Below are 57,103 nucleotides of genomic sequence, written 5' to 3'. Positions count from 1 at the left end.
GCCGTACAGCAGGCGGTTGTCGCCGGTCAGGCGGAAGTAGTCCAGCAGGTAGTTGCAGTCTTCCACGCAGTAGTTGTTGCTAATCAGGCTGCGGGCCAGTTGCTCAGGCAGTTGCTCGGTAACCACGATCTGCGAACCGCAAGGCATGCTCTTGCGGGTCACGCGGGGGTCGAGGTCCTGCTGCAGGTAGGCGTTGCCGGCGATCAGCAGGTATTTGGCGCGGACCACGCCCTTGGCGGTGCGCACCACGTTGGGTTCGCCGTAGGTGATTTCCACCGCCGCCGACTGTTCGAAGATCTTGCCGCACAGGCCGATGATGGCGCTGGCTTCGCCCAGGGCCAGGTTCAGCGGGTGGATGTGGCCGCCCTGCATGTCCAGCAGGCCGCCGATGTAGTTCTTGGTGCCGACTTCGCGGTCGATCTGCGCCTTGTCGAGCATCTTCAGGTTGTTATTGCCCAGGCGCTCCCAGTTGCGCTTCTGTTCCGCCAGGCCCTTGAGCTGCTTGTTGTTCAGGGCGGCGAAGATGCCACCGGGGCGGTAGTCGCACTGGATGTCGTAGTGCTGGATGCGCTGGCGGATGATGTCGGCGCCTTCGAAGATCATGCTGCCGAGCACTTCGGCGCTTTTTTCGCCGTAGCGTTCTTCGATCACGTCCACGTCGCGGCTGTAGGAGTTGACCAATTGCCCGCCGTTGCGCCCGCTGGCGCCGAAGCCGACCTTGGCCGCTTCCAGCACGGTGACGCTGTAGCCGGCTTCCGCCAGGAACAAGGCCGAGGACAGGCCGGTGTAGCCGGCGCCGATCACGCAGACGTCGCACTCCACCAACTCTTCGAGTTGCGGGTAGTCGGTGGTCTGGTTGCGGGTCGCCGCGTAGTAGCTGTTCACGTAGGTTTGCATGAGAAATTCCCCAGCGGGTACGGGCCCAGGCCCGCCGCCGCTGTTGTTATAAGAGTTAGAGCTTGATCCAGGTCGCTTTGAGCTCGGTGTATTTGTCGAAGGCGTGCAACGACTTGTCGCGGCCGTTGCCGGACTGTTTGAAGCCGCCGAACGGCGCGGTCATGTCGCCGCCGTCGTACTGGTTGACCCACACACTGCCGGCCCGCAGGCCACGGGCAAAACGGTGGGCGCGGCTGAGGTTGGCGGTCCAGACCCCGGCCGCCAGGCCGAAGATGCTGTCGTTGGCGATCTGCAGCGCTTCTTCTTCGGTATCGAAACTGATGACCGACAGCACCGGGCCGAAGATCTCTTCCCGGGCGATGGTCATGGCGTTGGTCACGCCGTCGAAGATCGTCGGCTCGACATACAGGCCGCCAGTGCTTTCCAGGGCACGGGCACCACCGGCCAGCAGTTGGCCGCCCTGCTCCTTGCCGATCTCGATGTAGCGCAGCACGTTCTCCAGTTGACGCTGGTCCACTACCGCGCCGACCCGGGTTTCGGGATCGAGGGCATGGCCCGGCTTCCAACCCTTGAGGGCCTCCACCAGCAGCGGGATGAACTGTTCGCGGATCGAGCGCTGCACCAGCAGGCGCGAGCCGGCGGTGCAGACTTCGCCCTGGTTGAAGGCGATGGCTGCGGCCGCCGCCTCGGCGGCTTCGCGCAGGTCCGGGGCATCGGCAAACACCACGTTGGGGCTCTTGCCACCGGCTTCCAGCCACACCCGCTTCATGTTGCTTTCGCCGGAGTACACCAACAGTTGCTTGCCCACGGCGGTGGAGCCGGTGAAGGCCAGCACGTCCACATCCATGTGCAGGGCCAGGGCCTTGCCGACGGTGTGGCCGTAACCCGGCAGGACGTTGAACACGCCTTTGGGGATGCCGGCGTCCAGGGCCAGCTGGGCGATGCGGATCGCGGTCAGCGGCGACTTTTCCGACGGCTTGAGAATGAACGAGTTGCCCGCCGCCAGGGCCGGGGCGAATTTCCAGCTGGCCATGATCAGCGGGAAATTCCACGGCACGATGGCCGCTACCACGCCCGCCGGTTCCCGGGTCACCAGGCCCAGCTGGTCGTGAGGGGTGGCCGCCACTTCGTCGTAGAGCTTGTCGATGGCTTCGGCGTTCCAGCGGATGGCGTTGGCCGTGGCCGGAATGTCGATAGCCATGGAGTCGCCAATCGGCTTGCCCATGTCCAGGGTTTCCAGGAGCGCCAGTTCTTCCTGGTGCTCAAGGATCAGTTCGGCAAAGCGAATCAGGATGCGCTTGCGCTCGGCCGGGGCCTTGCCCGACCAGACGCCACTGTTGAACGCCTGGCGCGCCACCGCCACCGCACGATCGGCATCGGCCTGATCGGTGCTGGCAACGTTGGCCAAAAAGCGTCCGTCCACCGGGCTCAGGCATTCAAAGGTCGCACCGCTGGCGGCGGCGCAGTACTGGCCGTCGATAAAGGCACGGCCTTCGAGGCTGAGGGACTGGAAGTGCTGCTCCCAGTCGCTGCGGGATTTAGTCATGGCAAATACTCAACGCAGGAAGTGACACGGTCATCAGACCGTGTGCAGGTACCAGTTGTATTCCAGGTCGGAGATGGAGTTTTCGAACTCCGCCAGCTCGCTTTCCTTACAGGCCACGAACACGTCGATGTACATCGGGTCGATGTACTTGGCCATCACTTCGCTGTCGTCCAGTACGCGCAGGGCGTCCCGCAGGTTGGTGGGCAGGCTTTGTTCGTTCTGCTCGTAGGAGTTGCCTTCAACCGGCGCGCCCGGGTCGATCTTGTTGGTCAGGCCGTGGTGAATGCCCGCCAGCACCGAAGCCATCAGCAGGTAAGGGTTGGCGTCGGCGCCAGCCACCCGGTGCTCGATGCGCACCGCATCGGCAGAACCGGTGGGTACGCGCACGGCCACGGTGCGGTTGTCGATGCCCCAGGTCGGCGAGTTCGGCACGTAGAACTGCGCACCGAAACGGCGATAGGAGTTGACGTTGGGGCACAGGAAGGCCATCTGCTGCGGCAGGGTGTCGAGCACGCCGCCGATGGCGTGACGCAGGGCTTCGTTGGTCTCTGGGTCTTCGCTGGCGAAGATGTTGTTGCCCTGTTTGTCGAGGATCGAGATGTGCACATGCAGGCCGTTGCCCGCCTGGCCCGGATAAGGCTTGGCCATGAAGGTGGTGTCCATTTCATGGTCGTAGGCGATGTTCTTTACCAGGCGCTTGAGCAGTACTGCGTAGTCACAGGCCTTGATCGGGTCGCTGACGTGGTGCAGGTTGACTTCGAACTGCGCCGGGGCGCTTTCCTTGACGATGGCGTCGGCCGGAATGCCCTGCTCTTTCGCGCCTTCGAGGATGTCTTGCAGGCAGTCGACGTACTCGTCGAGGTCGTCGATCAGGTAGACCTGGGTGGAATGCGGACGCTTGCCGGAGATCGGCGAACGGGGCGACTGCGGACGGCCGTTCACGTTGTCCTGGTCGATCAGGTAGAACTCCAGCTCGAAGGCGGCGCAGATGGTCAGGCCCATCTCGTCGAACTTGCTCACCACCTGGCGCAGCACTTCGCGGGGGTCGGCGAAGAACGGCTGGCCTTCGATCTCGTGCATGGTCATCAGCAGTTGCGCGGTGGGGCGCTTCTGCCAGGGCTCGACGCTCAGGGTGCCGGGGATCGGGTAGCAGATGCGGTCGGCATCACCGATGTCCAGGCCCAGGCCGGTGCTTTCCACCGTGGAACCGTTGATATCCAGGGCAAACAGCGAGGCGGGCAGGTTGATGCCCTTCTCATAGACCTTGTGCAGCGCGGTGCGCTCGATGCGCTTGCCGCGCACCACACCGTTCATGTCTGCAATCAGCAGATCGACGTAGAGAACCTCGGGGTGTTTTTTCAGGAAGGCATTGGCTTCATTGAGTTGAATGGCACGCGGGGGGACCGACATGATGCACCTATTGTGTTAATTATTATGTTCACTGCTGTGACACGCCAGCAGTCAACCCGAAAGAAAAACCGGAGTCAATAGCCAACAGCAGCCACCATTCGTCAATTATTTTGCCTCACTAAAGGTCGATACACCGCGCAATCCGCGCCGTCTGCGGGTTTCAAGCAGATAATGTTTAGAATTTTTTACATGGAAGTTGTTAATTAAAATCAACGAGGATAAGCTCTGGAAAAACTCGTTCCAGCGTGAATTTCGAGGTGATAAAAATGGCATTCAAGCCATTGATCGGCGTTACTGCGTGCGTCAAAGAGATCGGCCTGCACCCCTACCACGTCAGCGGCGACAAGTACTTGCGTGCTGTCAGCGTCGCGGCCGAGGGCCTGCCCCTGATCATTCCTTCCCTGGCGGATCTGATCGACATCGACGATCTGCTGCGGCAAGTGGATGGGCTGCTGTTTACCGGCTCGCCATCCAATGTCGAACCCTTCCATTACCAAGGCACTCCCAGCGAGCCGGGCACCGCCCACGACCCGCAGCGCGATGCCACCACCCTGCCCCTGCTGCGCGCGGCGATTGCCGCCGGCGTGCCGGTGCTCGGCATCTGCCGCGGCTTCCAGGAAATGAACGTGGCCTTCGGCGGCAGCCTGCACCAGAAGGTGCATGAACTGCCGGGCTACATGGACCACCGCGAAGCCGACGATCCGCGCATCGAAGTGCAGTACGCCCCGGCGCACCCGGTGGCGATCCAGCCCGGCGGTGTGTTCGAGGCCATGGGCCTGGGCGGCGAGATCCAGGTCAACTCGATCCACAGCCAGGGCGTCGACCGCCTGGCCCCCGGCCTGCGGGTCGAGGCCGTGGCCCCGGACGGCCTGATCGAGGCGCTGTCGGTGGAACACAGCAAGGCCTTCGCCTTCGGCGTGCAGTGGCACCCGGAATGGCAGGTGCTGTCGAACCCGGCCTACCTGCGGATCTTCCAGGCCTTTGGCGACGCCTGCCGGCAACGGGCCGCACAACGGCGCTGAACCACCGGCCGCGGCCACAACCCAGACGATTCATCACGCCCTGCCCCGCGGCGAGCGCGCCTGTGCGCGCCCGTCGTCCAGCGTGAGCAACACACGGCAAGACCACAACAACAAATAGCGTCAGGCCGCCAGGGAGGCAGCGCCGAATCAGCCCGCACTCACTGCGGGCTGGCAATCAACCTTTAGGCCCGGCCGAATTGATCGGGCTGCTGACACCTGTTGGGAGTTTCACATGGCAAACGCCTCCAGCACTTACCGCAAGGCCCTCGAAGGCACTCCGAGCCCGCAGAAGGTCCTGGTCAAGATCGACCGCGTGACCAAGAAGTTCGATGAAACCGTGGCCGTGGACGATGTGTCCCTGGAGATCCACCAAGGCGAGATCTTTGCCCTGCTGGGCGGTTCCGGCTCCGGCAAATCCACCCTGCTGCGCATGCTCGCCGGCTTCGAACGCCCCACCGAAGGCCGCATCCTGCTGGATGGCGTGGACATCACCGACATGCCGCCCTACGAGCGGCCGATCAACATGATGTTCCAGTCCTACGCCCTGTTCCCCCACATGACCGTGGCCCAGAACATTGCCTTCGGCCTCAAGCAGGACCGCCTGCCGGCCAGCGAGATCGACGCCCGGGTCGAGGAAATGCTCAAGCTGGTGCACATGACCCAGTACGCCAAGCGCAAGCCGCACCAGCTCTCCGGTGGCCAGCGCCAGCGCGTGGCCCTGGCCCGCTCCCTGGCCAAGCGCCCCAAGCTGCTCTTGCTGGACGAACCCATGGGCGCCCTGGACAAGAAGCTGCGCTCGCAGATGCAACTGGAACTGGTGGAGATCATCGAGCGCGTGGGCGTGACCTGCGTGATGGTGACCCACGACCAGGAAGAGGCCATGACCATGGCCCAGCGCATCGCCATCATGCACCTGGGCTGGATCGCCCAGACCGGCAGCCCGGTGGACATCTACGAAGCGCCGGTGAGCCGCCTGGTGTGCGAATTCATCGGCAACGTCAACGCCTTCGACGGCACTGTTACCGAAGACCTGGAAGGCTACGCCATCATCGACTGCGCGGACCTCGAGCAGCAGATCTACGTCGGCCACGGGGTCAGCACCTCGGTGCAGGACAAGTCGGTGACCTACGCTATCCGCCCGGAAAAGATGCTGGTCACCACCCTCAAGCCCGATGCCCGCTACAACTGGTCCAAGGGCAAGGTGCATGACATCGCCTACCTGGGCGGCCACTCGGTGTTCTACGTCGAGCTGCCTGGCGGCAAGATTGTCCAGTCGTTCATGGCCAACGCCGAGCGTCGCGGCTCGCGGCCAACCTGGGATGACGAAGTCTACGTCTGGTGGGAAGACGACAGCGGCGTGGTACTGCGAGCATGAGTACATCGACCATGAGCACTTTCAATCAGAAGCTGTTCCGTATGCTGCCCAGCGGTCGCAAGCTGGTGATCGGCATTCCTTTCCTCTGGCTGTTCCTATTCTTCATGCTGCCGTTCTTCCTGGTGATGAAGATCAGCTTCTCGGAAGCGGCCCTGGCGATTCCGCCCTACTCGGAGATCTACAGCTACGCCGAACAGAAATTCCAGCTGCTGCTGAACCTCGGCAACTACGCCATGCTGGCCGGCGACGAGCTGTATTTCTCGGCCTACCTGGGTTCGCTGAAGGTGGCCCTGCTGAGCACCCTGATGTGCCTGGTGGTGGGCTTTCCCATGGCCTATGCCATCTCCAAGGCCAGCAAGGAGGCGCAGAACGTCTTGCTGCTGCTGATCATGATGCCGACCTGGACCGCGATCCTGATCCGCGTCTACGCCTGGATGGGCATCCTCAGCAACAACGGCCTGCTCAACAGCTTCCTGATGTGGACCGGGCTGATCAGCCAGCCCCTGGAAATCCTCAATACCAACACCGCGGTGTACATCGGTGTGGTCTACGCCTACCTGCCGTTCATGGTGCTGCCGCTGTACGCCAACCTGGTCAAGCATGACCAGAGCCTGCTGGAAGCCGCGTCGGACCTGGGTTCGAGCAACTTCAACAACTTCTGGAAAATCACCGTGCCCCTGGCCAAGAACGGCATCATTGCCGGCTGCATGCTGGTGTTCATTCCGGTGGTGGGTGAGTTCGTGATTCCGGAACTCTTGGGCGGCCCGGAAACCCTGATGATTGGCCGCGTGCTATGGCAGGAATTCTTCAACAACCGTGACTGGCCGGTGGCCTCCGCCCTGGCGGTGGTGATGCTGGCGATCCTGATTATCCCGATCTTGCTGTTCAACCGCAGCCAGGCCAAAGAGATGGAGGCACGGGCATGAAACGCTTCGAATTTTCCAAACTGATGCTGGTGCTGGGCCTGCTGTTCATCTACCTGCCGATGCTGATCCTGGTGATCTACTCGTTCAACGCCTCCAAGCTGGTGACAGTGTGGGGCGGCTGGTCGATCAAGTGGTACGTCGGCCTGCTGGACAACCAGCAACTGATGGGCTCGGTAATGCGCTCCCTGGAGATCGCCTGCTACACCGCCATTGCCGCGGTGGCCCTGGGCACCCTGGCGGCCTTCGTGCTGACCCGGGTCACCCGTTTCAAGGGCCGCACGCTGTTCGGCGGCCTGGTCACCGCGCCGCTGGTGATGCCGGAAGTGATCACCGGCCTGTCCTTGCTGCTGCTGTTCGTGGCCATGGCGCAATTGATCGGCTGGCCCATGGAGCGCGGCATCGTCACCATCTGGATCGCCCACACCACATTCTGCGCAGCCTATGTAGCCGTGGTAGTCTCCGCGCGCCTGCGGGAGCTGGACCTGTCCATCGAAGAAGCGGCCATGGACCTGGGAGCGCGACCGTTCAAGGTGTTCTTCCTGATCACCATCCCGATGATCGCGCCGTCACTGGCGGCCGGCGGCATGATGTCCTTCGCCCTGTCCCTGGATGACCTGGTACTGGCCAGCTTCGTCTCCGGCCCGGGTTCCACCACCTTGCCGATGGAAGTGTTCTCGGCGGTGCGCCTGGGGGTCAAGCCCGAGATCAACGCCGTGGCCAGCCTGATTCTGCTGGCGGTGTCCCTGGTGACCTTCCTGGTCTGGTACTTCGGCCGTCGCGCCGAAGCGGCCCGCAAGCGGGCGATCCAGGAGGCGATGGACTTCACCGCCAACGAATCCTGGCAGCCACCGGCAGCGAAAAAACCTGCGGTACGAACACCTGCGACGGCCTAACCGCCTCTTCGCCAGCAAGCTGGCTCCTACGGATAACCCAAACCTGTAGGAGCCAGCTTGCTGGCGAAAAAGGCTCACCCCGAACCCTCGAGTTGCACACGCAGCAATCTGCACAATAAGAAATGGAGTTGTAGTGATGAAAATGCTTGGCAGGACTCTGCTCTCACTGTCCTTGATGGGCGCAATGGTTACCGGCGCTCAAGCCAACGACAAAGTGCTGCGCGTCTACAACTGGTCGGACTACATCGCCCCGGACACCCTGAAGAAGTTCGAGGCCGAGACCGGCATCCACGTCACCTACGACGTCTTCGACAGCAACGAAACCCTGGAAGCGCGCCTGCTCACCGGCAAGTCCGGCTACGACATCGTGGTGCCGTCCAACAGCTTCCTGGCCAAGCAGATCAAGGCCGGGGTCTACCAGGAACTGGACAAGTCCCGCTTGCCCAACTGGAAGAACCTCAACCCGGTGCTGCTGAAAAACGCCTCCGCCAGCGACCCGGACAACGCCCATGCCTTTCCCTACATGTGGGGTTCGATCGGCATTGGCTACAACCCGGACAAGGTCAAGGCGGCCCTGGGCGCCGACGCCCCGACCAACTCCTGGGACCTGCTGTTCAAGCCGGAGAACGCCGAGAAGCTCAAGGCCTGCGGCATCAGCTTCCTCGACTCGCCCACCGAGATGCTCCCCGCCGCCCTGCACTACCTGGGCTACCCGGTAACCAGCAAGGACAAGGCGCAGATCCTCGAAGCCGAAGCCCTGTTCATGAAGATCCGTCCTTCGGTGACCTACTTCCACTCCTCCAAGTACATCTCGGACCTGGCCAACGGCAACATCTGCGTGGCCGTGGGTTATTCCGGCGACGTGCTGCAGGCCCGTTCCCGCGCCGAAGAGGCCGGCAACAAGGAGAAGGTCGCGTTCAGCATTCCCAAGGAAGGCGCCGGCAGCTTCTACGACATGATGGCCATCCCCAAGGACGCCACCAACGTCGACAACGCCTACCTGTTCATGAGTTTCCTGATGCGCGCGGACATCATCGCCGAGGTCACCAACAGCCTGGGCTACAGCAACGCCAACGCGGCGGCCACGCCGCTGGTGGACGAAGCGATCCGCAACGACCCGGCGTCCTACCCGCCCCAGGCCGTACTGGCCACCCTCTACGCAGTACCGGACCAGCCGATCGCCATCCAGCGCGTGATGAACCGCGGCTGGACCAGGATCAAGCTGGGCAAATGACTCAAGCTGCCCGCCGCTGGCGGGCACCGCTCGCCTTTTTCCGTTCACGTCGCGCCTTACCACCGCGACACTCCTGCGAACGGCTTCACCCGGCTCCCTCGGTTGGGGTGAATCCTTGGCGCCTTCGGGCGCCTTTTTTGCGTTCCCTGCAGCCGCTGGCGCAGGCGCGAATGGCTGGAGCGACATAGGCGATCCCGGCAACAGAGGGTCCTGCGGCCCCTTTCGCAGCCTCGCTAACGCTCGGCAGCGGCTACTGCGCGATCGACTCCACTGGCTTTTGCTGCCATGGGGCGAATATCAGCAGGCTGAACAATGCCAGCCCCCAGACACTCAAGCCGCCGTACAGCATGACCCAGCCAAAGCCATGGACCAGGGCCGCCTGCGGCGTACCTTCCGCCAGCCACGGCAAAGCTTCCAAAGAGCCGCTGCCAGAAGCAATCTGCTGCACCCAACCCCGCAGTTGCCCGGCATCCAGCGCCCCACTCAGGTGACGCCGCAGGTAGGCGCCCACCCCCGCCACCAGGATCAAGCCCATCAAGGCAATGTTCAGCGCCAGGGAAATCATCCGCGCACTCATGTCGATCCCCGAGGCCATGCCGGCCTGATCGACGGGCACCGAACCAGTGGTGGTATTGGTCACCGGCGTATTGCAGATGCCCAGACCGATCCCCGCCAGCAGCGCGCCGGGGAGCATGAGCACACCGCTGCTGACGGCCCACTGGCTGGCACCAAACATCGCCACAAAGCCCAGGCCGATGCCGGACAACCCCAGAGGAATCACCCAACCGGCCTCGAAACGCAGGGCCAGGCGTTCACCCACGAGCGGCAGGATCAGGGTCGGCAAGGTATAGGCCAGCAGCGCCAGTCCGCTGTGCAGGCTGTCGTAGCCCAGGGCGCCGTGGAAGTAGATCGGCAAGTAGATCATGAACGGCCAGAAGCTGAAATTCATACCCATGGAGCCCAGCAACGCCCCGGAAAACCGGCGGTTCCTGAATACCCCCAGCTCGAACATCGGTTGCTGGCTGCGGCGCTCGGCACGGATAAAGGCAGCGAAGCAGCCCAGGGTCGCAAGCACCACGGCCAGGGCGCTGAAGCGGCTCAGGGTCGGGCCCTGGGTCAGCACAAAGGTCAGGCCGAACACCGCCAGCGACAGCAGCACGATGCCGGCACTATCGAGCTTGCCGGCCCGGGCCTGACGGGCCTCCTCGACCCCGGCCACGGCAAGCCCCAGGGTCAGCAGCGCCAGCGGCCCGTGCACCAGGAAAATCCACGGCCAGCTGGACAGCGATAGGATCGCTCCGCCAATGATCGGCCCGAACCCCAGGCCAATGCCGAACACCACGCCCCACGCGGCGAAGGCCCGGCTGCGCTCACGGCCCTGAAGAAACTGCTGGGACAGGATCGCCACCTGGGTGATCAGCATCGCGCCCCCGGCCAGGCCTTGAAGGGCCCGGCTGGCGATCAGCGCCGTCATGTTCTGGGCCAGACCACAGAGCAGCGAGGCCAGGCCGAAGGCGGCGATGCTGAGGACAAACACCCGCTTGCGGCCAAAGCGATCGGCCAGGGCGCCGGTGGCCATCAACACCACGGTGCAGGCGATGGTGTAGGCATTCATGATCCATTGCAGGTCGGTAAAGCGACCCTGCAGACGGTCTTCCAAGGCCGGGAGAATCACCGGCACGCTGGAGATTTCCAGGCCGAACATCAGCGCGGCCAGGCAGACCGCCGCCAGGGCCAGGGTGTTGCGTAAAGAAGGTTGAGGCATCGAGGGTCGTCCGCAAGTGGTGTCGCCACCCGTCCAGGGGCGACTGAGGGGTCAAGTCTGGGCAACGCCACTCAATGACGGAAATGATTAGATTTTGTAGGATTGAGCAATTTCCATCATGAATGGCAGCCTGCCTTGAACATCGATCCCACCCTGCTGCGGGCCCTGGTCGCAGTCCATGAATGTGCCGGTTTCACCCGTGCTGGCAAGCGCCTGAACCTCACCCAGTCGGCGGTCAGCCATCAGATCCGCCGTCTGGAAGAGCAACTGGGCCGGCCCCTGCTGCTGCGTACCACCCGGCACCTGAGCCTGACCGAAGACGGCCAGGAAGTGCTGCAGCACGCGCAACAGATCCTCACCGCCCTGGACGCCCTGGCCCGACGCTTCCAGCCATCGCGGCTGAGTGGCGTGGTGCGCTTCGGGGTGCCCGAGACCTTTATGGGCGAGCGCCTGCCGCCACTGCTCTGCCAGTTTTCCCGAGCCTTTCCCGAGGTGCGCCTGGACGTCAGCGTTGGCACCTACCTGGACCTGCGCCAGATGCTCAAGGCCGGGGAACTGGACCTGGCTGTGGTGCTCTCGGAGCCGGGGCGGCGCGACAGCGGCACCGTGCTGCGCAGCGCCCGGTTCGTCTGGGTCGCCGCCGAGCACTTCGACCTGGCCCCGGGCGCCTCGCTGCCCCTGGCCCTGGCGCCGGCCCCCTGCGTCAATCGGCAGATCGGCCTTGATGCCCTGGGCGAAAGCGCCACCCGTTGGCATGTGGCGTTCAGCTCGCCAAGCCAGGAAGGCATTCGCACGGCAGTGCTCGCCGGTCTCGGAGTCACCGTGCAGATGGCCAGCGACCTGCGCCCGGGCCTGCGCATCGTCGATGGTGAATACGGCCTGCCGGGGTTGCCCGGAGCGCGCTTCCTGCTGGCCTGGAGCAGCGGCGAAAAGACGGCGGCGGCCCAGGAGTTCGGTCAGTTGCTGCTACAGAACGCCGAGCCGGCCGTCAGAGGGGAAAAAGCCGCGGTCCGCCAGCAGGCTTAAGTGGCAAGCAGCCATTGCGTTGGCGGAATTCAGTCCGCGTGCCACCGAATTCCGCCGTTCAATGGTCGGCCCAGGTCCCTTCGACCTGCTTGCAACTTCGTGCGTGTTTTTGCTGACTCCGGCCCGAGCAGTGCGGATAACCACCGAATCCTTGCGCGCTGCCACCTGGCAATGGCAACCCTCGCCCAGCGGCAACTGGCCGCTACACAACAGCAAGTTCCTCGCCTCAGGAAGTGGTATTTTTTGCGACTTCTGGCGTGACTGATCGGCATGAAGCCACGGCCGCCAACTTTCAGGGAGCTGCACCGATGAAGTCTGCCGTACACCCTTGCCCATTGCCCCATGACTCCAGCATCGCGGCCCTGGCCCCGGGTGCCACCTTCATCGACTGCCGCCGCACCCTGGCCGAGGACCCCGAACGCAGCGCCATGCGTCACCTGCTGTGCCTGATGAGCCAGACCCCGACCTGGATCGACCGCCTGATGGGCCTGCGCAACCGCGTGGTGCAGCTGTTCGGCCTCAAGGACCTGGGGCGCCTGACCCGCATCGACCTGTCGCGCCCCGACGAGGATTACCAGCCCGGCGACCGGGTGGGTATCTTCACCCTGATTTCCCAGAGCCCCGACGAGGTTCTGGTAGTGGACCGCGACAAGCACCTGGACGTGCACCTGTCGCTCAACCGCCTGCCGCTGGACGCCGAGGGCCGGCGCCCGGTGGTGCTGTCCACCGTGGTCCACCCGCACAACCGCCTGGGGCGCCTGTACATGCTGCCGGTGGCGCCGTTCCACCGGATCATCGCGCCCATGACCCTGGCCACTATCAATAACCAATAACTGCTGAGCCTTCCATCCCAAGGATCTTGCCGTGCACACACCGGATTTCGATGTTGTAGTCGTAGGCCTGGGCGCCATGGGCGCCGCCACCCTCTATCAACTGGCCAAGCGCGGGGTAAAGGTGGCGGGCATCGACCGCTTCGCCCCGCCCCACGACCTGGGTTCCAGCCACGGCGACACCCGCATCACCCGCCAGGCGGTGGGCGAAGGCGCGGCCTACGTGCCCCTGGCGATCCGCTCGCAGCAGATCTGGCGCGAACTGGAGGCGGAGTTGGATGTGCAGTTGTTCGAGCAATGCGGGGTGCTGGTGATGACCGCCAGCACCGACCCGCAGCGCCCGGCAGAGGCCCGGGACTTCACCGACAACAGCATCGAGCTGGCCCGGCGCTATGGCATCGAGCACCAGGAGCTGGACGCCGCCGAGATCCGCCGGCGCTTCCCGCAGTTCGCCCCGCTGGATGACAGCGCCCGGGGCTACTTCGAACCCGGCGGCGGCTTTGTCCGCCCGGAACGCTGCATCGATGCGCAACTGACCCGGGCCCGGCAACTGGGGGCAACCCTGATCACCGGCCAGACAGTGCTGGAGCTGGACGCCCAGGATGACGGGGTGCACATCATCAGCGACGGCTCGCGGCTGTTTGCCCGACAGGTCATCGTCAGCGCCGGCATGTGGTCGGCGCAGTTGCTGGGGGCGCCCTTCGATTCGCTGTTGCAGGTGTGCCGCCAGCAGCTGTACTGGTTCCGCCTGGATGAGCCCGAGCGCTACCCGGCCCGCTCCCCGAGCTTCATTCTCCACAGCGCCGATGACGTGGACGCCTGCTACGGCTTCCCGCCGATTCCCGGCGAAGGCAGCGTGAAGATCGCCACCGAGCAGTACAGCGCCAGCAGCCAGCCGGACAGCCTCGACCGCCAGCCCAGCAGCGCCGACGCCCAGCGCCTGTTCCACAAACTGATCGCCCCCCATATCGCCGGGCTGGCCCCCGAGTTGGTGAAGGCCAGCGTCTGTGCCTACACCGTGACCCCGGATTCGGGGTTCATCATCGACCGCCACCCGCGCCTGGCCAATGTCACCGTGGTCAGCGCCTGTTCCGGCCATGGCTTCAAGCATTCGGCGGCGATTGGCGAAGCCCTGGCCCAGCAGCACGTGGACGGCTGCAGCGAAATCGACCTGGAAAGTTTCTCCCTGCACCGCTTCAACTGAAGGCAACGGCCCCTTTATCGGGGCCGTGGTGAAAAAAAATCCTCGGGGTGACGTTTTTCGCCGTTTATCTGCCGTTTTCAGCCTTGCTGGTTGGCCGAGTCTCTACGATTCTTTAGAAACCCCTCAGGGCGGCGCATCGCCGCCCCACGTAGAACAACCGGAGCGCCCCATGAAGAGCGTCGCAGAACTGCTGAAACTCAAGGCCAAGCACAACCAGCAAGTGCACACCATCGCCCCGCACCAGATGGTCCTGGAGGCGCTGATGGTGATGGCCGAGAAAAACGTCGGCGCCTTGCCGGTGCTGGAGAATGGCGTGGTGGTCGGGGTCATCAGCGAGCGCGACTACGCGCGCAAGCTGGTGCTCCACGGGCGCTCCTCGGTGGGCACCCCGGTCAGCGCGATCATGAGCTCGCCGGTAATCACCGTGGACTCGCACCAGAGCGTGGACACCTGCATGAACATCATGACCGACAGCCACCTGCGCCACCTGCCGGTGGTGGAAAACGGCCAGTTGCTGGGCCTGCTGTCCATCGGCGACCTGGTCAAGGAAGCAATCGCCGAACAGGCCGACCTGATCCGCCAGCTGGAGCAGTACATCCGCGGCGAATGATCCCAGGCCCTGCGCCGCCCTGGCTCACAGGGCGTCACCCGCCGTGAAGAATTGCCGCCCATCGCTCTTGAGCAGATCCAGCAGGGCCTGGGCTGCGGGCGACAGGTAGCCTTCGGCGCGTACCAGCACCACGATGCTGCGGCGCATGCAGGTTTGCGCCAGGGGCACTTCCCGCAGGTGGGCGATGCCCTTGAAGTCGTCCAGGGTTTCCCGGGCCAGAAAACTCAGCAGCCCGGTCTTGGCGATCAGCCGCGGCAACAGGGAGATGGTGTTGGTCTCTATCTGCACCGAGGGCAGCGGCAGTTCATGGCTCTGGAACACGTTGTCGATCCAGCGTCGCGCCGACACCCGGGTGCCCGGCAGCACCCAGCGGTAGGCGCACAAGTCGCGCAGGCGCATGGGCGTGGCGAATATCGGGTGGTCGCGGCTGGCCACCACCACCGCCCGGTCTTCGAACAGGGTGTGGTGGCTCAGGTGCGGGTCGCCTTCGAACATCGGGCAGATGACCATGTCCAGGCGCCCGGAGCGCAGGGACTCGCGCAACAGGTCGTCCTGGCCGATCACCAGGTTCAAGGTGATGTCCGGGGCCCGCTCCAGCAAGGTGGCGGTCATCTGCGGCAGCAGGTGTTCGGCCATGCTGGCGGCACAGCCCAGGCGGATGTTGCCGAGCACGCCGCTGGCGAAGTCCCGCACCTCGCGGTGGGTCTCGGCGATGTTCTGCTGCAGTTGCCGGCTGCGCCGCTGCAGCAACTCACCCACGGCGGTGAGCTTGATGCCGCGGCCTTCACGCTCGAACAGCTTGGTGCCGAAGGACTCCTCCAGGCGCTGGATGCTCTTGGTCAGCGCCGGCTGGCTGCGGTTGAGCTTCTGCGCCGCCCGGCCCAGGTGGCCGAGCTCGGCGATGGTGTCGAAATAGGTCAGGTCGCGCAGGTCCATGATCGATCAACAATAGTTATGAGTTGATCACAATTAGAAACTGGACTTGATCAATCGCGCTATCAATAATTTGCTCCGGCGCAGGTTTTACCGCTCCCGCAACAGGAGTGGCCAGCGTCTTGGAGAGTCGTCCCTTGTCGCCATCGCTTCGTCTATCCCTGAATACCTGGCCCCAGGCGCTGCAATGGCCGGCCTGGCTGTTGCTGGCCGGCATCAGCGGCCAGTTGCTCAAGTACCTGGAGATTCCCGCCGGGCAGTTTCTCGGGCCGATGCTCACGGCGATCCTGTTTGGCGTGTGCGGTGCCAGCATCCGCGTGCCGCGCCTGGCGTTTCGCCTGGGCCAGGGCTCGGTGGGTATGCTCGCCGCCCACTCCATGACCCTCGCCGTGCTCACGGCCATGCTCCAGTCCTGGCACGTGATGCTGGTGGCCACCCTGCTCACCGTCAGCCTCAGCGCCCTGGTGGGCCTGGTGCTGGTGCGCTTCGGCTCGATTGCCGCCAGCACCGCGGCCTGGGGCACGGCGCCCGGTGCGGCCTCGGCCATGGTGTCGATGGCCGACGAGTTCGGCGCCGACTCACGGGTGGTGGCCACCATGCAGTACGTGCGGGTGGTGTGCGTGGTGATGGTCGGGGCCCTCGTCAGCCACTGGATCGGCGCTCCGGCCAGCGGCAGCGAGGCCCACGCCAGCCAGATGGCCCTGCACGGCATGAGCCTGCCGAATGTTGGCCTGAGCATCGTGGCGATCGTCTGCGGTGTGCTCCTGGGTTCGCGGGTGCCTGCCGGGGCCCTGCTGGTGCCGCTGCTGCTGGGCGGCGCGCTGCAGGTCAGCGGGCTGTTGCAGATCAGCCTGCCGTCCTGGCTGCTGGCCTGTGCCTACGGCGCCATCGGCGGCTATATCGGCCTGCGCTTCGACCGCCCGACCCTGAGCTATGTGTTCGGCCACCTGCCGGCGATGATCGGCGGCGCCCTGCTGCTGATCGCCCTCTGTGCCCTCTCTGCCTGGGGGCTGGCCCTGTGGATGGGCAAGGACTTTCTCTCGGTCTACCTGGCCACCAGCCCTGGCGGCCTGGACGCCATGGCGATCATCGCGGTGGACACCCATTCGGATGTCGGCCTGGTGCTGGCGATGCAGACCCTGCGCCTGTTCGCGGTGATTGTCAGCGGCGCGTTTTTCGCCCGGCTTATCATCAAGTGGTCGCGATAGGTGCCGGAGCAAGCTCCCCTGCCCCCCCTACAGCGCTTGCCCTTGATTGATCGGCATCAGCACTCAAGGCACATTTTTTTTAACAACCTGAAATAGTAAATCCAAGCGGTTTGAAACCTGCCCCTGCTCGCCGCCAGCCTTCCAGGCTGGGGCTTTGCACGGTTTCCACAGCCTCTTTGGGGCGATTCGCAAAGCCTGTCCCCAGGTCTTTCCTTGACGATTAAGAAACGTCTTGCCGTCAGCTCTTGTTAAGATCGCGCACATTTGCGTGAAGATTTGATGACAGGCAGGTTATTTGTGAAGTTGATCCGTCGTTGCCTAAAACACCCTCTTGCACCCCTGTGCGCCCTGTTCGGCCTGCTGTTGCTGCTGCCCATGGGCGCGCGCCTGGCCCTGGGCTGGTCCAACCCGCTGGGCTATCTGTCGGACCTGGCCAGCGCCAGCCTGCTGACCGTACTCCTGTACCGCCGGCCCTGGTGGCTGGCGCTGCCGGTGCTGCTGGTCTGGGCCCTGCTGACCCTGGTCAGCGCCGAGCTGGTAAGCGCCGTGGGGCGCATGCCCAACCTCGCCGACCTGCACTACCTGGTGGACCCGCAGTTTGTCGGCAACTCCACCGGCGGCGGCCTGACCCACCCGGACCTGGGCCTGGCGCTGTTGCTGGGGCTGGTGCTGTGGCTGGTGGTCCAGCGCGCCCACCGCGGGGTGCGCCCCCCGGCACTGCCGCGCCATAGCTGGAGCCTGCCGGTGCTGTTGCTGGTGGCCCACGGCGGCATCCAGTACCTCAAGCCCAGCGAAGCCGACCAGTGGCAACTGTTCAACCTGCCCCACCAGGCCCTGGCCACTGCCACCGGCCAGGCGCAGATGCAGGTGGAGGACTGGCTGCAAGGCGACGTCGCCGATGTCCCACCGCCCATGGCCGGGCTCACCCGCCTGGACCTGGAAGGCCAGCCGCTGCTGCCCAGCGCAGGCCGCGCGCGCAACGTGCTGCTGATCACCCTCGAAGGCATTCCCGGTGCCTATATCCGCACCAACCGCGAAGCCCTGAACAGCCGCTACCAGGAAGACCTGATGCCCAAGCTCAGCGCCTGGGCCGAGCGCGGCATGAACACCCCGGACTACGTGCTGCACAGCCACCAGACCATCCGCGGTCTGTACGCCATGCTCTGCGGCGACTACGACAAGCTCGACAACGGCACCCCCAAGGGCGTCGAGATGCTCACCCAGAGCCAGCGCAACCAGGCCTGCCTGCCGGCACAGATGCACAAATTCGGCTTCAACACCCACTACCTGCAGGGCGCCGGCCTGCGCTTCATGGCCAAGGACAAGATCATGCCGCACATCGGCTTCGATTCGACCCACGGCCTGGAGTGGTTCAAGAACGACAACTACCTGGAGTTCCCCTGGGGCAAGGACGACAAGGCCTTCTTCGAAGGCGCCCTGGGCTACGTCGACCAGCTGAAGAAGAACAAGAAGCCGTGGATGCTCACCCTGCTGACCGTCGGCACCCACCAGCCCTACTCGGCGCCCGAGGACTACCTGGAGCGCTATGAGACGCCGAAGCAGGCCGCCGTGGGCTACCTGGACGACGCCATCGACCAGTTCCTCACGGGCCTGGAGCGCAAGGGCGTGCTCAAGGACACCCTGGTGATCATTACCTCCGATGAGTCCCACGGCATCGACGGCGTGCGCCTGGCTTCGTCCTGGGGCTTCAACCTGATGCTCGCCCCGGACCAGGACCTGCTGCCCCATCTCAAGTCCGGCACCTACGGCCACGTCGACCTCAGCGCCTCGGTGCTGGACTACTTCGGCCTGCCGGTGCCCGCCAGCCTCAGCGGCCGCTCGCTGTTGCGCGACTATGCCCAGGGCCGGGAAATCATGTCCTACACCAACGGCAAGCTGCGCTACCACGATGGCCAGGGCACCTTCACCGAGTGCGACTTCCAACAGCGCTGCCGCTACTACGCCAGCCCCGGTTTCATCGCCGACAGCGCCAGCCTGCAAGGCCAGTACGGCGGCCTGCGGGCCCGGCAGATCAGCGCGCGTGCGGCGAACCTGGACCGCAGCCTGCTGCAGTCGCCGCTGAACCAGCACTACCAGTTCGGCAGCCCGGCGATCATCCCGCTGCAGGCACAGATCAAGGACGACTGGGCCGACAACCTGATCGGCGCCCAGTACCTGGAAATGCCCAAGGGCTCCCAGACCCGGGTGCGCTTCACCGTGCGCTCCGCCGACCCGCAGCAAAATGCCTACATCCTGCTCAAGGGCAAGGAACTGGAACAGGACGTGCCCCTGGGCCTGCCGGAAGAAATGCTGGTCACACCCGACCAGCCGTTGCAGATGGACTTCAGCTTCGACAACCCGGAAACCCGCAAGGCCTTCTCCTTCCACCTGCTGGGCTATGGCCTGGGGGCAGTGGAAGTCAGCGACTTCAGCGTGATCACCGAGTTGCCGGGGCAGACCGAAAGCGACGACCCCGAAGAAGACAGCAACGCCCACTCCAGCTGACCCCTGCCGCACGCCGAGCCGCCCCCCTTGGGGCGATGCTCGGCGCGCCCTTCTGCATGCCCCGCAAAAATATTTTCCTGTACATGAAACTTTTTTTGTACAGGAAAAGTCGGACCATTGATGTCATTTAAACATCATTGAGCTATCACGCTGCCTCATCGAGGCACGCCCCTGTGAAGCATTCAGTCAACGGTTTAGGAGCGGTCCTTCCTATGTTTTCCAATCTGAGCATTTCGCAAAAGCTCTATGCCGGTTTCGGCGTCGTCCTGCTGATCCTCCTGCTGCTGGTGCTGGCGGCCCTGCGCGGCTTCGATCAAGTCAGCAGCAGCGTCAAAAGCACCATCCACAGCCATGAAGTGCTGAACCAGTCCGACGCCCTCTTGCGCAGCCTGATCAATATCGAGACCGGCATGCGCGGTTATGCCCTGACCGGTCGCGACAGCTTCCTCGAACCTCTGGAACAAGGCGAAAAAGCCTTTACCGACTACTACGCTCGGATCAAGAGCAGCACCGCCGACAACCCCGAGCAGCAGGCGCGCCTGGAGCGACTCAAGGCCCTGCACGACCAGTGGCTGCGCGAGGACATCCAGGGCAACCTGGCCCTGCGCCGGGCGATCAATGCCGGGACTCAGCCGGCCACCGCCATGGCCGAGCAGATCAGCGCCGGCCGCGACAAGGCCAAGATGGACGCCATGCGCCAGCTCACCAGTGAGTTGCGCGAAGCGGAAAAAAGCCTGCAGGACGCCCGCAGCCAGGCCATGGACAACGCCAAGGCTTCGGCCCTGGCGATCCTGCTCGGCGGCGGCATGCTGGCGGCACTGCTGGCCATGCTCGTTGCCTGGTCGCTGTCGAGCAACCTGGTAGGACGCATCCGCCAGTCCGTGGAAGTGGCCGAGGCCATCGCCGCCGGCCACCTGGACAACCGCATCAGCACCCAGGGGCGCGATGAAGTCAGCGAGCTGCAGCAGGCTTTCGCCGCCATGCAGGAGCGCCTGCGGTCGATGATCAGCCAGATCAAGCTGGGAGCCGAGCAACTGGTGAGCGCCTCCCAGAGCATTTCCAGTGCCTCGCTGCAGCTCTCGGCATCGGCCCAGGAACAGTCCCACTCGGCCTCATCCATGGCCGCCACGGTGGAAGAACTGACGGTGAGCATCAACCATGTGGCGGACAACGCCGGGGACGCTCATGCCCTGTCCAGCGAATCCGGGCGCCAGTCCGAGGAAGGCGGCAGCGTGATCCAGGACACCCTGGGCAGCATGCGCCTGATCGCCGAGACCGTGCAGGCTTCGGCCACCCAGATCGGTGAACTGGGCCAGCATGCCGAACAGATCTCCAGCATTGTCAGTGTGATCAAGGGCATTGCCGAGCAGACCAACCTGCTGGCCCTCAATGCGGCCATCGAGGCCGCCCGGGCCGGCGAGCAAGGCCGTGGCTTTGCCGTGGTCGCCGATGAAGTGCGCCTGCTGGCCCAGCGCACGGCCAATTCGACCCAGGAGATCACCGAGATGGTCGACAAGATCCAGCTGGGCACCCGGGAAGCGGTGAGCAGCATGGACGTCGGAGTCAATCAGGTGAAAAGCGGCGTCGAACAGGCCCAGCAGGCCGGCGAGGCCATCGTCAATATCCGCACCTCCTCCGGCAATGTGGTGCGGGTGGTGGACCAGATCTCCCTGGCCCTGCGGGAACAGACCGCCGCCAGCCAGGATGTGGCGCGCAACGTCGAGCGCATTGCCCAGATGTCCCAGCAGAACAGCCAGGCCGTGGAGGAAACCACCGAGACCGCCCGCTCCCTGCAGCAACTGGCGCAAAACCTGGAGCAGCAGGTGAACGTGTTCAGGCTCTAGGGCTGGCCGGCTGAAGGGCTCGGGCACGCACCAGCATCAGGCTCAGCCCCGCCCCCAGCAGCAGGACCGCAATCAGCATCCGCCAGGCGCTGGCAAAACCCGCCGCGCCCTGTTGCACGGTACCGAACAGTACCGGCCCGAGGGCGAACCCGACGAAGAAGCCCGCCGAAAGTAGGCCCGAGGCCGAGGCTGGGCTGCCAAAGGCCGGATCGCGCAGCAGCATGCTCATGGCGATGGCATTGGTGGCCACGGCGGTCAAGCCCATGCCCAGGGCGCCGAACCACAAGGGCCAGTGCGCCTGGGGCGTGGCCTGGGCAGTCACCGCCAGGGCCAGGATGGCCAGGAGCAATAACGTCAGCAGCAACCAGGACTCCTCGGTCATACGTGCCGCCAGTGGCGTCAACAAGGTCCGGGCCAGGATGCCCATGACCCCGAACCCGGCGACCATGGCTCCGGTCTCGCCGACCGCCACCCCTTGGCGAGCCGCGAATACCCCAAGAAAGGTCACGAAGGACGAAAGCACCAGGCCGACACACAACTGCACGCTCAGCAGCAGCGCCAGCCGTGAATTCGGCCGGGGAATCTTCAAGCTCATGGTCTTGCCCGCTGCGCTGCCCGCCGCCACCTTTGGCCCCCACAGGGCCAGCAGCAAGGTCGGCAGGAGCAGGCAGGCCAGGGCCGCGCGCCAACCCAGAGACCCGGCCAGAGGCGGCAACAACAGGCCGGCGATCAGCGCGGACAGCTGCACCCCAGACTGTTTCAGCCCCACCACCGCGGCCTTGCTACGAGCCTCGACACACTCGGACACCAGCAGATTGGTCACCGGGTTGGCCAGGGCCTGGGCCACTCCGCAGATCGCCAGGGCCAGCAGCACCCCGGCAAATCCCGGCAGGCTGACCAGCAGGCCATACCCCGCCAGGGTCGCCCAGAACAGCAAGGCCAGGGCCCGTCGAGTGCCGAGCCGGTTCACCAGCGGCCCCGCCCACAAAGACAGCAATGCCGCCAGGCCAAAAGCGCTCATCACCAGCCAGCCCAGCCAGTGGGGCGCCACCCCAAGATCAGCGATCAGCAAGGGCCCGAGGGTGCCGATGGCGTAGAAGATCAGCATCGGCAGGCCCATGGCACACACCAGCACCGTGCGCAGCCAGAGCCCCCGGGGACCGGCGGATTTCAAGTTCTGCGGGTTCATTGCTTGCTCCTTTACAGGTGGGGCGCCGCAAGATTGCGAGGCTCGCCCCTGCTTGGGAAACAGCTTACTTTTTAGCGAGAATGCTTATCATGCGTGTTCATATGGGAAACGGATCCATTCCCATGGCAAACGCAGAACATCCCTTGCAGGAGCGCGAACATGGCCGTTGCACCCGGTTCTTCCCAGTCCTATCGCTTGCCGTGCCACGCACCACGCGAGCACAGCCAGGCCCCGGGCGGCGGGTCACGCCAGCAGTTGCCCGAGGCCCTGGGCGATTGCCATTTCGAGAGCCTGCCCTTGGCTCAGGGCCTGACCCTGGTGCACTCGCGCTATCACCCCAATCGCCCCTTGATCGAAGAGGCCAGCAGTTGCCACGCAGGCCGTTTGCTGGTGATCACCTGCGCCTTGCAAGGCACCTCGGGCTACCTGGATACCAAGGGTTCGAGCCTGGCGTTTCGCGCCGGGCACACCACCGTCAGCGCCTTCCAGGCCAGCCGAGGCGAACGCCGTTATGCCGCCAATGAAACGGTAGAGCAACTGCGCCTGCTGGTGGGCGAAGCCCTGCTCCAGCAGTACCTGGGCCCCGCCCGGGCTCGCCAGTTGCTGGGCCAGGACGCCTTGCAACTGCTGGCCTGCGGGCCCACTTCCCGGGCCAGTGCCGGCCATCTCAGTGCACTGGCCCAACCCTTGGGCCTGCAACAGCCACCGACGCTAGAGCTGCATATCCACGCCCTGAGCCTGCTGTCCTTGCAATTGCAGGCCCTGGCACCCGCCCCTACCGTCCCGGGCCGGCGCCTGAAGGCCGCCGAACTTGAACGGCTGCAGCGGGTGCGCGACCTGATGTTCGAGCAGATGCACCAGCCCTTGACCGTGGCCTACCTGTGCGCCGCTGTGGGTCTCAACGAGTTCAAGCTCAAGCAGGGCCTGCGCGAGCACTACCACACCACGCCGCAGCGCATGCTCCTGGAAATCCGCATGGGCCATGCCCACCGCCTGCTGGAGGGCGGGTGCCAGGTGGCCCAGGCGGCCTATCAGGTGGGCTACCGCTTTCCCGGCAATTTCAGTGCGGCCTTTACCCGGTTCTATGGCAAGCCACCCAAGTCGGTGTTCGGTCCCCGGCGCTGAACCTTGGGTAAAACACTGGCGCCGCGAGGGCTTTGCGTCTATTTCTGGTAGGCGTCCCTGGCCACTGGAAACGAGTGCAGCCCATGATCGACCGCCCTACTGCCCCTCCGTTCGAACAACTCGCCGCCGCCATGCACGGCAAGCCGTTCATGGTCCTCACCGGCGCCGGTATCAGCACCCCGTCGGGGATCCCCGACTACCGCGACAGCGAGGGCGTGCGCCGTGGCCGCCAGCCGATGATGTACCAGGAATTCCTCGCCCAGCCCGAAGCCCGTCGCCGCTACTGGGCCCGGGCCATGCTCGGCTGGCCGCGCATTCGCCAGGCCCGGCCGAATGCCGCGCACCAGGCGTTGGCGCAATTGCAGGCCGCAGGCCGGATCGCCGGGGTGATCACTCAGAATGTCGATGCCCTGCACGACGAGGCCGGCAGCCTGGAGGTCATCGAGCTCCACGGCAGCCTGCAGCGGGTCTTGTGCCTGGACTGCGGCCAGCGCAGCCAGCGGGAGGCCATCCAGCAGCAACTGGAGGCGCACAACCCTTACCTGGCCGGCGTTGACGCGGTGCAGGCGCCGGACGGCGACACCCTGCTGGACCCGGCCTTCGAGGAACGCTTCCAGGTGCCCCACTGCCCCTACTGCAATGGCTCGCGATTGAAACCCGATGTGGTGTTCTTCGGCGAGAACGTGGCCGCGGCCACCGCGGCCCGTGCCTTGAGCGCCGTGCACGAAGCCGCAGGCCTGCTGGTGGTGGGTTCGTCGCTGATGGCCTATTCGGCGTTCCGCCTGTGCCGCGCCGTGGCCGAGCAAGGCAAGCCGCTGCTGGCCATCAACTTCGGCAGGACCCGCGCCGACGAGCTGCTGGACCTCAAGCTCGGCGAGCCCTGTGACCTGTTGCTGCCCCAGTTGGCCGAACGCCTGCTGCGTTGAGCCTCAGAGTAGCGCCAGGCGCTGGCCGAGGTTTTCCTCGCGCAGGATGTCGAACAGCGCCTGGGCCGCGGTGGACAGCTCGTCCCCCGGCTTGGTCAGTACACCAATGGCCCGCTCCACCACCGGATCGTGCAGGGTCAGGCAGTGCCCGCCCAGCTCGCGCATCTGCTGGGCGCACAGCGCCGGCACCGCACTCACCCCCAGGCCGCTGGCGACCATGCGCCCCACGGTCGCCAACTGGTGGCTTTCAAACTCCACCGGCAGTTGCACGCCCCGTGCCCGCAGGTGATCTTCGAGCATCACCCGCACCGTGGACGGCCGCTGCAAGGTGATGAAGGGCTCCTGCAACAGCGCCTGCCAGTCGATCTCGCTGCGCCGGGCCAGGGGCGAATCCCGGGGCACCACGGCGACAAAGCGGTCGATGTACAGCGGGGTGAACACCAGCGAGGTGCTGTCCTGGGGCTCGAACGCCACCCCCAGCTCCACCTCGCGATCACGGACCATCTCCAGCACCTGCTCGTTGACCACGTCGTTGACCGTGACGTTGACCTGGGGATAGCGGGCCCGAAAGTGCTTGAGGATCGGCGGCAGCAGGTTGCCGGCAAAGGACGGCATCGCCGCCAGGGTCACCCGGCCTCGCTGCAGGGTGAAACGCTGGCGCAGTTCGTCCTCGGCGTTGTCCCAGTCGGCGATCAGACGCCGCGCCAGGGGCAGCAGGGCCTCGCCTTCCGGGGTCAGGGCCACATTGCGCGTATTGCGCGTGAACAGGCGCCCACCCAGGCCTTCCTCCAGCGCCTTGATCGTCAGGCTCAGGGCCGACTGCGACAGGTGCAGCCGTTCGCAGGCCAGGGCAAAGCTCAAACTGTGGGCCACGGCCAGAAATGCCCGTATCTGTTTAACCGTCATCTGCCATTCTCTTGGGTGTATGCCGCCCTGGATTATGCTGCTTTTCCAATCAATCAACCTTAAAAATCAACTTAACAAATCAATCCCGCAGCGCAACACTGGCCCGCAAACGGCTGGCCAGCCGCCAACGAACAAGAAAGAGGAAGGTGCAAATGGCAGGTTTCGACAAGCGCGTGGCGTCCTACGAGGAAGCCCTGGAAGGTCTGCAAGACGGCATGACCGTGATCGCCGGCGGCTTCGGCCTGTGCGGTATCCCCGAAAACCTGATCGCCGAGATCAAGCGCCGCGGTACCCGCGACCTGACCGTGGTGTCCAACAACTGCGGGGTCGACGGTTTCGGCCTGGGCGTGCTCCTGGAAGACCGCCAGATCAGCAAGGTGATCGCTTCCTACGTGGGTGAAAACGCCCTGTTCGAGAAGCAGTTGCTCAGCGGCGAGATCGAAGTGGTACTGACCCCCCAGGGCACCCTGGCGGAAAAAATGCGCGCCGGCGGCGCCGGGATCCCGGCCTTCTTCACCGCCACCGGCGTCGGCACCCCGGTGGCCGACGGCAAGGAAACCCGCGAATTCAAGGGCCGCACCTACCTGATGGAAGAGTCCATCACCGGTGACTTCGCCATCGTCAAGGGCTGGAAGGCCGACCACTTCGGCAACGTGGTCTACCGCCACACCGCGCAGAACTTCAACCCCCTGGCGGCCACCGCCGGCAAGATCACCGTGGTCGAAGTGGAAGAAATCGTCGAACCGGGCGAGCTGGACCCGACGCAGATCCACACCCCCGGCATCTACGTCGACCGGGTCATCTGCGGCACCTTCGAGAAGCGCATCGAACAGCGCACCGTGCGCAAGTGATCGCCCTTCCCCAGCCCGACTAAAAGGACAACAAACATGGCTCTTACCCGCGAACAAATGGCTCAGCGCGTCGCCCGCGAACTGCAGGACGGCTTCTACGTCAACCTCGGCATCGGCATCCCGACCCTGGTGGCCAACTACATCCCCGACGGCATGGAAGTCATGCTGCAGTCGGAAAACGGCCTCCTGGGCATGGGCGCCTTCCCCACCGAGGACGAAGTCGACGCCGACATGATCAACGCCGGCAAACAGACGGTGACCGCGCGCATCGGCGCCTCGATCTTCTCGTCCGCCGAATCCTTCGCGATGATCCGCGGCGGCCATATCGACCTGACCGTGCTCGGCGCCTTCGAAGTGGACGTGCAGGGCAACATCGCCTCCTGGATGATCCCCGGCAAGCTGGTCAAGGGCATGGGCGGCGCCATGGACCTGGTGGCCGGTGCCGAGAACATCATCGTCACCATGACCCACGCCTCGAAAGACGGCGAATCCAAATTGCTCAGCCGTTGCAGCCTGCCGCTGACCGGCGCCCAGTGCATCAAGCGCGTGCTCACCGACCTTGCGTACCTGGAGATCGAGAACGGCGCCTTCATCCTCAAGGAGCGCGCCCCCGGGGTCAGCGTCGAGGAAATCGTCAGCAAGACCGCCGGCAAGCTGATCGTGCCGGACCACGTGCCTGAAATGCAGTTCGCCTGAGGAGCCCCATCATGCAAGACGTCGTAATCGTTGCCGCCACCCGCACCGCCGTGGGCAGTTTCCAGGGCTCCCTGGCGAACATTCCCGCCGTTGACCTGGGCGCCGCGGTCATCCGCCAATTGCTGGCCCAGACCGGCATCGACCCGGCCCAGGTCGACGAAGTGCTCATGGGCCAGGTGCTCACCGCCGGCGCAGGGCAGAACCCCGCCCGCCAGGCCGCGATCAAGGCCGGCCTGCCCCACGCCGTGCCCGCCATGACCCTGAACAAGGTCTGCGGCTCCGGCCTCAAGGCTCTGCACCTGGGCGCCCAGGCCATCCGCTGCGGCGATGCCGAGGTGATCATCGCCGGCGGCCAGGAAAACATGAGCCTGTCCAACTACGTGCTGCCCGGCGCCCGCACCGGCCTGCGCATGGGCCACAGCCAGATGGTCGACTCCATGATCAGCGACGGCCTGTGGGATGCCTTCAACGACTACCACATGGGCATCACCGCCGAGAACCTGGTGGAGAAATACGGCATCAGCCGTGAAGCCCAGGACGCCTTCGCCGCCGCTTCCCAGCACAAAGCCGCGGCGGCCATCGAGGCCGGGCGCTTTGTCGACGAGATCACCCCGATCCAGATTCCCCAGCGCAAGGGCGAGCCGCTGACCTTCGCCACCGACGAACAGCCGCGCCCCGGCACCACCGCCGAGGCCCTGGCCAAGCTCAAGCCGGCGTTCAAGAAAGACGGCAGCGTCACCGCCGGCAACGCCTCGGCGCTGAACGACGGCGCTGCCGCGGTGATGCTGATGAGCGCCAGCAAGGCCCGGGCCCTGGGCCTGCCGGTGCTGGCAAAAATTGCCGCCTACGCCAACGCCGGCGTCGACCCGGCGATCATGGGCATCGGCCCGGTCTCGGCCACCCGCCGCTGCCTGGACAAGGCCGGCTGGACCCTGGACCAACTGGACCTAATCGAAGCCAACGAAGCCTTCGCCGCGCAGTCGCTGTCGGTGGCCAAGGAACTGGAATGGGACGCCAGCAAGGTCAACGTCAACGGCGGTGCGATCGCCATCGGCCACCCGATTGGTGCATCGGGCTGCCGGGTGCTGGTGACCCTGCTGCATGAAATGATCAAGCGTGATGCCAAAAAGGGCCTGGCCACCCTGTGCATCGGCGGCGGCCAGGGCGTGGCCCTGGCGATCGAGCGCTAACCTCCGCGCAAAACCGCCCTCCTTGTAGGAGCTGGCTTGCCAGCGAAGGCGCCCGTGAGAGCGCTTTCGCCAGCAAGCTGGCTCCTACGGGCAAGGCGTGCGCAGGATGGTCTTTGCCAGCGAGTTTTTCCCGCTATGCCAGGTCCAGCTGTACGCCATCCACGGCACCATCGACTGTCCATTGGCGGGCCCAGTCGCTGTCTTGAACCACACTGCTATGGCCCCGGTAGACGACGCTCAACTGGGCAGCCTGGGCAGCATTGGCATTGCAGATCAGATACAGGTCGGCACTGGCATCCGCTTGCAGGACATAAAGAACCACGTTGCCTTGGGCAGGTATGTTGACGTTGGCCAGGTTGTTGCCCTGGGCGGTATTCCTGATGGCGACTTGCTGCGGAGCGGCGGTGTTGTTGCGTGCGTGAATGGCAATAGGCATTTTATTTGACTCCAGAACTGGTCAGGGGATTGAGTCGCTACGGTCCTGGCCTGCACCTGAGGCTTGCCACAAGATCAGCCGACCGCAAGGCTATCCTCGGTAACTGTCTGCCGCCATACGAGAGGGACATGTTTCCCTGAAGCGCCAACGCGCCCTCTTCACCAACAAGCTGAACATTGGGCCACGCCCCCCCCATCAGCCTGAGCGATTCACCCCTTGCCCTCCCTGCACTATCCGCCCGACCTGCTCTTGCAGTGCCTTGGCCTGGGTGCGCAGGGCTTCACTGAAACCCTCGACAAAACTCGACGAGGGCCGGTAATCCGGGCGGATCAGCATCACCCGATAGGGCACCGACAGCTGCAACGGCCGGATCGCCAGGCCGCGCCCGGCCTCTTCCATGGCACTCAAGGGATTGATGATCGCCACCCCGAGCCGCTGGCGCACCATGGCGCACACCGAAGCTGCGTTGGTGGTTTCCACAACTATCCGGCGATCCACCCCGGCCTGGCGAAAATGCTCATCCAGGGTCTGGCGGTAGATATCCAGGCCCGAGAGGTTGATGAAGTCCTGGCCGCGAAAATCCGCAAGCGCCAGCCGTGGCCTGGCCAGCAGCGGATGGTCGTCCGCGAGGATGCAGACCATGTCGGCGCAGAACAGCAGTTCGCCCTGGGTGCCCCGGGGCAGGTGCTCGCTTTCGGTCAGGCCCAGGTCATGGCGCTGGGCACTGAGGGCCTCTTCCAACAGCGGCGATTCCTGGGCGGTGATGCTCAGGCCGATGCCCGGGTGCTGCGCCTGGAACTGCTTGCACACCGGCGGCAGCAGGGTCTGGGAGAACAGCGGCAGGCAGCTCAGGCTCAACTGGCCGTGCTCGAAACGGCGGATCGACTGGGCCACGCTGTTGATCCGCTCCAGCCCCACATAGGCCCGCTCGACTTCCTCCAGCAACAGCAGGGCCTGGGCCGTGGGCAGCAGGCGCCCGCCTTCACGATCGAACAGGCGCAAGCCGGAAAGCGTTTCCAGCCGGGCCAGCTCGCGACTCACGGTGGGCTGCGAAGTAAACAGCAGGCGCGCGGCGCCGGTGACGCTGCCGGCCTGCATGATGGCGCGGAACACTTCGATGTGCCGCAGGGAGATGTCCATGGCGGGAAACTCGCTTAATCAACCAGCCCATATCAAATATGAATATCTTGGCAAAGAATAGATATTTTCTTGAATAGCCGCCAACGGGCATGCTGCCTCCATTCCCACTGATCACAGATTGCATTCGCCATGGCCATTCCATTTTCCCCCGCTCAACTTGTCGCCGCCGCCCGCCAGTACGGCACTCCACTGTGGTGCTATGACGCCGCCACCATCCAGGCGCGCATCGCCCAGTTGCAGGCGTTCGACGTGGTGCGCTACGCCCAGAAGGCCTCGTCCAACCTGCACCTGCTGCGCCTGATCCGCGAGGCCGGGGTACGGGTCGATGCGGTGTCCCTGGGGGAAATCGAACGCGCCCTGCTGGCCGGCTTCAGCCCGGTGGATGCCGGCATCGTCTTCACCTGCGACCTGTTCGACGAGGCCACCCTGGCCCGGGTGGTGGAACTGCAGGTGGAAGTCAACGCCGGCTCCATCGACATGCTCCGCCAGTTGGGGGAGAAATCCCCGGGGCACCGGGTCTGGCTGCGGATCAACCCGGGCTTCGGCCACGGCCACAGCCGCAAGACCAACACCGGTGGCGAAAACAGCAAGCACGGCATCTGGCACGACCAGATGAGCGAAGCCCTGGCGGTGATCCGCCAGCATGGCCTGCACCTGGTGGGCCTGCACATGCACATCGGCTCCGGGGTCGACTACGACCACCTGGAACAGGTGGGCGCAGCCATGGTGGCGGCGGTGAAATCCCTGGACCACGACCTCGAGGCCTTCTCCATCGGCGGCGGCCTGTCCACCCCCTACCGCGAGGGCGACACCCCGGTGGACGTGCAGCGTTACGCCAATGCCTGGAAAGTGGCGCGCCAGGAGATCGAGGCCTACCTGGGCCACGGCGTGCGCATGGAGATCGAACCGGGGCGCTTCCTGGTGGCCGAGGCCGGCTGCCTGGTCAGCGAAGTGCGGGTGGTGAAGACCGCCGGCCAGCATCACTTCGTGCTGGTGGATACCGGGTTCAACGACCTGATGCGCCCGGCCATGTACGGCGCCTACCACGGCATGAGCCTGCTGGACGCCGCCGGCCACCCGGTGGAGCGCCCGCAACAGCTGACCGTGGTCGGCGGCCCGCTGTGCGAGTCCGGCGACATCTTCACCCAGGACGACGAATGCCTGACCCCGCGCCCCCTGCCCCAGGCCCGGGTCGGCGACCTGCTGGTACTGCACGACACCGGCGCCTATGGCGCCAGCATGTCCTCCAACTACAACAGCCGCCCGCTGCTGCCGGAGGTGCTGTTCGAGAACGGCCAGCCGAAACTGATCCGCCGCCGCCAGCCACTGGCGGACCTGCTGGCGCTGGAACTGGGGCTGTAAGCCGCCCCTGGGTACTGACCGGCAAAGGGACACAGGGCACCCAGGCCCTGTGTTCGCCCAACCGTGTGTTCGAGGCGTCCCCCTGCCCTGGCAGCACTGAAAGTGCTTGTCCAGCCCGTTCCGTGGACAACGCTCCCCCCTTGAACTAAGAGTTAGGAGCCAGGAGTTCCTGGGCAAGGGAGAGCGCCATGTGCGAAGCAGACAAGGGCAAGAAAGAGCCTGGCAAGAGCGAGGGCGGCAGCGGGCTCACCTCGATCCTCAACCTCATTCCCAGCGTCTATTACGATCTGATTGCGCGGATCTGCCCGGGCATGGCGTTCTGGATCGTCCTGGCCTTCAAGTACCCCCACGAACAGCTGCAACCCCCCGATATTCTCGGCGGCGCCCTGTTGTTCGTGCTGATCATCCTCAGCTACGTGTCCGGTATCGTCTTCACCGGCTTCGCCCCGCTCTGGGACTGGCTATCCATCGCTACGCTGAACCGCTTCAGGTTCCTGGCGGCGCTGGTAGGCCTGGCAGATGCCCCGGCATCCTCCAGCTTCGCCAGGTGGAAGGCGGTGACCAGGCAACTGGATGAAGTCATCCAGGCAGATGACGGCGCCGGCAAGACCCTGGTCAAGGCGATGGCGGAGGTCAGCCTCTGCCAGAACCTGTTGACCGGCTGTATCGCCCTGGCCCTGATCGAAATCGGCTTCAGCGCCTGTGGGGCGCTGTCCATGGCCCAGCATCCCGGGTTCAACGGCTTTAGCGCCCTGGCCCTGCTCGTGGCGATGTACATGCGCCAGATGATGTTTCTCGGGCGGGTGAGCCATCTGCACCAACTCCATGTGACAGGCCACTAGAGCAGGTGCGCCCGGGCCAGCCCCGCTACCAGGGCATCAGTTGCAGCCGCTCCGGCTGGTCGTTGACGCTATCGTCCTGCTTGCGGGTCACCAGGGGCTCGCCGTCGGTGCCGTAGAACTGCACCTGCATTTCGGCGGTGTCGGGGTGCAGGTCCAGGCGGGCGAAGTTGTCGGCCTGGGTAAAGGCCCAGGTGCGGTAGTCCATGGTGCCCGGGACATTTTTCAGGGCAAAGCTGTCCGGGGTCTGGGGGGCGCGCGAGTCATGCACGTAGCCGGCAGGGTCGCCGTCGGCAAAGGGGAACGGCCAATAGAAGGCTGACGAGGTGACCGCATAAGCCTTGATGCCCTGGGCTCCGCCACTGAACTGCAACCGGGAAATGTTCGAGCAATGAATGTCGCCGGACAGGAACACCACGTTCTGCACCTGGTACAGGGCGATGGTTTCCAGCACGGTGCTGCGGGTGCTGGGAAACGCCGACCAGGAGTCGCTCTGGTTCTTGCGCCGCTCGTAGCGCGGGCCCTCGCCCGCGGTATCCACGCCATTGGGTACAAAGACGCTGGACGTCACCACGAACTTGGGGGTGTTGCCCCGGTCCTCCTGCATATGCCGCAACCAGGCGCACAAGCGATCCAACTGGCCGGGTTCGGCCGGGTGCAGTGAGGGTCGGCCCAGCAGGTGGTTGTCCTGCAGGGCGCCGGGCACATCATCGACAAAGCGCTGGGTACGGGTATCCAGCACGAAGAACGGGTAGTTGGAACAGGAAAAGTCGTAGAACAGCTGCTTGACCGAACGGTGCTTGAGGTACTGATCGTTGCCGGACATCGCACGGTTCTGCACATAGCTGTCCTCGAAGCGCGGCCCATGGCTCCACTGGTAGCTCATGTAGGCGCCCATCGCCCAGTTGAACAGGGTGCGCTTGCTACCGTTCTTGTCGATGCGGTCCTGCGTCCAGTTGTCCTCGATCTCGTGGTCGTCGAGGATCATGTAGGTGGGTTTGTGCGCCAGCAGACGGCTGATGAAGGGCGAGCCGAAGGCGGTGTGGTAACGCTCCTCGAATTCCTTGTAGCTGTCCGCCCGGCCGATGGGCACCGCACGGTTGTAGAGATCGGCATAGATCTGGTCCCCCACCATCAGCGCGAACCGGGTATCGCCATGGGCACTGAGCATGGGGCCGAAGATCGCATCCGAATCCCGGCGTTGCCACGGCAATCCCGGGTACCGGCACGAGCCCAGGAGAAAACTCAAGGGCTGGGAAGCCGCCCCAGCGCCGGCACGGGCGTGGGTGGTGAATTCGGCCTCCACATACACCCGGTCGGCGCCGAGGCGGTTCAGGTCGCTGGCCCAGGCCGATGCCGCCGGCAGGCGCTGGACCACCGATTCGCTGGACACCTCGTCATCGATGGAGCCGGCGTCGTCGACATTGAGTGAAGCCATGCGCACCCGGTAGTGAGTGGCGGGCGTCAGCAGGAACGGCTTGAGCTGCTTGCGCTCGGTCTCGTTGCGCCACAGGTTGACGTCAACCCCGAGGTTGAAGGTGCCGGTGCGGTGGTACTCGCGACGCAGGCGAAAGTAATAGATGTTCTCGGCGGCGACCCGGCCGTTGCCGCCCACCACGCCGATGACTCCGATGGTGCGGATGTCCTCGGCCACGCCCTTCTCGTCCAGGGCATCCGAGGCGGCAATCCACAAGCGGCAGGAGATATCGGTGGTATGCCCGACGATCGGGCCCAGGGACGGGGTGCGAAGTGTGCTCACGGTTACCAGCTCCTTGGTGGGGTGTGCCAGCCAAGCTTAGTCGGGGCAAGCCGGCCGACAAGCCGCGCCGGCGTCCTCGGACAGCCGGTTGCGCCCGGCGCTGAGCAAGGCCAGCAGCATCAGCAGCGCCGCCACGCCAAAGGTCCAGTGCATGCCGCGGGACACGGCCTCGACGCCGGCCTGCGGCCCCGAGCCCCAGGCGAACAGTGCGCCCATGGCCGCCGCGCCACTGATCAGCCCGAGGTTGCGCGACAGGCTCAGCAACCCCGCCGTCAGCCCGCGCTGCTGCGGCGCCACATCACGCATCACCAGGCTGTTGTTGGCCGTCTGGAACAGCGCGTAGCTGGCGGTGGCCAGGGCCAGCGGCAGCAGGTAGCCTGCCAGCCCCAGGCTCCGGGGCAGCAGCGCCAGCAGGCCCAGGCCGCCACACAACCCCAGCAGGCCGAGCCGGGACAGCGGCCGGGCACCGTAACGGTCCACCAGACGCCCGGCGGGGGCGCCGCACAGGGTCGCCACCAGCGGCCCCAGGGACAGGCTCAGGCCCACTGCCAGGCTCCCGAGCCCCAGCCCCCGGGCCAGGTAGAACGGCCCCACCACCAGGGTGGTCATGATCACCGTCGACACCAGCAGGCTAAGCCACAGGCTGCAGCGCAGTTGTGGCCGGCGCAGCAGGGCCGGCTGGAACAGCGGCGCGGCGGCCCGGCGCTCGACACGCACCAAGAGCGCGACCCCGACCACGCTGGCCACCAGCAGGCCCAGGTTCAACGGCGCCAGCAAGTTGTGCCCCAGGGTCAGGGCCAGGGCATAGGCGCCCAGGCTCAAGGCCAGCAGCAAGCTGCCCGGCACATCGAAGGCACTGGCCGACGCCACAGGCCGGTCCGGTGGCAGGCAACGCCAGGCCAGTAACAGCGCCACCAATCCCAGGGGCACATTGACCAGGAACATCCAGCGCCAGCCGACGCTGGCCAGTAACAGGCCACCGAGGGCCGGGCCCAGGGTGGTGCCCAGGGCCGACATACTGCCCAGCCAGCCCATCGCGGCCCCGGTGCGGGCCTTGGGCAGCGCGTCACCCACCAGGGCCATGCTCAGGGCCAGCATTACCGCCGCCCCCAGGCCTTGCAGCGTGCGGGCCGCCAGCAGCCAGCCCAGGCCCGGGGCCAGGCCGCAGCACAGCGAGGCCAGGGTGAACAGGGCGATCCCCGCCAGCAGCGCCCGGCGCCGCCCCCACTGGTCCCCCAGGCGCCCGGCGCTGGCGATCAGGGTGGTAATGGCCAGCAGGTAGGCCAGGACAATCCATTGCACCTGCTGGAACGACGCCTCAAGGGTCTGGGCCAGGCTCGGCAGCGCGGCATTGGCGATGCTGGTGTCCAGGGACGGCATCAGCATCGCCAGCGACAGGCTGGCCAGGGCCCGGCGCGCACGGGGCGCCAGGGCTTCCTGGGGGGTGGCTTGGGACTCGGGAATGGGCATCGCACAGGCTCCGGCAAGGTGATGCCCGCCAGCCTAGGGCCAGCCGTGACCAGGCGGAAGGCGCAGCCTTTGCAGTTAATTGATGCATTCAACGCCATGCCAGCTGCCTGCGTGCTACATTGCGCCGATGTCGACTCCCGATCTGAACCTGCTGCTGACCCTGGACGTACTGCTGGCCGAAGGCAGCGTGGCGCGGGCTGCCCAGCGCCTGCATCTGAGCCCCTCGGCCATGAGCCGGGCGCTGGCCCGCCTGCGCCAGGCCACCGGCGACCCGCTGCTGGTGCGCGCCGGGCGCGGCCTGGTGCCCACCCCTCGGGCCCTGGAGCTGCGCCAGCGCATCGGCCAACTGGTGGCAGACGCCCAGGCCGCCCTGCGCCCGGCCGAGCAGATCGACCTTGGCCGCCTGCAGCGCACCTTCACGCTGCGCAGCCGTGATGGTTTCGTCGAGAATTTCGGCCCGGCGCTGGTCAGTCGCCTGCGGGCTGAAGCGCCCGGGGTGCGAGTGCATTTCGTACCCAAGCTGGACCGCGACAGCCAGCCCCTGCGCGATGCCAGCGTCGACCTGGAAACCGCGGTGATCGACGCCGACACCAGCCCCGAGTTGCGCACCCGGGCGCTGTTTCGCGATCGCTTTATCGGCGTGGTGCGCGCCGGCCACCCCTTGAGCCGGGGGCCGGTAAGCCTGGATGCCTACGTGGCTGGCGAACATATCCTCGCCGCCCACCAGGGCCATGCTCATGGGCGCATGGACGAGGCCCTGAAAGCCCTGGGCCTGGAACGGCAGATCGTCACCCTGGTCAGCGGTTTTTCCGCCGCCCTGGCCCTGGCCCGGGGTTCGGACCTGATCGCCATGGTGCCCGAGCGCCACACCAGCAACCTGCGGCACGGCCTGCACGGTTTCAGCCTGCCGGTGCCCCTGCCGGAAATGACCATCTCCCTGCTCTGGCACCCGCGCATGGAGGCTGACCCGGCCCATCGCTGGTTGCGCCAGGTGGTGCATGAGCTGTGCAGCCAGAGCGCCCTCCCCGACCATCAGCCCGGCTGATCCACAACTTCATTAGCGAGATCCTGCATGTCTTCCAGCTCCCTGCGCCTGCTCTCCCTGAATCACCTGCCCGCTGCCGCCGCGTTGCTCTGGGGGCTGTCCCTGGCAATCGTCCGGGCCTGGCAACCGATAGATTATTTCTGGGAGAACTTCGCCGCCTACTGGCTGCCCCAGGGGCTGATTCTCGGCCTACTGCTGTGCACCCGGCCCACGCCGGCGCTGTTCACCGGGGTGGCCCTGGCCCTGGCCGCGCACCTGCAACTGTTCTGCCTGTGGATCAGTTCCCCGGAGGGTGCCTTGGGCTGGCTGTTCTATCTGTTCGACTTTCCCGGCGCGCTGATCGGCGCCGCCATCGCCCGCTTCCTGGCCACGCGCGTGGCTCCCGGCAAGCCGTTGATCAATGGCCTGCTGGGGCTCGGCTGGGTGTCCTTGGGGCTGTTGCTGAACTTCAAGCTGATGATGTACAGCCAGGTCTGAAACGGGCCGGCGAATGCGGCCCGAGGGAACTGAAACCCGCCCGGGCCACCGACGGCCCGGGCAGGCAATGCCTCAGCGGTGGCCCTGGCTGAGGTTCGACAAGCGCCCGGACAGGGCCTGCATGGCCTCGCTGACCTTGTCCAGGGCCTGGGCGTCCCGGGCGTTGTCCTCGCTGATGCCGTGGATGCGCACCGCCAGTTCGTTGATCTCCTGGGTCACGTGGCTCTGCTGCTGGGCCGCCACGGCAATCTGCTGCGCCCGCTGGGAAATATCGTCGAAGCTGGTCACCGTGCTGGACAGCGCATCCGATGCACCGGACGCCTCGCCCACCGCCTGGCGGGTTCGTGTTTCGCCGGCCTGGATCGCCTGCACCGCCTGACGCGAGGCCTGCTGCAAGTCGTTGATCATGCCGCTGATCTCGTTGGCCGAGGTCTGGGTGCGGCCGGCCAGGGTCCGCACTTCGTCCGCCACCACGGCAAAGCCCCGGCCCTGCTCCCCGGCCCGGGCCGCTTCGATGGCGGCGTTCAGCGCCAGCAGGTTGGTCTGCTCGGAGATCGCCTTGATCACATCCAGCACCGCGCCGACCTGCTGGCTGTCCTGCTCCAGGCGCTGGATCACTGCCGCCGCCTCGGCCATTTCCGCGGACAACTGCTGGATCGACTGGCTGTTGGCATCGACCTTGTGCTGGCCCTCCTGCACCACCACCAGGGACTGGCGCGCGGTGTCGGCGCAATTGTTGGTGTTCTGCGCCACTTCCAGGGCACTGGAGGACATCTCGGTGATGGCCGTGGCCAACTGGGTGTTCTCCTGGCGCTGCTGCTCGGCACGCTGGGCCAGGGTGCTGCTGAGTTGACCCAGGCGCGCGGCTTCGTTCTGCAACTGCCGTGCTTCGCTGGCGATCTTCTGCAGCATTTGCCGCAACTGCCCGGCATAGCGGTTCACCGCGGCGCGCAAGGCGCCGATCTCGTCGGCCCGGGCCACGTGCAGCTCGGCGTTGTCGCTGGCCTGGCCACTGCCCAGGGCATCGATCTGCCGGGTGGTTTCTTCCAGTTGGGCAATCAGCTTGTGCCCGGCCAGCCAGGCAAAGAACAGCAGCAGCGCCAGCAACGGCAGGAGGAACAGCAGGATCTCGGTGGTCATGGCCCGGGCCAGGCCGGTGACCTTCTGCTCCGGGGTCACCAGGCCGATGGTCCAGCCGCTGCCGGGCATGCTGAACAGGCTGACCCGCGCCGCTTCCTGCAAGCGCCCGTCCTCGTCCAGGTCCAGGCTGCGCACCTGCCCGGTCGGTGCCGGCTTGGCCAGGGCCTCGGCCACCGGAAGCAACCAGGGTTGCTGCTTGCTCAGGGCGTCGAAGCTGAGCATCTGGCCCCCGCCGCCGGCCTGGGCATCAGGGAAATACAGCACGTTGCCGGCCTGGTCCAGGGCGAAGGCATAGCCGCCGGTGACCGCCCCCTGCTCCTTGAGGAAGCGCGCCAGGTCGTCCAGGCGCAGGTCGATGGTGGCGACCCCGGCAAAGGCACCGTCCTGGCGATAGGGAACGCTGCAGGTGGTCATCGGCACCTGGGTCACCGGGTCCTGGTAGGCCTCGGACCACAGGCAACGGCCCGGCGCGCTGTTGCGGGCGCCGGTATACCAGGCTTCATGGTGATAACCGGCGCTGCCGGCGGCGTTGTAGTCATCGGAGAATGCCAGGGGCCCGGCATCGCTGCGGGCCCAGAAGAAACTGCGGCGCTCCACGCCGGGGGTGAAGGCATTGGGTTCTGGCCAGATGCCGCCCCCGGCGATCGCCTTGTCGCCTTCATGGTCGATCACCTTGGGCAGGGTGGCCATGACCAGCGCCTGCTCCTTGGGCAGCCCTTCCAACAGGTGGGCCATGCTCGCGGTCACCCCTTCGATGCCCGCCAACTGCAACGCCAGCTGGCGAACGATGGCGCTGCCGGTCTGCTCGATCAGTGCCGAGCTTGCCTCCACCACTTTGGGCTGCCCCCGTAAGGTCATCACGGCAAATACCGCCAGCGCCGTGAACAGCAACAGCAACACACTGCCGAGGGTCAAACGATGAGACAGACGAACCGGTAGCAAGGCCATGACGAACTCCATATCAATAGGCATTCAGAGCTTATCGACCGGATGCATGCTTCCCTTGAACAAAGAGTGATGCCGTTCACTTTTTTTGTCAGCGCAACAGGCGGGAGTACAACTGGAGAGAGGCCGACTCAGGCAGCGCCCTCGGTAGCCGGGGCCCTGCCATCCTCGAAACATGCCCCCGGGCTACGGGCAGCCCGGGCCAGGCACGAGAACCGCTACACGACTGGCGGCGCTGGGCGCCTTCAGTCCTGCTTGGCGCCCATGTACAGCTCGAAGTTCTCGATGTAGTCCGTGAGGTTCTCTTCCATCATCAGGCGGAACTCCTCGACGAAATAATCCACCGCCTGCTGCTTGGCCGCCGCCAGCTCCTGGGCATTGCGGCACCCGCAGGCGCTGACCCAGGCGCTGAAACGGGAGTTGGCGTACATCAGCGACGCGCTGGCCTTGCCCCGGCTGCTGTCGGCGATATGGGAGTTGGCCAGCTCGATAACGGCGTCGGCGCGGTTGTAGAAATCCTGGTCGGTGTCATTGGCCACGGGGCGTTCCTCTGGCGGAGTGGGGAAAATAAAGCGCCGGAGTATAAGAGTTTTGTCCTCCTGCACCGACTACTTTCATCCCCAGGCCGCAGAAGCCGGGCTGCCGGCGAAGGGGCCCATGAGCCTTGCGCCAGGCTGGCAGCCGCTTTCGCTGGCAAGCCAGCGCCTACAGATGGGTGGGCGCCGGCAAGGCTCGCAGCTGTTCGGCCAGCAGGGCTTCACTCTTGCCCTGGGACAGCACCACGCTGTTATTGGCCGCTTGCAGCGCCTGTTGCAGATGGTGCTCGCCCCGCTGCCGGTCGCCTTCAAGAATGGCTTGCAAGGCCAGGCAGCGCGGTCGCAGCCAGGGTGCGTTCCAATCCACTTCGGCGCTCATCGGCGTGTTGTTCAGGGGCGCGGCGTCACGCTGCAGCAAAGCGCGGCAGAACGCCAACTCGCCCCTCAGCAACTCGATCAGGCCACTCATGCCGTTCAGTTGCGCCGACCGGGCCGCCAGCAATTGATCCAGTTCCTGCTCCATCTTCACCGCGGCCGGCCAGTCGCCCTGGTCCTGCAGGGCATTGAGGCGGCAGCCGAATGCGACCAGGGGCCCGGGCATGGGGCCTTCGGCCAGGCGCTGAAGATCGTCCACCGGCAATTGTGCGCTGGGCACCCCGGCCACGGTCAGGGCCAACAGGCGTGCCTGGGCCAGCTCCGGACGTTGATCGTCGCGATGCCGGTACCAGCCCAGCAGGAGCATGCCGTCGCTGGGCAATACCCGCCAGGCAGGCATCAGGTTACCCACCCCCATGGCCAGATTGATCACGGCAAACGCCAGGGCAATGGCCCCCGGCACCCCGGGCCAGGACAGCCCAAGCGCCAGGGAAGCGCCGCCCACCAGCAGATTCAGCAGCGGCCCGCACAGGACCACCAGCATCCACTGCTGCCGCAGTGGCCGTTGCAGATTGCTCGCGGCAATCACATAGCCGCCCAGGCGATTGCGCTTGAGCTGCGGCGCCCAGCGCACCCGCCAGCCGCGCCGCAGCACCTGGATCTCCACGGCGGCCACCCGTACATGCAACACCGGCATCGCGCACCCGCGTGCCCCCAGGTAATGCCCACCCTCATGCACCACCAACGCGACAACCCCCAACAGCGAAGCCAGGAACATCGCCAGAAAGGGCTGCAACCCGGACTTGATGGTGAACCCCAGCACCAACGCGGCGATAAACCAGCCACTGAGCAGCACCACGCGCTGCACAATCGTCAGCAGAGTATTCAAGGCCTTGAGCCAGGTGTTGCCATCCATCGAGTACGTCCCTGAGAGAAAACCGACACTGAACCGGGCGCGCAGACTGCCAGCTTCGCCCCAGGAAACTCAACCGCTGATTCACCTCTCTATCACCCCGCCTCCTAACCGCAGGAGCCGGCTTGCCGGCGAAGGGGCCCTTGAGCCCTGCATACGCCTGGCGGCCGCTTTCGCTGGCAAGCCAGCTCCTACGATGAGGGGCAGAGTGCCCCGCTCCCATCAATATCGATACCCACCGCAGGAGCCGGCTTGCCGGCGAAGGGGCCCGCGAGCCCTGCATATGACTGGCGGATGCTTTCGCTGGCAAGCCAGCTCCTACGAGGATGCGGGGGGCCAGTGGCGGGCCAGGACCGCGGCGATGCGCGGTTCGCGGTCGATGCGTTGCAGCAGGGCGAGAAAATCGGGATGGCTATCGCGCAGGTGCTCTCGCGCACCGGACCAGCGCGACACCACTGCCGCCTGGATATCCAGGGCACCCGGCGCCGCACCGCCGAAATATGGTCGCGACGCAAACTGCTCGGCGAACAGCCCCCAGCTGCGATACAGGCGCTCGGTCGCGGCGGCGCGCACCCGGGCCTTGAGCGGTTCGTCGGGGTCGCTGATCCAGCGTTCCGGGTAGTCGAGGATGCCGATGGCCGAATAGCAGTTGGCGGCGATGTACACCAGGCCGCGGATCACCTGGGCCCGGGCCGACGCTGGCGCAGGCAGCAACCCTGAGTCGGGAAACTCCAGGCCCAGGTGGATCAGGATCGCCGCGCTTTCGGTGAGGATGCTGCCATCGGGCAGTTGCAGGGTGGGAATCTGCAACAGCGGATTGAGCCGTGCCAGGGCCTCGCGCCCGGGGCTGTCCTCCCAGGGCGCGGCCTCGATGCGGCGGTAGGCCAGCTGGCAGTACTCCAGGGCGATCTCGACGATGGCCGAGCCGGTGCCCTGGCTTCCATACAGGTGATACATGGCGACAACCTCCTTGATGACCCGGGCCCATTAGCCCTTTCACGACAAGGCGTGGCATTGCACCTGCAGTACTTGCTCGCTCAGTGGCCGCGCCTCGATCCGCACCGGCAAGAATGCCTCGATCACCCGGATATTGCTCTGCAGGTGCTCGGTCATGCACGGCGTGGTGAAGCTGCCGCCACCGGCCAGGGCCATGGGCAGCAACAGTTGATCGGCCAGGTGTTCCGCCACTGCGGCACCGGAGTCCAGCCAGTCCCGGGCCTGATCGATGGCGCCGTCGGCGACCTTCTCCGCCCGCAGGCTGTTCTGGCCGAAACCGCAAAACAGCTCGGTCAGGTGCTCGAAGGCGAACTCCAGCAGCAGCACATTGCCCGGGCCGTACTCTTCATCCAGCAGCACCGGGGTGAGCTGCTCGCGAGGCAGTTGCAGACGATCGTGCACCCGGCGCAACTCGCGTTCCGCCACATGCTCGGGCAGGCCCGCGCTCAAGGCCCAGGCTCGACTGCCGAGCAATGCTCCGCGCTCTTGAAGATGCAAGGGTTGCAGCTCCGAAGGCTGGATAAAGGCCTCCAGCTCGCCACCGCCGGCCGGGACAAAACCATGGCGCAGCAGCTGCAGTTCCACCCGCCCGCCCATGCGCCGCAGTTGCGGCAGCCAGGCCTGCTGGAGGAAATCCACCGGCGGCGCCAGGGGGTTGTGGGTGCCGCCGCTGATGCTCACGCGGCTCGGCTGCGGCGCTCGCAGCAAGGCCGGCAGCAGGGTCTGCAGCACCAGGGTGCAACTGCCGGCGGTGCCGATGGCGAAGCGGTAGTCGCCGCCGCGGATCGGCCCCGGCTCGAAGCTCAGGACCTGGGAGCCAAGCTCGGCCCCAGTGGTTCTGGCGCCACATACCTGGGCCGCCGCCAGCACCGCGGTCAGGTGCTGGCGCAACAGCCCAGGGCGGCTGCGCCGGGCGCGAATATTATGGATACGCAGGGTCTTGCCGGTGAGCATCGACAGGCTCAGGGCGCTGCGCAGTACCTGGCCGCCGCCGATGGCGCCGTCCAGTTCGATTACATCCTGTTTCATCACATTCCTCAGGCGTAGTGCCGGACCGTTTCCCGCAGGTAAGCGTCCAGCAACGCGTTGTCTTCATGGGTACGCGCCAGTTTCGGCACCGGGCGTTCCAGCTCGGCGGCGATAAAGGCGTGCAGTGCCGGGCGTCGCGGTCCGTAGGCGGACTCGTCGGCGCAGCGTTTCAAAACCAGCAGCTCGGCCACTTCGTCCAGCAGTGGCTGATGGTCGACGGTGGTCAGCAGGTCGGCGAAGGTCATCGGCGGTCGGCCGCGCCCCTGGTCGATCCAGCGCACCGCGAGCAAGGGCCGCAGGACGTAGAAGTACTTCTTGAAGCGCACGCTGTCGCCTTGCAGGTAACCGCGAAAGTTCTTCCTGGCCATCGACAGATAATGGTTGCGCGCCGCCGGCGGGCTGTAGAACGCCTCGGCCAGCTCACGCAGGCGCTCGGCGGCGGTCGGTTCGCTGCGGTACACCAGGGGCGAGTCCAGCCATTCCAGCAGGGTCGGGTTGGACTTGCGCAACAGCCCCAGGGTCTTGCGCAGTTCCCAGCCGCTGATGTCCAGCTCGTCGTCCAGGGGCCGCTCGATCACGTCGCGCCCGGCATCCACCTGGATGAACCATTCGGGCTTTTCCACATAGACGAAACGCACATCGTAATCGCTGTCGGTAGAGGCAAAGCCCCAGGCCCGACTGCCGGATTCGCAGGCATACAGCACCTGCACATTGCGCTCGCGCTCGATCCGCGCCAGCTCGGCCAATACCCGTTCGCGCATGGCGCTGCTCAGGGGATGGCGCTCCAGATGTTCCATGATCCTTTTCCTTGTTCAATCCGTGGCGCTGGCGGCCAGCACACTCAGGGTCCGGCGCACGGGGTTCCACACCGTCAGGCACCAGACGCCCCACCACTCCAGGCCTTCGTCGAAATATTCACTCCAGGGCAGCAGATGCGGGCCCATGGCCGGGGCCTGACAATCCAGCTCCAGGTCGCCCACCCAGTTGATCACCTGGGGCTGCTGCTGGAGATCGAGCCCCAGCAGGTCCAGCCATTGGCCGTACACCTGCCGGGCCTGTTCGGCCCCACCCGGGAAATGCAGCCCGTACGGTGGCTGGCAAAACGCCCGGTACAAGGCCCAGTCCTGATGCTCCGGATCTTCGCAAACCAGTTGCCGGACCTGCTGCGGGCTGAGCCGCTCAGGCAGTGCCCGCTCCGGTTCCCAGCGCATCTGCGGTTCACCAACGTCGGCGTAGCGCGGGTCCTGGCGCAGCTTTTTCCAGGCCTCACGGCGCCTGGCCATCAGGTGCTGATACAGGTGCTGCAAGCCCTGGCGATGCAAGGCCTGATTCACCTCGACACCCGGCTCCACCGCCAGCCGCACAAAATCGAACACGCAAAACGCCGCTTCCAGCTGTTGGCGCAGCGCCTGGCTGTGCTCATCTTCAACCGGGGTCAACATGGCGGTTCTCCTTTCCTCACAACAGCCGCTGGACCGAACCGGCGGGTAATTCCCCGGCGGCTTCCATCGCCTGCAAGCGTTGCACCATGGCCTCGCGCAGGGGCTTGGGGGTCACCGGGTCGAACATCCCGTAGCGGCTGTCGCACCAGCGCGCCAGGGCCTCGCGCCAATAGGCGGCGTCACTGCCGCCCTGCCCCAGGCGCCACAGCAGGTACTCCAACTGACGCCAGCCCGGTTTGAGGGCCAGCATGGCCCAGCGTCGCGCCTTGGGCAGATCGTGCCAATGCTGGTCCAGACGCTGCTCCAGGGCCTCGTCGAATACCGCCCACGGCTGCTGGCGCAACAGGCCCAGGGCGCAGTCGAAGACCTTGTCCGAGGCATCGTCCAGGGCCGCCAGTTGCTCGGCCATGCCACGTTCACCCAGGGTTTGCAGGGCCTGCAGGCGCACGCTCAGCGCCGGCGAAGCCAGGGCCTGGCGCACCATGGCATCGGCCTGTGGCTCCTGCAGCTCCCTGACCACCCCCAGTAGCCCCAGCCACTGGCGCTTGTTGCCCGGGGCCGGCTGCTGCAAGCGGGCCAGCAGCACTGCCCGCGGGTCCAGCCCATGGCGCGGCGCGGCCCAGTGGGCCAGGCAACGCAAGGCCCCCGAAGGGTCGAGCAGGGCCTGCGCCAGATACTCGCGACAATCGGCCAGGCGCGACAGCAACAGCCGCAGGGCCTTGACCCGCACACTGGCGCCGCAGCTTCGCATCACCTCTTCCAGCAAGGGCAGCGCCTGCTCATCGGGCAGTTCGGCGCAGGCATCCACCGCCATCTGCCGCACGCTGACCTCCGGGTGGCGCAGGGCCATGGCCAGCAGCGCCGGTCGGTCCTCGACGCCCTTGAGCAACAGCTCGAAGACAAAGCGCGCAGCCTTGCCCCGGCAAGCGCCAAAGGCCCCTTGCACCTGGTCGCGCACCTGGGCCAGTTGCAACACGGCGCTGGCCCGCTCCAGGGTCGCGCCGTGGTCAGCGCGCTGCTTGCCCGCCAGGGCCAGCAGCGGTGCCAGGGTCTGCAACAGCAGCCCGGCATGCTCCGGCACCCAATAGGCCTCGACCGCCGCGGCGGCCTCCTGGCGAACCTGGGGCACCCAGTCGTTGAGGCGCTCCAGCAAAGCCACCAGGGCCTCTGCCGAAGGCTGCGCGGCCAGGCCGCGCACCGCGGCCTGACGCACGAAACCGTTGCCGAAGCGGCTCAGCTCCAGCCAGGCGCTGTGCCTGTCCAACTCGTCCATCACCTCCCGCACGCGGCGGGCTTCGTAGTCGCTCAGCTGGTACTGCCAGCCGGGCGGGGTTGCTATCAATGCATCCATGTCGTCCATTGCCCTACCCCTTAACGCACACCACCTGACGCAGGGTGTGCAGCACTTCCACCAGCTCGCGCTGGGCGTGCATCACTTGGTCGATGTCCTTGTAGGCCATCGGGATTTCATCGATCACCGCTTCGTCCTTACGGCACTCCACATGGGCGGTCGCGCGGATCTGGTCGGCCAGGGTGAAGGTGTTCTTGGCCTTGGTGCGGCTCATGGTACGCCCCGCGCCGTGGCTGCAGGAGCAGAACGCCTCCTCGTTACCCAATCCGCGGACAATGAAGCTCTTGGCCCCCATCGAACCCGGAATGATCCCCAGCTCGCCCTTCTTCGCCGACACCGCCCCCTTGCGGGTCACCAGCACCTCTTCACCGAAGTGGCGCTCCTTCTGCACGTAGTTGTGGTGGCAGTTGACTGCCTCCAGCGCCACCTCGAAGGGCTTGCTGATCACCTTGCGGGTGGCCTGGATCACCAGTTGCATCATCAGCTCACGGTTCTGCCGGGCGAAATCCTGGGCCCAGGCCACCGCTTCCACGTAATCGTTGAAGTGCTGGCTGCCTTCCTCGAAATAGGCCAGGTCGCGGTCCGGCAGGTTGGCGATGTGCTGGCGCATATCGGCCTGGGCCAGGTGAATGAACAGGTTGCCGATGGCGTTACCTACGCCACGGGAACCGCTGTGGAGCATGAACCAGACCCGGTTGGCCTCATCCAGGCAGACCTCGATGAAGTGGTTACCCCCGCCGAGGGTTCCCAGGTGCTTGCGGTTGTTGCTGTTGGCCAGGGCCGGGTACTTATCGGTGATCGCCTTGAAACGTGGGTGCAGCGCAGCCCAGGCCTGGTCGGCCTGATTCGGCACGTCGCCCCAGGCGCCCTTATCGCGACCGCTACGGGGCGAGGTACGACCGTGAGGCACCGCCGCCTCGATGGCGCTACGCAATCCGGCCAGGTTATCCGGCAGGTCGGAGGCGGTCAGCGAAGTACGGGCGGCGATCATTCCGCAGCCGATATCCACCCCGACCGCAGCCGGGATGATCGCGCCCACCGTGGGGATCACACTACCGATGGTCGAACCCTTACCCAGGTGCACGTCGGGCATCACCGCCAGGTGCTTGAAGATGAACGGCATCTTCGCGGTGTTCATCAATTGCTGGCGGGCTTCGTTTTCCACCGGCACGCCCTGGGTCCACATCTTGATCGGCTTGCCGTTGGCGACTTCCAGCAGTTGGTAGGTCTTGTGTTCCATGTCGTTGACTCTTTTTCCTGTGGCCGCTGATTCGGCCTTGTTCAATAGGGTGCGCAGGAGCCGGGTCGCAGAAGACGATCTCAGGGGTCTCTTCGCTGGCAAGCCAGCTCCTACGAAATTGCGGTGTTCGGTGCAAACGGCGACAAGTGGAGGTGAAACATGCAGCGCGCTCTGCCTCTGAGCTAACACCTTGCGGTGAACGGGACTCGAACCCGCGACCACGCTGTCCTGTAGTTCCACCGGCATTCGCCGGGTCAATCGGTGCAGGCCGGGCCTGCGGGCAGCGACAAGGGAACAGGCACATTTGCTCTACCGACTGAGCTACAGCCTTGCGGCTGGCGGGGTTCGAACCCGCGACACGATGTAGTACCCGTGGCATTCGCTGCCATCCCGCCGAGGCGGGGGGAAAAGAGGCGACGACAAGGAGTCGATGAAACGGTGCACTCGCGTTCTGACCATTGAACCACGGCGCCGTTTTCCGGCACCGGCGGGAATCGAACCCGCATCTCGAACCTTGGATGTAGTTCCATCAGCATTCGTCGCAAAAACTGCAAAAAAGGTGGCACGACAAAAGAAGTGACTGATCGCCGGATTCGAACCGGCTTGACCAATATGTACAGCCACTGGCATTCGTGCCGTCACCGGCCCTGACAAGAGTTGCTGAGACGCCTTTGGATGTAGTCACAGCGGCATTCAGGGCCAATGAGCAAAAAATCTGTGGTGTGCGCCGGCTGGCCGGCGCACGGTGTGTTTCATCCTCTACCGATCAGCGTTACATCGCCTCGATCGCCTTTACCCAGTGCTGCGCACCGTAATTGCCCGCAGTGAACTGCTCGATCACATCGAACACCGCGTCACTGAAGCCGCCGACGTTGAGGATGTCCTCGCGGTCCGGTGCCTGGGTCGTGGCCCCGGGCTGCATGTCGATGCACACCAGCTTCGCCTGCGGGTTGATGGCCCGGATCCGCTCCCACTGGCGCATCGTTTCCGTGGCGCCGTGGCGCCGCGCATCGATCCACGACTCGTTGTCCGAGACCAGGATCAGCGTGTCCACGCGGCTCTTGGCATTGGCCAGCTGTGCCAGGGGCGCCGAGCAGTTGGTCCCCCCTCCGCCGATGTTCGCCAGCTTCTGCGCATTGCTCATCACGCTGTCCCGCGGGTTGAGGTGGATGTTCACCACCCCACGCTCGAACGGCATGACCCGCGCCGCCGGCTGCTTGCGCAACACCGCGGCCGCCACCAGTGCCGCCACATCGATGCAGCGCACCGCGGTGGTGGCGCCCTGGCGATAGCCAGTGACCGGGCTGTGCATCGAGCCCGAGACATCCGGGCAGACCACCACGTTGCCCGCCAGCGCCGGGACGTTGGCCAGGGACAGTTCCAGGGCATCCTGCAGCGCCTCGCGGACCGGCTGCGGCACCTCGTCACCGGCCATGCGGTAGGCCGCCAGCAACTGGTACGGATAGACCCGAGCCTTGGCCACCTCCCCCGCATCCGCCAGCCGCGCCGCCACGTACTCGGTGCAACCCGGCACCTGGAACGCGCCGTGGCGCGCCAGGGTATTGAGGTTCATGCGCAGCCCCTGCCAGCCCATGTTGCGGGCCTGCCCGGCCCATTGTTCGGCGCTCAGTGTCTCGTTGCCGAGCAACTGGAACGGCACCTGGGGCACTTCCCGGGTCGCTCCGCTGCGAAACGCCAGCAGGTCCCGGGTCAGCTCAGGCAGCGCCTGCACATCCACCGGCTTGCCGATCAACCAGGCAAAGAAGGCTTCACGCCAGGCCTCGCCTGGCTTGGGGTGAACCATCTTCACCACGTCCGCCAGGGACGGCTGGTTGCCGATCGAGGCCTGCAACAGCTGGCGCTCGGTGGCGCTGTTCAACCAGCTCTGCACCAGGCGCTTGGGCTGCGACCCCAGGGATTTGCGCCCGGTCACGCCGCTGCGCAGGATCTGCACGAAGTTGCGCAGCATCTTGCCGTTGTCCACCACCTGGGCGAACAGCTCCGGCACCAGGGCCGAGCGTTGCGCGGTCAGCGCCGCCAGCAGCAGCGCCGGCATGTCCTTCATATGGCCTTGCTGGCGAGCGTAACGGGCGGCCTGGGCGACGAAGCGGCTGTCCAGCTCGCTCACCAGTTGCAGCACCGCTTCCAACTGGCCTTCAGGCGAGGTGTAGAAGGTCGAGTTCAAGCAACCGGTAACCGCCAGCTGGGCCAGGCGATGCTTGGCGTTGTAGGCATAGGCCCCGGCCTTGGAAGCGTTCAGGGTGGTGCTCGCTGGCGCTTTTGCCTGTTGGGTGTTGAACAGCTGGAAGTTGGCCATCTTGGCGTCTCGCTCTGTTGTCTTGTTCGTTGCCAGAGATATTGCAGCCGCTGTGCCAGGTTTTGATTTTCCAACAAATTATTTTTCAACTCATTGATTTATAAGGTTTTTATTTTTTATCACTTTTTCATCACGTATCCGGCAAGACAAACGCCTCGATAATTTTATATCTTTGCTTATCGTTTTTTATCTCCAGGTATAAACATGTCGAACAAGCCCACGGTCGCCATAGGTTTTGTCGGTTCCACCCTCGATCGTGTCGGCAAGGGTGCCAACCGCTGGAGCCATTGGCGGCCCACGGTCGGTCTGAGCCAGCAGCAGGATGTGCTGATCAACCGCCTGGAGCTGATCCATGGCCTGGACGCGCGGGATGTCAGCCTGGCCGAACGGGTGGCCAACGACGTGCGCCAGGTGTCGCCGGAAACCGAGGTGCGCCTGCACCCCATGGGCCTGAACAATCCCTGGGATTTCGAGGAGGTGTACGGCGCCCTGCACGACTTCACCAGCGCCTACCCGTTCGACACCGAGCGCGAGGACTACCTGGTGCACATCACCACCGGCACCCACGTGGCGCAGATCTGCTGGTTCCTGCTGACCGAGGCGCGCTACCTCCCTGCCCGGCTGATCCAGACCTCGCCGGCGCGGCGCCGCGACCCTGACCAGCACGCCACCGGCACCCACGCCCTGATCGACCTCGACCTGTCGCGCTACGACCGCATCGCCTCGCGTTTTGCCCACAAGCGCCTGGAAGGCCTGGCCTTCCTCAAGTCCGGGATCGCCACCCGCAACCCGGCATTCAACCGCTCCATCGAGCAGATCGAACGGGTTGCCGTGCGCTCCAGGGCACCGATGCTGCTGATCGGCCCCACCGGTGCCGGCAAGTCGTTCCTGGCCCGGCGCATCTATGAGCTCAAGCGTGGCCGGCACCAGGTGCAGGGGCGCTTTGTCGAGGTCAACTGCGCCACCCTGCGTGGGGACGGGGCCATGTCGGCACTGTTCGGCCATATCAAGGGCGCCTTCACCGGCGCCCAGAATGCCCGCGAAGGCCTGCTGCGGGCGGCGGATGGCGGCATGCTGTTTCTCGACGAGATCGGTGAACTGGGGCTGGACGAACAGGCCATGCTGCTCAAGGCCATCGAGGAGAAGCGCTTCTTTCCCATGGGTTCGGACCAGGAGGTGCAGAGCGATTTCCTGATCATCGCCGGCACCCACCGCGACCTGCGTGGCCGGGTGGCCCAGGGCCTGTTCCGCGAGGACCTGTATGCGCGGATCAACCTCTGGACCTTCAACCTGCCGGGGCTGGCGGGGCGCCGCGAAGACATCGAACCGAACATCGATTTCGAGCTGGAGCGTCACGCCCGGGAACAAGGGCAGCTGGTGCGCTTCAACCTTGAAGCGCGGCGACGCTACCTGGCCTTTGCCAGCTCCAGCGAAGCGGCGTGGCTGGGCAACTTCCGCGAGCTGTCGGCGTCCATCACCCGCATGGCCACCCTGGCCGACAGCGGGCGCATCGACCAGGCCCAGGCCGAGGAAGAGATCCAGCGCCTGCGCCACGCCTGGGGGCTGGAGAGCCAAGAGGACGAACTGCAGAAACTGCTGGGCGACGATGTGGAGCTGGACCTGTTCGACCGCCTGCAACTCAAGGCAGTGATTGCCGAGTGCCGCCGCGCCGACAGCCTGTCGGAGGCGGGGCGCCGGCTGTTCGGCGTGTCACGCCTGGGCAAGGCCAACCCCAACGACGCCGACCGCCTGCGCAAATACCTGGCGCGTTTCGGCCTGGATTGGAAACAGCTGTAGCCGCTGCCGCAGGCTGTGCAGCAGACGCCGCGATCCTGGGGCCTCTGCGCGATCGGCGGGAGATCGCCAAGCAAGGTCCTGCGGACCTTTGCGCAGCTTCGCGGGCTCAGCAGCGGCTACAGGGCTGCGGCTGGGACGGCGAAGACGCCGCTGGCCCGGGCCACTTCCCGTTCGCCGACCCGCAGCACCACGGTGGCAAAGGCCATCTGCCGGCCACGCTTGGCATGCTCCAGGTGCACCTCGATCCATTCCCCGACCTGCACCGCCCCCAGGTAGTCGAGGGTCATGCTGGCGGTGATCAACGGCAAGGGCGGATCGCTGGAAAACGCCATGGCGTAGCCCATGCCGATGTCTGCCAGGGTGGCGATGATGCCGCCATGCACCGTGCCCCGGCCGTTGGCGTGCCGGGCATCGGCCCGCAGGCCGACGCGCAGTTCGCTGCCACTGCCGCAGCCGTAGACCGGGCCGATCAGTTCCAGCAACGGGCTGCTGCGGGGCAAGGGGGCAAAGCCTGGGGGGATAGCCGACTCGCGCATGACGCACTCCTTGATCTGCGCCGAAACACCGTCGTCCCGGGCTGCCACAGGTGTAGTCCTGAACCCGCGCCGCGCCTATCAGCATCAGCCAGGAAAATTGTCGCCGATAAGCCAAGCCGGGATCGTGGTCTCTCCCCGAACGACGGTAAGATGCGCACCTGCGACCCTGTCGCCGATTCATCCCTCAAGGAGCCCCCATGCAGCATCAGGACGATCACCCTGCAAAATTCCGTCGACTGGCCCTGGCCCTGTTCGGCGCCCTGGCCCTCAGCGCCTGCTCTCCCAGCGACCACAACAGCAGCGCCGTGGCCTTGGGCGGGGCCCAGGGCAAGGCCGGCGCGCAATTGGCCTATGAGCATGAACTGAGCCTGTCGCTGCCAGCCGCGCAGATCGGTCCGCGCCTGGCGCAAACCCGCGAAGCCTGCGAGAAGGCCCAGTTCGGCCCGTGCAATATCCTGCGCCTGGAACAGGGCAAGTACCGTGCCCAGGTGACGCTGCGAATAGTCCCGGACGGTGTGGAGCCCATCGTCCAGCAGGCCTCCCAGGGCGCGGAACTGGGCGAGCGCATCACCAGCGCCGAAGACCTGGCCGATGCCGTGGCCGATGTGCAGCGCCAGCAGCAGCGGCTCAAGGCCCAGCAGCAGCGCCTGGACGAACTGGCGGCGCGCAAGGACATCAGCGTCAGCGACCTGATTGCCCTGAGCCGGGAACAGGCCGGCATCGAGAACGACCTGCAGGCCCTGGCCCAGACCGCCGCCGGCCAGCAACGCCGCCTGGACACCAACCTCCTGACCCTGAAGTTCCTGCCCAGCGACGGCGTCCAGCGCGAATCCAGCCTCAAGCGCGCCTTCAGCAACCTGCTGGACAACCTGGCCGACGGCACCGCCGAGGCCCTGGAGAAAGGCAGCTATGTGCTGCCCTTCGTGATCCTGGCCTTCCCCCTGGTGCTGCTCTGGGTCTGGCTGTGGCGCAAATTCGTACGCCGGCGCCCCTGACCCCACCCGTAGGAGCCAGCTTGCCGGCGAAGAGGCCCGCAAGCCTTGCACCGCCCTGGCGAACGCCTTCGCTGGCAAGCCAGCTCCTACAGCAAGCAGGCACATCCCGGAGCCCCACCCCGTAGGAGCCGGCTTGCCGGCGAAGAGGCCCGCAAGCCTTGCACCGCCCTGGCAAACGCCTTCGCTGGCAAGCCAGCTCCTACCGCACGCAGGCACCTCCCGCAGCCCCACCCCGTAGGAGCCGGCTTGCCGGCGAAGAGGCCCTCAAGCCTTGCACCGCCCTGGCGAACGCCTTCGCTGGCAAGCCAGCTCCTACCGCACGCAGGCGGTCAGGCTTGCAGCGCCAGTTGCAGGCGCTCCAGGCCAATGCCGAAGCCGGCACCCTGGCGATAGGCGCCTGCCCCCACCACTTGCTGCTGCGCCCCCAGGCGCGGGCAGCGCACTTCGAAACCCTCGCCATTGAGGTAGTAGGTCAGGCCGCGCTTGACCCCGAGGTTGAGCTGGTATTCCAGGCCCAAGGCGTCGAGAAAGCCCACGCACAGCGCCCGCGCCTGCTCCAGGGCGCGCTGCGGATCAGGGCCGAGAATCTCCAGGCCCAACTGGGTGAACTCGCGGTAGCGCCCGGCTTGCGGCCGCTCGTAGCGATAGCAGCGGGCAACGTAGAAGAAGGCCGCCTGCTCGCGCCCCGCCAGCAGCTCGCCGGCGGTTTCCTGGAACAGCGCGGTGGCTTCCGGGATCAGGCAGCAAGGCCGCCCGGCCTTGTCGTTGAAGGCCCACATCTGGCCGATGACTTCGCTGCCGCCGGCCTTCTCGATAAAGGTGTCCTGGCCCCACAGCGCCGGGACAATGACTTCTTCAGCGCCCGCTTCGATGAAGCCAGCTCCGGAAGCGTCCTTCCAGGGTTCGCAGGGTGGCGGCTTGTTCGCCGGTGATCATTCGAGTGCCACGTAACATGGTCATGGGTCATTCCTCTGGTTTTTTGACAGGCAATAAAAAAGGCGCCTTGTGGGGCGCCTTGGTTTTTTTCATCGAAGGTCAGTGATCGCGATTGCTCGATGACTGACGGCTCGACGCGCACAAGCGACCACGGCCCCGGAGATGAGGTCGATAGTGATGAGGGCGGGAGACGAGCCGGGAAAAATTCATGGCGCATCCTGCCACGCCGCCCCGGGCCTGACAAGCAAGCACCTGCGCCCCGCACAACAGTGCCCCCTGTGGAAGCCGGCTTGCCGGCGAAGAGGCCCTGCATCGCCCTGGCGGCCGCCTTCGCTGGCACGCCAGCTCCTACAGCGGGCGTTGCAGGCAGCGCTGGTAGCGTTCGTCCACCCGTTTGGCGAACCAGGCGGTGGTCAGCTGGCGGGTGATCTTCGGGCTCTTGAGTTCGATGCCGGGCAGTTGCTGGCGCGGTACGGGCTTGCCCGCCACGCGATCGGCCAGGGCGAACACCTGACGGTACAGCTCGGTTTCTTCGAAGTCCTGGCGGTCGCCCTTCTCCAGCTGGGCGCGGATCTGCGGGTTACGCAGACCCAGCTGCTTGCCCAGGGTGCGCACCGCCAGCTCGGTGCTGCCGGGCATGACCGAGCCGTAGCGGATCAGGTCGCCATCCAGCGCCAGCCTGATCCCGCTGGCCCGGCTCACCGCGCTCTGGAACGCCGCGTTGCGGCTGGCGTACCAGCCGGCGTTGAAATCGGCGAAACGGTACAACGGCTGCGGGTAGTCCACCGGGTAGCCCAACAGGTGGGCGATGCCGAAATACAGGCCGCCGCGGCGGCTGAAGACCTCATGACGGATGGAGTCCTGCACCGGGTAGGGATAGCCCTGGGCATGCTGCTGGGCGAACTCGATGCTGACCTGCATCGGCCCACCGGTGTGCACCGGGTTGAAGCCGCCGAACAGGGTCTTGCCCAGGGGCACCATGCCGATGAAGTCATCGAAGATCGCACTCAATTCCTTCTCGCTGCGGGCACTGGCCAGGCGCTGGCTGTAGGACTGGCCGTCCGGGCCGCGCACTTGCAGGGCGGCACTGACCAGCAGCGCCGGCACATGCACCTTGGCCGCGCGGCGGTCGATCTCTTGCCGGGCGATGCGCCCCAGGCCCGGCACCGTCGGGTCGACCTGGAAGGTGGATTCCTGCTCGGTCACCGCCAGCACTGCGCACAGGTTGCTCTGGCTCGGCTCAAGGCCCTGGGCGCTGAAGGCCACCTGGATGTCCCGGGCCCAGCCCGGGCGGTCCGCCACCTGGGCCGGCAGCAGGCGCAGGATCCGGGCCTGGGTCTGTTCGGGGGTCAGTGTTGGTGCCTGGGGGCCGCGCTGGCTGGCGCAACCGGCCAGCAGCGACAGGCCCAGGAAGCAACTGAGAAGACGAGAGGAAATCATGGGGCTCCGCGAGATGGCTGGGCGAGGGCCGTGCAAGTAAAGCAGCGGCTGGGGCGTTCGACCAAGGAATGCGAGCGCTGTTCCCGCCGCGGCCCTCGTAGCCGCTGCCGCAGGCTGCGTAGCAGACGCCGCGACCCTGAGGCCTCTGCGCGATCGGCGGGAGATCGCCAGGCAAGGTCCTGCGGACCTTTGTGCAGCTTCGCGGGCTCAGCAGCGGCTACAGGCTAGAATCCTTCTATTGGCGGTGTGGCTGGGTGTATTTTGATGACCCCGACTTAGGTGTGGCGCCCAGCCCTGAACCTGCGCCTGCCCTCAATGGAGTGATGCCCGGATGTTGACCCTGGACTTCCTGATCACCAGCCTGATCGTCGTGCTGATTCCCGGCAGCGGCGTGATCCTGACCATTTCCACCGCCCTGGTGGCCGGCAAGCGCGCCAGCCTGTTCACCGCCATCGGCTGCACCGCCGGGATTGTCCCGCACCTGCTGGCCTCGATCCTCGGCCTGTCGGCCATCCTGCACTCCAGCGCCCTGGCCTTCCAGGGCCTGAAGTTCGCCGGCGTCGCCTACCTGCTGTACCTGGCCTACGCCACCTGGCGCGACCGCTCGGCCTTCGCCGTGGACAGCAACGCCGTCAGCCATGGCCCCGGCGCGCTGATGCTCAAGGCCTGCCTGCTGAATATCCTCAACCCCAAGCTGACCCTCTTCTTCCTGGCCTTCCTGCCCCAGTTCATCGCCCATGACGGCAGCGACCCGATCCCGCAGATGCTGCTCCTGAGCGGCGTGTTCATGGCCATGACCTTCTTCGTGTTCGTGCTCTATGGCCTGCTGGCCAACCTGTTCCGCACCGCGGTGATCGAATCGCCCCAGGTGCAGAACTGGTTGCGCCGCAGTTTTGCCGCAAGCTTCGCCGGGCTCGGCCTGAACCTGGCCTTCGCCCAGCGCTGAGCCCGGCGGCAGCCGCCTGCATGACCTTGATCGTCTACCGAGGGCAAGCCCATGAATTGCAGCGACGTACTGATCATCGGCGCCGGCCCCACCGGCCTGGTCCTGGCGCTCTGGCTGCGCCGGCAGGGGGTCAAGGTGCGGATCATCGACAAGACCCCGGGCCCGGGCACTACCTCCCGGGCCCTGGCGGTGCAGGCGCGAACCCTTGAGCTGTACCGCCAGCTGGACCTGACCCGGGCCATCGTCGAGCGCGGCCACCATGTGCCGGCGGTGAACCTCTGGGTCAAGGGCGAGCGCGCCGCCCACCTGCCGTTCAACGCCATCGGCGAAGACCTGACGCCCTACCCCTTCCTGCAGATCTTTCCTCAGGACGAACACGAGCAACTGCTGATCGAACGCCTGGCGCTGCAGGGGGTGGAGGTCGAACGCAACACCGAGCTGCTGGCCTTCACCGACCACGGCCACCTGATCAACGCCCGCCTGCGCGGCCCCGACGGGCGCGAAGAACACTGCCAGGCCTTCTACCTGGCCGGCTGCGACGGCGCCCGCTCCACGGTGCGCAAGACCCTGGGCACCAGCTTTCCCGGCGGCACCTACCAGCAGGTGTTCTACGTCGCGGATGTGCAGGCCAGCGGCCCGAGCATCGACGGCCAGTTGCACGTGGACCTGGACGACGCCGACTTTCTCGCGGTGTTCCCCCTGGCCCAGAGCGGCCGCGCACGGCTGATCGGCACGGTGCGCGACGAGCGTGCCGAGCACCCGGAGAACCTGCGCTTCGAGGATGTCAGCCAGCGCGCCATGCGCCAACTCAAGGTCGAGGTGGCCCAGGTCAACTGGTTCTCCACCTACAAGGTGCATCACCGGGTGGCCGAGCAGTTTCGCACCGGCCGGGTGTTCCTCCTCGGGGACGCCGCCCACGTGCATAGCCCGGCCGGCGGCCAGGGCATGAACACCGGGATCGGCGACGCCATCAACCTGGCCTGGAAACTGGCAGCGGTACTGAGCGGCAAGAGTGCCGAACGCCTGCTGGAAACCTACGCCACCGAACGCATGGAGTTCGCCCGGCGCCTGGTGGCCACCACCGACCGGGTGTTCAGCTTCGCCACCGCCGACGGCCCGGTGGCCTACCTGGCGCGCACCCGCCTGGCGCCCCTGCTGCTGCCGAAGATCGCCGCCTTCGACAGCGCCCGGGAGTTTCTCTTCCGTACCGTGTCGCAGATCACCCTGAACTACCGCGGCATGCCCCTGAGCGCCGGCGGCGTCGGCCCGGTGCACGGCGGCGACCGCCTGCCCTGGGTGCGCGATGGTGAACACGACAACTTCGACAGCCTGGAGTACCTGGGCTGGCAGGTGCATGTCTACGGCGTCACCAGTGACGCCCTGCGCGACTGGTGCACCGCGCACCAGGTGCCGTTGCGCACCTTCGACTGGCGCCCGGCCCATGCCGCCGCGGGGCTGGCGCGCAACGCCTTCTACCTGCTGCGCCCGGACACCTACGTGGCCCTGGGGGGGGGGGGGGGGGAACAGCGC

Annotated in this window: 49 protein-coding genes and 1 pseudogene (1 of these 50 only partly in view); 25 read left to right on the top strand and 25 right to left on the bottom strand. The window is 65.7% G+C overall.

What is annotated here, in order from left to right; translation table 11 throughout:
• The 3 genes in view from AC1RMG_RS01855 to AC1RMG_RS01845 are tightly spaced (at most 55 nt apart) and all read right to left on the bottom strand, a layout consistent with a single transcriptional unit that may run on beyond the window.
• Positions 1-897, bottom strand: the 5' portion of a protein-coding gene (locus AC1RMG_RS01855) for an NAD(P)/FAD-dependent oxidoreductase (RefSeq protein WP_493168133.1). It extends 384 nt beyond the left edge of the window; the window shows 897 of its 1,281 coding nt (coding positions 1-897); its start codon is at positions 895-897; its stop codon lies beyond the left edge, outside the window.
• 55 nt (positions 898-952) lie between these two features.
• The gene (locus AC1RMG_RS01850) at positions 953-2,443 is read right to left on the bottom strand and encodes an aldehyde dehydrogenase (protein ID WP_493168131.1); all 1,491 of its coding nucleotides are present in this window, start codon (positions 2,441-2,443) and stop codon (positions 953-955) included.
• Positions 2,444-2,476: 33 nt separating this feature from the next.
• Positions 2,477-3,853, bottom strand: coding sequence for a glutamine synthetase family protein (locus AC1RMG_RS01845; protein ID WP_011060639.1), 1,377 nt, complete (start codon positions 3,851-3,853; stop codon positions 2,477-2,479).
• Positions 3,854-4,119: 266 nt separating this feature from the next.
• On the opposite strand from AC1RMG_RS01845, the gene AC1RMG_RS01840 reads away from it, so the two are divergent.
• From AC1RMG_RS01840 to AC1RMG_RS01820, 5 genes are all read left to right on the top strand, one after another.
• The gene (locus AC1RMG_RS01840; RefSeq protein ID WP_011060638.1) at positions 4,120-4,875 is read left to right on the top strand and encodes a gamma-glutamyl-gamma-aminobutyrate hydrolase family protein; all 756 of its coding nucleotides are present in this window, start codon (positions 4,120-4,122) and stop codon (positions 4,873-4,875) included.
• A gap of 232 nt (positions 4,876-5,107) precedes the next feature.
• Positions 5,108-6,250 carry an ABC transporter ATP-binding protein gene (locus tag AC1RMG_RS01835; RefSeq protein ID WP_011060637.1) on the top strand — a complete coding sequence of 381 codons (1,143 nt, stop codon included), beginning with the start codon at positions 5,108-5,110 and terminating at the stop codon, positions 6,248-6,250.
• 44 nt (positions 6,251-6,294) lie between these two features.
• A complete protein-coding gene (locus tag AC1RMG_RS01830) occupies positions 6,295-7,176 on the top strand; it encodes an ABC transporter permease subunit (protein WP_162865010.1) in 882 nt (293 codons plus the stop codon).
• Complete coding sequence (locus AC1RMG_RS01825; protein ID WP_011060635.1) at positions 7,173-8,069, top strand: ABC transporter permease subunit; 897 nt, start codon at positions 7,173-7,175, stop codon at positions 8,067-8,069. The genes AC1RMG_RS01830 and AC1RMG_RS01825 overlap by 4 nt, the downstream gene beginning before the upstream one ends.
• Before the next feature lie 136 nt (positions 8,070-8,205).
• A complete protein-coding gene (locus AC1RMG_RS01820; protein ID WP_493168129.1) occupies positions 8,206-9,303 on the top strand; it encodes a polyamine ABC transporter substrate-binding protein in 1,098 nt (365 codons plus the stop codon).
• Between the two features lie 250 nt (positions 9,304-9,553).
• Here AC1RMG_RS01820 and AC1RMG_RS01815 read toward each other — a convergent pair whose 3' ends face one another.
• A complete protein-coding gene (locus AC1RMG_RS01815; protein WP_493168127.1) occupies positions 9,554-11,068 on the bottom strand; it encodes an MFS transporter in 1,515 nt (504 codons plus the stop codon).
• A 135-nt stretch (positions 11,069-11,203) separates the two neighbouring features.
• Here AC1RMG_RS01815 and AC1RMG_RS01810 point away from each other — a divergent pair, with 135 nt between their 5' ends.
• The 4 genes from AC1RMG_RS01810 to AC1RMG_RS01795 all read left to right on the top strand — a co-directional run bounded on the left by AC1RMG_RS01810 (position 11,204) and on the right by AC1RMG_RS01795 (position 14,738).
• A complete protein-coding gene (locus AC1RMG_RS01810; protein WP_123577646.1) occupies positions 11,204-12,094 on the top strand; it encodes a LysR substrate-binding domain-containing protein in 891 nt (296 codons plus the stop codon).
• A gap of 308 nt (positions 12,095-12,402) precedes the next feature.
• A complete protein-coding gene (locus tag AC1RMG_RS01805) occupies positions 12,403-12,927 on the top strand; it encodes a DUF2867 domain-containing protein (protein WP_493168125.1) in 525 nt (174 codons plus the stop codon).
• A gap of 31 nt (positions 12,928-12,958) precedes the next feature.
• Complete coding sequence (solA, locus tag AC1RMG_RS01800) at positions 12,959-14,128, top strand: N-methyl-L-tryptophan oxidase (RefSeq protein WP_053150656.1); 1,170 nt, start codon at positions 12,959-12,961, stop codon at positions 14,126-14,128.
• 169 nt (positions 14,129-14,297) lie between these two features.
• On the top strand, positions 14,298-14,738 hold the full coding sequence (locus AC1RMG_RS01795) for a CBS domain-containing protein (protein WP_011060630.1): 441 nt from the start codon (positions 14,298-14,300) through the stop codon (positions 14,736-14,738).
• Positions 14,739-14,762: 24 nt separating this feature from the next.
• Here the strand turns inward: AC1RMG_RS01795 and AC1RMG_RS01790 are convergent, their stop codons facing one another.
• Positions 14,763-15,674: a LysR family transcriptional regulator gene (locus AC1RMG_RS01790; protein ID WP_011060629.1), complete on the bottom strand. Its 912-nt coding sequence runs from the start codon at positions 15,672-15,674 to the stop codon at positions 14,763-14,765.
• A 134-nt stretch (positions 15,675-15,808) separates the two neighbouring features.
• Here AC1RMG_RS01790 and AC1RMG_RS01785 point away from each other — a divergent pair, with 134 nt between their 5' ends.
• From AC1RMG_RS01785 to AC1RMG_RS01775, 3 genes are all read left to right on the top strand, one after another.
• Positions 15,809-16,879: an AbrB family transcriptional regulator gene (locus tag AC1RMG_RS01785; protein ID WP_493168123.1), complete on the top strand. Its 1,071-nt coding sequence runs from the start codon at positions 15,809-15,811 to the stop codon at positions 16,877-16,879.
• 279 nt (positions 16,880-17,158) lie between these two features.
• A complete protein-coding gene (locus AC1RMG_RS01780; protein ID WP_457820054.1) occupies positions 17,159-19,384 on the top strand; it encodes an LTA synthase family protein in 2,226 nt (741 codons plus the stop codon).
• A gap of 212 nt (positions 19,385-19,596) precedes the next feature.
• Positions 19,597-21,228, top strand: coding sequence for a methyl-accepting chemotaxis protein (locus AC1RMG_RS01775; protein ID WP_019092913.1), 1,632 nt, complete (start codon positions 19,597-19,599; stop codon positions 21,226-21,228).
• On the opposite strand, the gene AC1RMG_RS01770 is transcribed toward AC1RMG_RS01775, so the two are convergent.
• The gene (locus tag AC1RMG_RS01770) at positions 21,218-22,417 is read right to left on the bottom strand and encodes an MFS transporter (RefSeq protein WP_311168147.1); all 1,200 of its coding nucleotides are present in this window, start codon (positions 22,415-22,417) and stop codon (positions 21,218-21,220) included. The genes AC1RMG_RS01775 and AC1RMG_RS01770 overlap by 11 nt on opposite strands.
• Positions 22,418-22,576: 159 nt before the next feature.
• Between AC1RMG_RS01770 and AC1RMG_RS01765 the strand changes: the two genes are divergently transcribed.
• Positions 22,577-23,542: a helix-turn-helix transcriptional regulator gene (locus AC1RMG_RS01765; RefSeq protein ID WP_493168120.1), complete on the top strand. Its 966-nt coding sequence runs from the start codon at positions 22,577-22,579 to the stop codon at positions 23,540-23,542.
• 83 nt (positions 23,543-23,625) lie between these two features.
• Positions 23,626-24,468 carry an NAD-dependent protein deacetylase gene (locus AC1RMG_RS01760; protein WP_404672890.1) on the top strand — a complete coding sequence of 281 codons (843 nt, stop codon included), beginning with the start codon at positions 23,626-23,628 and terminating at the stop codon, positions 24,466-24,468.
• 3 nt (positions 24,469-24,471) lie between these two features.
• Here AC1RMG_RS01760 and AC1RMG_RS01755 read toward each other — a convergent pair whose 3' ends face one another.
• Entirely contained in the window at positions 24,472-25,374 is a 903-nt protein-coding gene (locus AC1RMG_RS01755; RefSeq protein WP_015635104.1) for a LysR family transcriptional regulator, read from the bottom strand.
• 152 nt (positions 25,375-25,526) lie between these two features.
• Between AC1RMG_RS01755 and AC1RMG_RS01750 the strand changes: the two genes are divergently transcribed.
• Genes AC1RMG_RS01750 through AC1RMG_RS01740 form a run of 3 tightly spaced genes read left to right on the top strand, consistent with a single transcriptional unit; the run spans position 25,527 to position 28,111 of the window.
• Positions 25,527-26,225 carry a CoA transferase subunit A gene (locus AC1RMG_RS01750; RefSeq protein WP_011060621.1) on the top strand — a complete coding sequence of 233 codons (699 nt, stop codon included), beginning with the start codon at positions 25,527-25,529 and terminating at the stop codon, positions 26,223-26,225.
• Positions 26,226-26,261: 36 nt separating this feature from the next.
• On the top strand, positions 26,262-26,921 hold the full coding sequence (locus tag AC1RMG_RS01745) for a CoA transferase subunit B (protein ID WP_011060620.1): 660 nt from the start codon (positions 26,262-26,264) through the stop codon (positions 26,919-26,921).
• Positions 26,922-26,932: 11 nt separating this feature from the next.
• A complete protein-coding gene (locus AC1RMG_RS01740; RefSeq protein ID WP_123482914.1) occupies positions 26,933-28,111 on the top strand; it encodes an acetyl-CoA C-acetyltransferase in 1,179 nt (392 codons plus the stop codon).
• Positions 28,112-28,244: 133 nt separating this feature from the next.
• Here AC1RMG_RS01740 and AC1RMG_RS01735 read toward each other — a convergent pair whose 3' ends face one another.
• Positions 28,245-28,547: a hypothetical protein gene (locus AC1RMG_RS01735; RefSeq protein ID WP_493168117.1), complete on the bottom strand. Its 303-nt coding sequence runs from the start codon at positions 28,545-28,547 to the stop codon at positions 28,245-28,247.
• Positions 28,548-28,742: 195 nt separating this feature from the next.
• Positions 28,743-29,687 (bottom strand): LysR family transcriptional regulator, encoded by a 945-nt coding sequence (locus AC1RMG_RS01730; RefSeq protein WP_015635101.1) that lies wholly within the window; start codon positions 29,685-29,687, stop codon positions 28,743-28,745.
• A gap of 129 nt (positions 29,688-29,816) precedes the next feature.
• Between AC1RMG_RS01730 and lysA the strand changes: the two genes are divergently transcribed.
• Positions 29,817-31,049, top strand: coding sequence for a diaminopimelate decarboxylase (gene lysA, locus AC1RMG_RS01725; protein ID WP_011060616.1), 1,233 nt, complete (start codon positions 29,817-29,819; stop codon positions 31,047-31,049).
• Positions 31,050-31,237: 188 nt separating this feature from the next.
• On the top strand, positions 31,238-31,891 hold the full coding sequence (locus AC1RMG_RS01720; protein ID WP_015635100.1) for a hypothetical protein: 654 nt from the start codon (positions 31,238-31,240) through the stop codon (positions 31,889-31,891).
• Positions 31,892-31,916: 25 nt separating this feature from the next.
• Here AC1RMG_RS01720 and AC1RMG_RS01715 read toward each other — a convergent pair whose 3' ends face one another.
• Both AC1RMG_RS01715 and AC1RMG_RS01710 read right to left on the bottom strand, forming a co-directional pair.
• Entirely contained in the window at positions 31,917-33,647 is a 1,731-nt protein-coding gene (locus tag AC1RMG_RS01715) for an alkaline phosphatase D family protein (protein ID WP_246881506.1), read from the bottom strand.
• 36 nt (positions 33,648-33,683) lie between these two features.
• Positions 33,684-35,117: an MFS transporter gene (locus AC1RMG_RS01710; RefSeq protein ID WP_493168114.1), complete on the bottom strand. Its 1,434-nt coding sequence runs from the start codon at positions 35,115-35,117 to the stop codon at positions 33,684-33,686.
• A gap of 127 nt (positions 35,118-35,244) precedes the next feature.
• Between AC1RMG_RS01710 and AC1RMG_RS01705 the strand changes: the two genes are divergently transcribed.
• Both AC1RMG_RS01705 and AC1RMG_RS01700 read left to right on the top strand, forming a co-directional pair.
• Positions 35,245-36,162 (top strand): LysR family transcriptional regulator, encoded by a 918-nt coding sequence (locus tag AC1RMG_RS01705; RefSeq protein WP_053157642.1) that lies wholly within the window; start codon positions 35,245-35,247, stop codon positions 36,160-36,162.
• A 27-nt stretch (positions 36,163-36,189) separates the two neighbouring features.
• Positions 36,190-36,639: a hypothetical protein gene (locus tag AC1RMG_RS01700; protein ID WP_041117341.1), complete on the top strand. Its 450-nt coding sequence runs from the start codon at positions 36,190-36,192 to the stop codon at positions 36,637-36,639.
• Between the two features lie 72 nt (positions 36,640-36,711).
• Here AC1RMG_RS01700 and AC1RMG_RS01695 read toward each other — a convergent pair whose 3' ends face one another.
• From AC1RMG_RS01695 to AC1RMG_RS01645, 11 genes and pseudogenes are all read right to left on the bottom strand, one after another.
• Complete coding sequence (locus AC1RMG_RS01695; protein ID WP_428985084.1) at positions 36,712-38,001, bottom strand: methyl-accepting chemotaxis protein; 1,290 nt, start codon at positions 37,999-38,001, stop codon at positions 36,712-36,714.
• Between the two features lie 120 nt (positions 38,002-38,121).
• Positions 38,122-38,469 (bottom strand): annotated as a pseudogene (locus AC1RMG_RS01690) (cache domain-containing protein); the annotation flags it as partial.
• A 500-nt stretch (positions 38,470-38,969) separates the two neighbouring features.
• Positions 38,970-39,263 carry a DUF3144 domain-containing protein gene (locus AC1RMG_RS01685; RefSeq protein ID WP_011060609.1) on the bottom strand — a complete coding sequence of 98 codons (294 nt, stop codon included), beginning with the start codon at positions 39,261-39,263 and terminating at the stop codon, positions 38,970-38,972.
• Positions 39,264-39,429: 166 nt separating this feature from the next.
• Positions 39,430-40,551, bottom strand: a complete 1,122-nt coding sequence (locus AC1RMG_RS01680; protein WP_492575818.1) for a site-2 protease family protein — start codon at positions 40,549-40,551, stop codon at positions 39,430-39,432.
• A 315-nt stretch (positions 40,552-40,866) separates the two neighbouring features.
• Positions 40,867-41,505: a glutathione S-transferase family protein gene (locus AC1RMG_RS01675; RefSeq protein WP_401023506.1), complete on the bottom strand. Its 639-nt coding sequence runs from the start codon at positions 41,503-41,505 to the stop codon at positions 40,867-40,869.
• Between the two features lie 39 nt (positions 41,506-41,544).
• Complete coding sequence (gene rtcA / locus AC1RMG_RS01670) at positions 41,545-42,573, bottom strand: RNA 3'-terminal phosphate cyclase (RefSeq protein ID WP_015635092.1); 1,029 nt, start codon at positions 42,571-42,573, stop codon at positions 41,545-41,547.
• An 8-nt stretch (positions 42,574-42,581) separates the two neighbouring features.
• Entirely contained in the window at positions 42,582-43,370 is a 789-nt protein-coding gene (locus AC1RMG_RS01665; protein WP_072451373.1) for a nucleotidyltransferase domain-containing protein, read from the bottom strand.
• Between the two features lie 15 nt (positions 43,371-43,385).
• A complete protein-coding gene (locus AC1RMG_RS01660; protein WP_210456970.1) occupies positions 43,386-44,015 on the bottom strand; it encodes a hypothetical protein in 630 nt (209 codons plus the stop codon).
• 16 nt (positions 44,016-44,031) lie between these two features.
• A complete protein-coding gene (locus AC1RMG_RS01655; RefSeq protein WP_493168110.1) occupies positions 44,032-45,375 on the bottom strand; it encodes a PBS lyase in 1,344 nt (447 codons plus the stop codon).
• A 4-nt stretch (positions 45,376-45,379) separates the two neighbouring features.
• The gene (locus AC1RMG_RS01650; protein ID WP_011060602.1) at positions 45,380-46,606 is read right to left on the bottom strand and encodes an RtcB family protein; all 1,227 of its coding nucleotides are present in this window, start codon (positions 46,604-46,606) and stop codon (positions 45,380-45,382) included.
• Positions 46,607-47,378: 772 nt separating this feature from the next.
• A complete protein-coding gene (locus AC1RMG_RS01645) occupies positions 47,379-48,923 on the bottom strand; it encodes an RNA-binding protein (protein WP_493168108.1) in 1,545 nt (514 codons plus the stop codon).
• Positions 48,924-49,127: 204 nt separating this feature from the next.
• Here AC1RMG_RS01645 and rtcR point away from each other — a divergent pair, with 204 nt between their 5' ends.
• Entirely contained in the window at positions 49,128-50,720 is a 1,593-nt protein-coding gene (gene rtcR / locus AC1RMG_RS01640) for an RNA repair transcriptional activator RtcR (RefSeq protein ID WP_493168106.1), read from the top strand.
• Between the two features lie 116 nt (positions 50,721-50,836).
• Here rtcR and AC1RMG_RS01635 read toward each other — a convergent pair whose 3' ends face one another.
• Positions 50,837-51,256: a PaaI family thioesterase gene (locus AC1RMG_RS01635; RefSeq protein WP_325985849.1), complete on the bottom strand. Its 420-nt coding sequence runs from the start codon at positions 51,254-51,256 to the stop codon at positions 50,837-50,839.
• Positions 51,257-51,453: 197 nt separating this feature from the next.
• On the opposite strand from AC1RMG_RS01635, the gene AC1RMG_RS01630 reads away from it, so the two are divergent.
• Positions 51,454-52,251 (top strand): DUF4349 domain-containing protein, encoded by a 798-nt coding sequence (locus AC1RMG_RS01630; RefSeq protein ID WP_041117320.1) that lies wholly within the window; start codon positions 51,454-51,456, stop codon positions 52,249-52,251.
• 329 nt (positions 52,252-52,580) lie between these two features.
• Here the strand turns inward: AC1RMG_RS01630 and AC1RMG_RS01625 are convergent, their stop codons facing one another.
• Positions 52,581-53,123 carry an ATP phosphoribosyltransferase regulatory subunit gene (locus tag AC1RMG_RS01625; protein ID WP_041117318.1) on the bottom strand — a complete coding sequence of 181 codons (543 nt, stop codon included), beginning with the start codon at positions 53,121-53,123 and terminating at the stop codon, positions 52,581-52,583.
• 412 nt (positions 53,124-53,535) lie between these two features.
• Positions 53,536-54,627 carry a DUF1615 domain-containing protein gene (locus AC1RMG_RS01620; protein ID WP_220224136.1) on the bottom strand — a complete coding sequence of 364 codons (1,092 nt, stop codon included), beginning with the start codon at positions 54,625-54,627 and terminating at the stop codon, positions 53,536-53,538.
• A 331-nt stretch (positions 54,628-54,958) separates the two neighbouring features.
• On the opposite strand from AC1RMG_RS01620, the gene AC1RMG_RS01615 reads away from it, so the two are divergent.
• Positions 54,959-55,573, top strand: coding sequence for a LysE family translocator (locus tag AC1RMG_RS01615; RefSeq protein ID WP_011060595.1), 615 nt, complete (start codon positions 54,959-54,961; stop codon positions 55,571-55,573).
• 51 nt (positions 55,574-55,624) lie between these two features.
• The coding region (locus AC1RMG_RS01610; RefSeq protein ID WP_493168103.1) for an FAD-dependent oxidoreductase at positions 55,625-57,103 on the top strand (1,479 nt) is incomplete at its 3' end.

It is taken from the genome of Pseudomonas sp. GW822-FHT04H02 (assembly GCF_058800645.1).
The sequence above is the reverse complement of the archived record's forward strand: the minus strand, read 5'-3'. Positions and strand labels throughout refer to the sequence as shown.

Bases quoted from the DNA above. Each gene is read 5' to 3' on its own strand.
- AC1RMG_RS01850 (WP_493168131.1), bottom strand. From the start codon at position 2,443: ATGACTAAATCCCGCAGCGACTGGGAGCAGCACTTCCAGTCCCTCAGC.
- AC1RMG_RS01845 (WP_011060639.1), bottom strand. From the start codon at position 3,853: ATGTCGGTCCCCCCGCGTGCCATTCAACTCAATGAAGCCAATGCCTTC.
- AC1RMG_RS01840 (WP_011060638.1), top strand. From the start codon at position 4,120: ATGGCATTCAAGCCATTGATCGGCGTTACTGCGTGCGTCAAAGAGATC.
- AC1RMG_RS01835 (WP_011060637.1), top strand. From the start codon at position 5,108: ATGGCAAACGCCTCCAGCACTTACCGCAAGGCCCTCGAAGGCACTCCG.
- AC1RMG_RS01825 (WP_011060635.1), top strand. From the start codon at position 7,173: ATGAAACGCTTCGAATTTTCCAAACTGATGCTGGTGCTGGGCCTGCTG.
- AC1RMG_RS01820 (WP_493168129.1), top strand. From the start codon at position 8,206: ATGAAAATGCTTGGCAGGACTCTGCTCTCACTGTCCTTGATGGGCGCA.
- AC1RMG_RS01815 (WP_493168127.1), bottom strand. From the start codon at position 11,068: ATGCCTCAACCTTCTTTACGCAACACCCTGGCCCTGGCGGCGGTCTGC.
- AC1RMG_RS01805 (WP_493168125.1), top strand. From the start codon at position 12,403: ATGAAGTCTGCCGTACACCCTTGCCCATTGCCCCATGACTCCAGCATC.
- AC1RMG_RS01795 (WP_011060630.1), top strand. From the start codon at position 14,298: ATGAAGAGCGTCGCAGAACTGCTGAAACTCAAGGCCAAGCACAACCAG.
- AC1RMG_RS01790 (WP_011060629.1), bottom strand. From the start codon at position 15,674: ATGGACCTGCGCGACCTGACCTATTTCGACACCATCGCCGAGCTCGGC.
- AC1RMG_RS01780 (WP_457820054.1), top strand. From the start codon at position 17,159: ATGACAGGCAGGTTATTTGTGAAGTTGATCCGTCGTTGCCTAAAACAC.
- AC1RMG_RS01775 (WP_019092913.1), top strand. From the start codon at position 19,597: ATGTTTTCCAATCTGAGCATTTCGCAAAAGCTCTATGCCGGTTTCGGC.
- AC1RMG_RS01770 (WP_311168147.1), bottom strand. From the start codon at position 22,417: ATGAACCCGCAGAACTTGAAATCCGCCGGTCCCCGGGGGCTCTGGCTG.
- AC1RMG_RS01765 (WP_493168120.1), top strand. From the start codon at position 22,577: ATGGCCGTTGCACCCGGTTCTTCCCAGTCCTATCGCTTGCCGTGCCAC.
- AC1RMG_RS01760 (WP_404672890.1), top strand. From the start codon at position 23,626: ATGATCGACCGCCCTACTGCCCCTCCGTTCGAACAACTCGCCGCCGCC.
- AC1RMG_RS01755 (WP_015635104.1), bottom strand. From the start codon at position 25,374: ATGACGGTTAAACAGATACGGGCATTTCTGGCCGTGGCCCACAGTTTG.
- AC1RMG_RS01750 (WP_011060621.1), top strand. From the start codon at position 25,527: ATGGCAGGTTTCGACAAGCGCGTGGCGTCCTACGAGGAAGCCCTGGAA.
- AC1RMG_RS01745 (WP_011060620.1), top strand. From the start codon at position 26,262: ATGGCTCTTACCCGCGAACAAATGGCTCAGCGCGTCGCCCGCGAACTG.
- AC1RMG_RS01740 (WP_123482914.1), top strand. From the start codon at position 26,933: ATGCAAGACGTCGTAATCGTTGCCGCCACCCGCACCGCCGTGGGCAGT.
- AC1RMG_RS01735 (WP_493168117.1), bottom strand. From the start codon at position 28,547: ATGCCTATTGCCATTCACGCACGCAACAACACCGCCGCTCCGCAGCAA.
- AC1RMG_RS01730 (WP_015635101.1), bottom strand. From the start codon at position 29,687: ATGGACATCTCCCTGCGGCACATCGAAGTGTTCCGCGCCATCATGCAG.
- lysA (WP_011060616.1), top strand. From the start codon at position 29,817: ATGGCCATTCCATTTTCCCCCGCTCAACTTGTCGCCGCCGCCCGCCAG.
- AC1RMG_RS01720 (WP_015635100.1), top strand. From the start codon at position 31,238: ATGTGCGAAGCAGACAAGGGCAAGAAAGAGCCTGGCAAGAGCGAGGGC.
- AC1RMG_RS01710 (WP_493168114.1), bottom strand. From the start codon at position 35,117: ATGCCCATTCCCGAGTCCCAAGCCACCCCCCAGGAAGCCCTGGCGCCC.
- AC1RMG_RS01705 (WP_053157642.1), top strand. From the start codon at position 35,245: ATGTCGACTCCCGATCTGAACCTGCTGCTGACCCTGGACGTACTGCTG.
- AC1RMG_RS01700 (WP_041117341.1), top strand. From the start codon at position 36,190: ATGTCTTCCAGCTCCCTGCGCCTGCTCTCCCTGAATCACCTGCCCGCT.
- AC1RMG_RS01695 (WP_428985084.1), bottom strand. From the start codon at position 38,001: ATGCTCAGCTTCGACGCCCTGAGCAAGCAGCAACCCTGGTTGCTTCCG.
- AC1RMG_RS01680 (WP_492575818.1), bottom strand. From the start codon at position 40,551: ATGGATGGCAACACCTGGCTCAAGGCCTTGAATACTCTGCTGACGATT.
- AC1RMG_RS01675 (WP_401023506.1), bottom strand. From the start codon at position 41,505: ATGTATCACCTGTATGGAAGCCAGGGCACCGGCTCGGCCATCGTCGAG.
- rtcA (WP_015635092.1), bottom strand. From the start codon at position 42,573: ATGAAACAGGATGTAATCGAACTGGACGGCGCCATCGGCGGCGGCCAG.
- AC1RMG_RS01665 (WP_072451373.1), bottom strand. From the start codon at position 43,370: ATGGAACATCTGGAGCGCCATCCCCTGAGCAGCGCCATGCGCGAACGG.
- AC1RMG_RS01660 (WP_210456970.1), bottom strand. From the start codon at position 44,015: ATGTTGACCCCGGTTGAAGATGAGCACAGCCAGGCGCTGCGCCAACAG.
- AC1RMG_RS01655 (WP_493168110.1), bottom strand. From the start codon at position 45,375: ATGGACGACATGGATGCATTGATAGCAACCCCGCCCGGCTGGCAGTAC.
- AC1RMG_RS01650 (WP_011060602.1), bottom strand. From the start codon at position 46,606: ATGGAACACAAGACCTACCAACTGCTGGAAGTCGCCAACGGCAAGCCG.
- AC1RMG_RS01645 (WP_493168108.1), bottom strand. From the start codon at position 48,923: ATGGCCAACTTCCAGCTGTTCAACACCCAACAGGCAAAAGCGCCAGCG.
- rtcR (WP_493168106.1), top strand. From the start codon at position 49,128: ATGTCGAACAAGCCCACGGTCGCCATAGGTTTTGTCGGTTCCACCCTC.
- AC1RMG_RS01635 (WP_325985849.1), bottom strand. From the start codon at position 51,256: ATGCGCGAGTCGGCTATCCCCCCAGGCTTTGCCCCCTTGCCCCGCAGC.
- AC1RMG_RS01630 (WP_041117320.1), top strand. From the start codon at position 51,454: ATGCAGCATCAGGACGATCACCCTGCAAAATTCCGTCGACTGGCCCTG.
- AC1RMG_RS01620 (WP_220224136.1), bottom strand. From the start codon at position 54,627: ATGATTTCCTCTCGTCTTCTCAGTTGCTTCCTGGGCCTGTCGCTGCTG.
- AC1RMG_RS01615 (WP_011060595.1), top strand. From the start codon at position 54,959: ATGTTGACCCTGGACTTCCTGATCACCAGCCTGATCGTCGTGCTGATT.